Source organism: Bacillus sp. FSL R5-0709, assembly GCF_038004785.1.
In the GTDB taxonomy this organism is placed as follows: Bacteria; Bacillota; Bacilli; order Bacillales; family Bacillaceae_G; genus Bacillus_A; species Bacillus_A mycoides.
This window is the reverse complement of record NZ_JBBORT010000001.1, coordinates 3,135,000-3,192,478: the sequence shown is the minus strand read 5'-3', so window position 1 is coordinate 3,192,478 and position 57,479 is coordinate 3,135,000. Positions and strand designations below refer to the sequence as shown.

Sequence of the window (57,479 nt, the reverse complement as noted above, 5' to 3'; positions counted from 1 at the left end):
TAACTAGTGCTACAACTGTCACAGTATCCACATCAGGAATATATTTAGTAAGCTACTATTTCCAAGGGGATGCAAGTGGTGGGAATGAGACAGTATCTGTCAGATTGCTATTAAATGGAACTCAAGTAACAGGGAGTTTTATACAAAATGTAACGACATCAACTGTAGTAATCGAACCAGCTATTTCAAATACACTTCTTGTGAATGTCGCGAGCGCAAATTCAACGTTAATATTACAAAATGGCCCATTAGGTGTTGGGCATGTGACCACTATAGCAGGCACGATTACAGCAAGTTTAAATGTAGTGAGGATATTATAAAAAGTATAGGGAATATAAAAAACACAAGGAATGTCTTTATAGACACACCTTGTGTTTTTTAATATTAAATAAACATTTTCTTTATCTTTTCGGTTGAAAAATATGCTGAAAGAAGTATTTGTGATGTAAGTTATCTACAACTTTATTTGCTTGATATGTGCGGTGTTGTTCGAGTCGAAGTCTTTGCTCCATCATTTTTATTGCGTGATCTGATAAACGTAACATTGTACCAGTCTCCTTTTCTATAAATATAGTTTTCTGATTGATATCGATTCCATATTTATAACTAAGGAGGCAAAGTGTGTAACATAGGCAAAAAGCACCTTCCTCTCCCATTACGCTTACGAGGTTAGCTGTCGGACTCGGGAAGTGAGAGTTTCCCTACTTAAAAAAGATTCGCCCCAAGTAGCATAGCTACAAAAATGGTTCCCCCGCTCCAAAATTTGGATTCAGCAAAAGGTTGTATAAAGTAAAAAATAACATAAATAAATAATTAAGTCAAACTATTTTTTGTTTTCTGTCTTTTTAGTTGCGTAAGGATCATGCCATCAGGTAGTGTTGTATCTGTTACTTCAATGAAGCTGTGTTTTTTATATAATGCGAGAGCTGGAGTATTGGCTTTACCTGTTTGTACAATGTATGTCATTGAAGACGAGAACATGTTAAATATATAAAGTAGCAGTTTCGTTGCGATTCCTTTTTGAAAAAAATTGGGCAATACAACTAATCTGTGGATATCGATTAGTTCTTCTTCTTGTATAAAAGAAATAAAGCCGACGAGTTTATTTTCAGAGAAATATCCATAGAATGTTTCATCACAATTTTGAATATCGTTTACAGTATCATATAAACGAGGTATTGCAGTACTGTTTAAAAAGTCTGCTTCAATTTTATAAGCTGGAAGTTGAACATTTAAAATGGATGTTGCTACTTCATAAGAAGTGGGAAGTAATTTATGAATCATAGATAATAACGCCTCCTTTAAATATGATATATTAATATAATTGATTTGTGGGTAAGTTTGACAATTTTTTTCTTTTTTGCATATAATATATGTATCTCCATACATAAAATGTTCGTAGGTATATTTCTATAGTAGGATATGGTTAGCGTAGATAAATACGTAATCTTATATAAGAGTTTAGCTACTCTTATATTTGATAATACAAACTATAATAGAAATGAGGGACTAAAAATGGGATGGATTATTACATTAATAGTTGGTGCTATTATAGGTATAATTGCTAGTTCTATAACGGGTAAAAATTTTCCAGCTGGTATGTTTGGAAATATAATTGCTGGTTTACTAGGAGCTTGGTTAGGTAGTAGATTATTTGGATCTTTTGGGCCATCATTTGGTGGGATTCATGTCGTGCCAGCATTATTAGGTGCAATTGTGTTAATTCTTATTGTATCATTTGTAGTAAAAGTTGCAAGAAAATAAAGGCTATTACTGATTGTTTTATAAAGCCCTTTTAGGGCTTTTCCTAATTAGAGAGGTGGTACATTTGGAGAAAGTAAATATAAGAAAAAGAGATAAGTTGAAAAAGTTTTTTAAAGAACAAAATTATTTAGCTGTACTACTTGGATTCGCGTTGCTGTTTGTAAATATATTATTACTTACAAAAATATCATTCGTCTTTACACCGTTTGTCGTATTTTTAAAAACAATCTTTTTCCCAGTATTATTAGCGGGAGTACTATTTTATATATTGCATCCATTCGTTTCTCTTTTAGAAAGAAAAGGTGTGTCGAGAATTGTGTCAATTGCCTCGATATATATAATTGTTCTTGGATTATTTGTTTTTCTTGCGGTCACGGTTATTCCAATTATTAAAGATCAAGTAAATGCTTTAATAGATAACTTGCCATATTTCGGGCATGAAATCGAAAGGGCAGCACGTAAATTTGGAGAAAGTAATGTAATTGGTAGAATGCAGGAAAGTTTAAATGTTGATTTTGCTAATATTGTAAAAGATTCTACAATGAACTTTACAAAATCATTATCATCAGTAACAGGAAATGTAACTGGATTTTTAAGTACAATTACTGAAGTTGTTTTAACATTTGTAATGGTTCCATTTATTTTGTTCTATCTTTTAAAAGATGGTGAGCAATTACCGAATCATTTTTTAAAGTTTATATCTGAGCAAAGACAACCAGCTGCGAAGAGAATACTAGATGATATGCATTATGCGATTAGTTCGTATATTAGAGGACAAATTATTGTTAGTTTATTTATCGGTATTATGCTATTAATCGGTTATCTTATTATTGGTATTAAATATGCGGTACTACTTGCTATTTTAGCGATGATTGTAAATATCGTTCCGTACGTAGGACCAATCATTGCAATTACACCAGCTTTAATTATCGCATTTATCGACTCGCCATCAATGGTGTTAAAAGTAATTATCGTTATGATGATTGTACAATTAGCAGAAGGTAAATTTATTTCTCCGCAAGTCATGGGGAAAAAGTTAGATATTCACCCGATTACTATTATATTTATCATTTTAACTGCGGGAAATTTATTTGGAATTATGGGGATTATTTTAGCAATTCCAGGGTATGCGATATTAAAAGTTTTAGTTACGCACGGTTATAGATTTGTGAAGTTGAATACGTGAAAAAAGAGCTAAAACAGAGAAACCTGTTTTAGCTCTTTTTCATTAACAATTGATTTGTGTATTGGCGTGCCCATTGATCAGCTTCTAATATATCATCGAGTGAAGGATCTTTTACGTTATGATGAGCTTCAACTGTATTGTAAATTGTTTTTTCGATATCGAAAAATGCAATTTCATTTTTAAGAAATAGTGCATTTGCAATTTCGTTCGCTGCATTTAATACGGCTGGAGTTGTACCGCCAATTTTTCCACATTCAAATGCATATTGTAGACAGGGGAACTTCTCTAAATTTGGTTTTTCAAAATGCAAACTACCAATTTCTAATAAATTTAATTTTTCATAGGATGAAGGTAGTCGAGTAGGGTAGTGAAACGCATATTGAATCGGCATTCTCATATCAGGAGCACCGAGCTGTGCCATGACTGATCCATCAATAAATTCCACTAAAGAGTGAATGATACTTTCTTTATGAATCATAACATCAATTTTTTCATAAGGAATATCGAATAGCCACTTAGCTTCCATCACTTCAAACCCTTTATTCATTAACGTGGCAGAATCTATCGTTAGTTTTGCGCCCATTAACCAGTTTGGGTGTTTTAAAGCATCCTTCGCTTGTAATATTTTCATTTCTTCACGTGTTTTATCACGAAAAGCGCCGCCAGAAGCTGTAACAATTAATTTTTCGATTTCCTTATTATTTTCCCCATTTAAACATTGGAAAATGGCTGAATGTTCACTATCAACTGGAATTAGGCGGCATCCGTTTTGTTTCGCTAGTTCGGTGACGATATGTCCAGCTGCAACTAAAGTTTCTTTGTTAGCGATAGCGATATCTTTCTTCGCCTTTAATGCTTCAATTGTTGGGAGTAAACCTGAAACACCGACAACTGAACTTAATACAAGATTTGTATCAGGATGGGTAGATACTTCAAGTAAACCATCAGTTCCATATGTAATTTTTGTATTTGTTGAAATACGAGAACGTAATGTGTCCGCTAATTCTTTTGTCGCTACGCTTACAATACGAGGCTGAAAAGATTCGATTTGTTTTTCGAGAAGATCGATATTATAATTTGCGGTTAAACCGACGATTTTAAAATGTTCAGGATGAGCGGAAACGACATCTAATGCAGATGTGCCAATGGATCCTGTTGAACCTAAAATGGATATAAATTTTACCATGAAAAAACCTCCAAAGTTGTTTCGAGTATTTCTGCAAACCTATATATTATTAGACAATTAAGGTGGAAATTCCTGCTATATAAAACAGAAAATTAGGGTTTAATTGGAAAGGAAATGTGATAAACTGTAAAAAAAACTAAAAAGCAATGAAAGAGAAGAGTACATATTCAAAACTTTTCAGAGAGCTGATATTTGGTGGGAATCAGTAAGTGATGAATATGGAATGGGCTCTGGAGCTTCTAGCTTAAATGAGTAGGCGAAGACGGTTACTTCACGTTAAGAAGTTGAAGTGAGCTATAATATAGCTAATTAAGGTGGTACCGCGGGAGTCTCTCGTCCTTTTTTTAGGATGAGGGGCTCTTTTTATTTTGAGAAAGGAGGAGTTAGGATGAGCGAGAAAATTATGTTAACAGGAATTAAACCAACAGGTTACCCGCATTTAGGCAATTATATTGGTGCGATTAAACCTGCATTACAAATGTCAAAAAACAAAGAAGGAAAAGCGTTATATTTCATAGCAGACTATCATGCGTTAAATGCTGTGCATGATCCAGCAAAGTTCAGTAGTTACACGAAAGAGGTAGCAGCTACATGGTTATCACTCGGACTTGGAGAAGATGTTATTTTCTATCGACAAACAGAAGTGCCAGAGATTCTAGAATTAGCTTGGATATTAGCTTGTCTAACTCCGAAAGGACTTATGAATCGTGCCCATGCATATAAAGCGAAGGTAGAGCAAAATAAAGAAGCGGGATTAGAAATTGATGCAGGTGTGAATATGGGATTATATACGTACCCGATTTTAATGGCGGCTGATATATTATTATTTCAAGCTACTCATGTACCTGTCGGAAAAGATCAAATTCAGCATATTGAAATTGCTCGTGACATAGCGACGTACTTTAATCATACATTTGGTATGACATTTACGCTTCCAGAGTATGTCATACAAGAAGAAGGGGCAATTTTACCGGGACTTGATGGAAGAAAGATGAGTAAAAGTTACGGAAATGTTATCCCATTATTTGCAGAGCAAGAAAAACTTAGAAAGTTAATATTTAAAATAAAAACAGATTCCTCACTTCCGAATGAACCGAAAGAACTAGAAACGTTATTTATGATATATAAAGAATTTGCGAAGGAAGACGAAATTCAGGCGTTACGCGAAAAGTATGAGACTGGAATCGGATGGGGCGATGTGAAAAAAGAGTTATTCCGCGTTGTAAATCGTGAACTCTCAGGACCTAGGGGAAAATACGGAAATTATATGAATGATCCACATTTACTATATGAAGCGTTAGAAAAAGGTGCTGAGAGGGCGCGGGCTATTGCGAAGGTGAATTTGGTGGAAATTAAAAAACAGATTGGATTTGAGAGGGGACGCTGAGCGCTCCCTTGTTTTTTTCTATGTGAATCTTAATTATTTATTCGTTTTATCTGCATGTAAAATGAGGGATTCGCATTTTTTACTGAATTTATTAATTGCATATTAATAAAAATATGTTAATATAGGGTTACTTATTAAACGTGTTTAATAAGTAACATTAAAGTCACTTATTAAACTAATTTAATAAGTTTGATTCATTCGATAACGAAGGAGATGATTAGATGAAAACTGAGAAAGAAAAGATGTTGGCGGGAGAAATGTATATTGCGGATGACGAAGAATTAGTAGCTGATAGGATTGAGGCAAAACGTTTAACACGCCTTTATAACGAGGCGATGGAGACTGGTGATGAAAGCCGCTTTACCTTGTTAGAGCAGCTTTTAGGTTCTTCAGCTGACGGAAAAACCCACATTAATCCTGATTTTCGTTGTGATTACGGCTACAATATCCACATTGGAAAGAGCTTTTTCGCAAATTTCAATTGTGTTATTTTGGACGTTTGTGAAGTTCGAATCGGTGATAATTGTATGTTTGCACCTGGTGTCCATATTTATACGGCCACTCATCCTTTACATCCGGTAGAGCGGAATTCTGGAAAAGAATATGGAAAGCCTGTAAAGATTGGTAACAATGTTTGGGTTGGTGGGGGAGCTATTATTAACCCTGGTATTTCAATTGGAGACAACGCTGTAATTGCTTCAGGGGCAGTTGTGACAAAAGATGTACCTAATAATGTAGTAGTTGGTGGTAATCCAGCCAAAGTTATGAAAATGATAGACTTATAGAAATCATTTTTCACGGATGCATGAATAAACTGGTGTCGTATCGTATAGACAATGTGAAAGGTGTTTCATATGAAGAAAAATAGTGCGTATAATCATACAAAGACATTACTTGCCTCTCGAAATGCTCTTTTTCTCTTATTTGCTTTGCCAGGTGTCGCGTTTGCTACATGGATTTCAAGAACAGCAGCTACTCGAGATATGTTAGCAGTGTCAAATGCAGAAATGGGCTGGATTTTATTCGGACTATCTGTCGGTTCAATAATTGGTTTACTGAGTGCAAGCCGCTTCATTGACTGTAAGGGAGCTAGAGACGTTATTATAGGCAGTATGTTTTTTATGATTGTTGGATTGATTTGTTTAGGTATAAATATTTATTTTGTTTCTAGTATGGGGGCTTTTAGTAGCTTACTAGTATTTGGAGTAGGCTACGGATTGGCGGAAGTCGCATTGAATGTAGAAGGTTCTTCCATTGAGCAGAAATTAGGAACAACTCTTCTTCCGAAATTCCATGGCTTTTTTAGTGTAGGAACTTTAGTAGGCGCGCTCAGTGGTTCTGTCGCAGCGTCGCTTCACATCCCGATTCTGTATCAGTTTCTTGCGATTTCGGTCGTGTTTGTATTACTTGTATGTATGGTGTATCGTTTTCTTCCGCATGGAACAGGAAAGAAGGAGAAATCGTGGAACAAAAGGAGAGAGAAGCATACGACCTTACGTATGGAAAAAAAGGTGCTTTTAATTGGTCTTTTTGTACTCGGAATGGCATTTGCAGAAGGTAGTGCAAATGATTGGCTACCTATCGTGATGGTAGATGGACACGAGCAAAGTATAGTGGCAGGTTCTATTATGTACACAATTTTTGTATTAGCAATGACGTTAACTCGTATGTGTAGCAGCTATTTCCTTGATCGATTCGGTCGTGTCGCTGTTGTACGTGCCACCATTATGATGGCGATTCTAGGAATTTCAATCGTAATATTTGGGAGTAATTCGTATTTTCTAGCATTTGGTGTAGTACTGTGGGGGATTGGTGCAGCGCTAGGGTTCCCAATTGGTCTGTCAGCTGCTGGAGATGACCGTGAAAATGCGACTTCTAATGTTGCTGCAGTTTCTATAATCGGTTATACAGCATTTTTAGTCGGACCACCATTCTTAGGTATACTGGGGGAAGCATTCGGGATACGCAATGCCTTGTTAGCTGTTTTATTATTTGTTCTCTTGTCTGGAATTGTATCGTCTGTTACGAGAGAGAATAAATCGAGCTAAATAAGGAGTGCATGCCAGCGGAAATGTATCATCTCTATTGCTTTAGAAAATGATGTATGATATATTGTCAACGCAACTTATTAAAAGTGTTTAATAAGTATGTTGATTAAGGTGGTGAGCGATTTGAGTGAACAATTTGTTACTCAAAAATCGATTAAAGAGACGATCCTTCGCGGCATTCGTACAGCTCTTCTAGAGCAAGGTAGTGCAACGAAAGTTGAACTTAGTAATACATTAGAAATCAGTTTTCCAACTGTGAGTAAATTTATAGAAAAAATGAAACAAGACGGTGAAGTCACTTTAGTCGGTTTAGATGATTCAAGTGGCGGAAGAAGAGCGAAACGATATGCGTATAATCCGGAATATATGTTAGGTCTAGCGATATTTTTAGAAAAAAATGAGACAAACTATACAATTTTCAACTGTTTAGGGGAAGTAAAAGAACAAGGAAGTACTTCAAGTGTATTAATTGATACTGGCGTAAATCTATTATCTAAACATATTGAAAGTCTTATAGCTACATTCCCGAAAATAAGCTCTATATCAATTGGTGTGCCTGGTTCGGTTGATAATGGTCGTATTTTTTATATACCTGGTTATGAAAAGTTCCAAAATTTTAATTTGAAAAGTCATTTGGAGGATCTGTTTTCTATACCTGTAGTAATAGAAAATGATATGAATGCCGCAGTCCTTGGCTATTATAAAAATACTGGAAATAATGATAAATCATCTCTTGTATATTTGTATTCAGGTCAAAACGGCCCAGGGGCGGGAATTATGATAAATGGAGATGTGGTACGAGGGAGTACCTTTTTCTCAGGGGAGATATCTTTCGTTCCACAGTATGATAATAAAAACTTCTTACAATCTTTGAGAAGTGAAGATGCAGTAAGAGATTCAAATAATCCAGAGCAATATAATATAGATGCCATTACTCGTTTAATAGCTACATGTATAGCTATTATTAACCCTCATGCCTTTATCTTCTGTGATGATGAATTGAATCAATTCGTAATAGATCAAATTGTAAAAACTTGTCCGAAGTACATTCCGGCAGAACATATTCCGAAAATAACAGTGAGCGATTGGAAAGAAGATTATTTATATGGATTAAAAAGTCTTGGACTTGATCTGATGATAACAAGAACAAGCAAAGAAAATTAAATATCAAATTGTTGGTTGAATACTGTAAAAGAAAAGGTGTCGATTATGAACATTGAACATGTAGCAATTTGGGTAAATGATTTAGAAGGAATGCGTGATTTCTATAAACAGTACTTTGGTGGTGAAGAAAATAGCTTATATCACAATTCGAAAAAGCAGTTTGAATCTTATTTTATAACTTTTGAAGGTGGAGCGCGTCTAGAACTTATGAGACAAGTAGGGATAGACGGTAAAACACAAGTACAAACAATAGGATATGCGCATATTGCTTTTTCTGTAGGTAGTAAAGAAAAAGTGAACGAATTAACTAATACATTAAGAGAAGCAGGATACCCTGTGTTAAACGGCCCGCGTACTACAGGGGATGGTTACTATGAAAGTGTAGTAAGTGATCCTGAAGGAAATCAGATTGAGATAACAATCTAACATTATATTTATTAATAACTGATAAAAAATAAAACTTTGTTGTTCCCCAAAATGTTTACGAGAAACCTATTATTTCTTCAGAAAGGGGGACATAACAGTGAGTGAATTCATTTTTATTTTCTGTATATATCCATTGCTTATTTTTATTTTTTCAATAGCTGGGACATATAAATTAGGTGTATTTTATGTGATGCCAATGGTAATATTTCTTATTTTTCTTATGTTAAATGTTACATTGTATGATCCATCATTTTTCTTTTGGGTGGGCATGTATACTATTTTTTCATTCATTACTTCTTATATAACACTCTTATTTGTAAGGGGATATACAGCTGTAGAAAGTGAACGTTAATATCATTTGGTTATTTTTGGGGGAATAGGGATTTATGCTGAACGATAACAACCTCATTTCGCGTTATCATGACGGGAAATGAGGTTGTTTTATTTCTATATACAATATGTAATGTTTTTTAATTGGAGTGCTGAAACTCCCTAATAATACGTTCAATAACTGGATGAAGAGTAATAGGTAACTCATCAAGCGGAAAGAAGCGTAATTCTTTTGACTCAGTTTGATCACATATAAGCTGACCGTGGAATTCTCGGCAAATATAAACAACGAGTACACCATGTACTTGATCGCCGTTTGGATAGATTTGAAAGAAATCAGGTCCTGAGTATGTACGGAATAGTTCTGGATTTTTAATGATAAGTCCAGTTTCTTCATATACTTCTCGTTGTAAAGCGTCTTCTAACGTTTCGTTATATTCTAAGGCGCCACCAATAATGCCCCAGCGATTAAAATCTGTACGGAGCTGCAATAATATTTCATTTTTCTCATTTAATATAATGGCGTGTGATCCGATTAAAATGAGTGGATGATTTCCTACTAGATTTCTCATGTCTTCAATATAGCCCATAATTCTTCTCCTTATATTTAATAATAATTAGGCAGTTCTTTTAACATTTTTTCTGTTTTACGTGCTGTAAATGCTAAGTTATGATCATCTTTTGTTCTAAAAAATAATGTGCGTAAAAAGATTTTAATGTTTGCGCATAAAATACAATACTCATTAAGGGAAAGGCGTTTTCTAATTTGAGGAAGCCTTTTTATTTTTTTATAAATAATTGAAATTAACTCATCTTGCGGGAAGTCATGATATAGCATAGATAGTAACGGTGTAACAATTCGTTCATCTTCATTATTATGAAAAAGATCCGATGGGATGAAAATTTTATTTAATAAACAATGAATTAATTCCTCGTACCATTCAAAGGTCGTATAGGAATTGTGAACAATTTCAGAAAAGGCATCAGATACGTGGGCAAGACAATGAGCCCATCCTTTATTTTCAATATAGCCTCGAAAATCCATTTCTAAGTTTGTGTATGTAATGAGTTTGTTTTTTATTTCTTCGATATCCTCCTCTGTAAAAAAGTAGTGCGAGTTAGCGAATTGGAGTATTAATGCAAGTAACGAAACAGTATAAGAACGTGTGAAAACCCCATCTGTAAGTGGGGAGTGAATGTCACAATATAAATACTCATCACTTAAACAAGTTTGTAGAAGTAATTTCAACTGATCATCCATAAGGAATTCATGATGAATGAAATGTGCAAAACATTTATATATAAGTTGGTAACGAACGTAACTATCAGTTGTTCCGATATACTGAAGCATATTGAGCGTTAACTCATTAATATCTATATGTTGCAGTTGCGTATAGTCATTTTGTTGTATAAGCTCTAACTGTTGTTGCAGCGCTGTAATATCCAATGGAGAACCTCCTCCGCACTTTAAAGATGCGATGTTTTCTAGTATTCTATATATTCAAGGACAATCCTGCTCATGCAAGGAGAACAAGTAGAAATTCGAGTATGACATAGATGAGGGAAGTATATGATGACTATAGAACAGTTAGAAAAACATTTTAAAATAAGAAAAAATGCTTCTTCTATAATGATAAAAGAAAATGATGCAGAGGTTTTTACAGAAGAGCAATTAGAAGAGATAATGCAATATTGCGTTGCTGAAGCTGAAAAAGATGGAATAGAAGAATTTCAATTTGAGATTTCTTCAAAAAGCCCAAATTATGATGTGTATAAGAAATGTTTCGAAACGTATTCATTTGAATATATTACTGAAAACATGATTGTATTTAAGGATATATATGAAGTGGAAGATATAAAAAATGATATTGATTTTAAGCTTATTGAAGAGATGGGCGAAGACGCTTTTTATTCACTGTGGAATGAAGTGACGGGAGAACAAATCGATTATGAGCAATTTGTAAATACGATGCTACAAGAAATAGGTGGGCAATGGAAAGAACATTGTTTAACAGCAAGTATCGATGAAGAGCCAATAGGAATTGTAATCCCGCATATTGAAAGAGGTACGTTAGAAGAAGGAAAACTTATGTATTTCGCAGTCGCTCCAAATATGCGAAATAAAGGGTATGAAGCAGCATTCTTTACAGGGGCAATGTTTGTCTTAAAAGAAATAGGCGCATCTTATTATATTGGCGAGACAAATGTACAAAACGAGTGGATGAAGGATGTCTTTGAAAAGAACGGATGTCAGCAGCTGAGCTCTACTGAGCGATATGTGAGAAGGTTTTAGAAGGATGGATGGCTTACTCTCTCGAACTCATTTAGCGGGAATCCGTGTACAACTTATGAACAAGTAAAAGAACTTTTTGCATGTTTGTAAGATAAAAAGAAAAATCGAAACGACAAAGTAAGCGTTCCTATAATACAATAGAGAAGGATTAGACTATACGAAGAAAGCGTTGGTGAAAGTATGAAGCAACAAAGAAATTGGCTACAAGCAACTGTAGAACGAAATGAGGATAATACGTTACATATAAAGTGGGAAAATAATATAGAAGAAGTTCGTATTTATTGGAGTACTTCACCAAATCATATTGAAGAAAATGGAGAATTACTTGTAACAGTAAGTGGGGATTCAGCATGTACAATTGAAAACCCGAGTGAAAATGAGCGTCCATATTTTAGGTTAGTAGGAAGTAATGGACAAGCAGTGACAGTAGCTGAGCGTAGATTACCATTACAAGGTGCGTTTAACTTCCGTGATATGGGAGGATATGAAACGACTGAAGGCCGTAAAGTAAAATGGGGTAAATTGTATCGTTCTGAAGAATTAGCAGGATTAACAGAATGGGATATCGAGTATTTACAGAAGTCTAGCTTAAAATTAATTTGTGACTACCGTACAGATTTTGAAGTGAAGCATAAGCCGAACCCCAGTGTTACAGGCGCTCGTCAAGTGTGCTTACCAGTTATGCAAGACTTGGCGAAAGACTTGAATATAAATGAATTTTTCCAAGTTGGTGACCTTTCTATGTTAGGGAAACCAGGCGAGTATCTTGTGAAAATGAATCAAGATTTCGTAAGTGGTAATGAAGCATTCGTGAGCTTCTTAAAACTGGCGCAAAACCCGGAAAACTTACCGTTAGTAAACCACTGTACAGCTGGAAAAGACCGTACAGGATTTGGCTCAGCATTATTATTACTTTTACTAGGTGTACCGGAAAAAACAGTAATGGAAGACTACTTACTAAGTAACGGTTTCCGTGAAAAGTTAAATGAAAAAATGATGGCCTTTTTAGGTGCGAAATTACAGAACGACGAAAGTAGAGCAATATTAGGTGCAATGTTTGAAGCACGTGCTGAGTATTTACAAGCTGCGATTGATGAAGTTAAAAAGCAATATGGATCAGTGGAAGCATACGCTGAAAAAGCTCTTGGCTTTACGAAAGAATCGTTAGAGGAAATGAAAGTGTTATTGCTAGAAGATAAAGTGAAACTTTAATCAGTGTGGGGGCATCCCCACTGATTATTAGCCTTCACCAATCGGACTGCCCGTTAATGCGGGATAAATAATGAGGAGGGAGGCTGATTGGATTAGATTAGCCTCCTTTTATTATTGTTGCTATAATTAAGCTATGAGAATATAGGAATTGAGGCGAACATCATGAAATACAAAGTAATACTATTCGACGTAGACGATACATTATTAGATTTCCCTGAAACAGAAAGAAACGCATTACATAACGCGTTTGTACAATTTGGCATGCCTACAGGATATAATGATTATCTTGCAAGTTATAAAGAGATTAGTAATGGATTATGGAGAGATTTAGAGAATAAAATGATTACGCTAAGTGAATTAGCGGTAGATCGATTTAGACAATTATTTGCTCTTCATAATATAGAAGTAGACGCGCAGCAATTTAGTGACGTATACCTTGAAAACTTAGGAAAAGAAGTACATCTTATAGATGGTGCAGTGCAATTATGTGAGAACCTTCAAGATTGCAAGTTAGGTATCATTACGAATGGATACACAAAAGTGCAACAATCGAGAATTGGAAATTCGCCTTTATGTAACTTCTTTGATCATATTATTATTTCTGAAGAAGTCGGCCATCAAAAACCAGCGCGTGAGATTTTTGATTATGCTTTTGAGAAGTTTGGGATTACTGATAAATCAAGTGTACTAATGGTTGGAGATTCGCTAACTTCTGATATGAAAGGCGGAGAAGATTACGGTATTGATACGTGTTGGTATAATCCGAGTCTGAAAGAAAATACGGCAGGTGTTAAGCCGACCTATGAAGTGGAGAGCCTGCTACAAATTTTAGAAATTGCGGAAGTGGCGGAAGAAAAGGTAGCTTCATTTTAATAGAGTTAAGATTTTTCGATTAATTGATATATATTAAGTTACGGTAGATATATTTGAAAAATCGTTCATATAATTTCATATACTAAGGTATGGAACAAAAAAAGATGGTACCAAGTCAAAAAAATTTTACTGAAAGAAAACAGAAATAACACAAAATAATATATTTAGCTGTTTGTAATTGGTCATTACAAACAGCTAAAAAAAACGATTGCCTCTTAGGATCCAAGCAATCGTTTTTTTATTTTTTTCGGAGATGAAATTTGTATTTTTATACCCTATCTCCATCAAGTTTAAAAAATGTTTGTTCCCCAGTAATGAAAAAAATGAATTTAATTCTCATAAATAACTGTAAAGTGGTAAAAATTTCGTTTTGGGTGTAATTTAAAATCTTAAGTTAATGGGCATGGGGTGGAACCCTTTCCTTGTTTAGACCGGATATCCGCCTGTTGGCGGTGGCCAAGCACTAAATAATCTGCGAATCAGCACAATTTCTCCTAAATGGTAGGAGTTATGAGATGCAATATTCCGTAGAACACCGCCAGGGGTTTCACCAGGCCATTCCTCCAATGTTTTGTCCAACTGAACAGTTTGGGCGATCGTGCATGCCTGTTCAATCCCTTGAAGAAAATACTGAATAATCTGTTGCCACTCTTCCTCACTGCCAGGGCATTCTTCTTCAGGCCAGCTCTCTTTTACATTGGCAGGCAATGCAGGCTTCTTCCCCTGAGCGGATAATAAGAGAAAATCTTGCCAATAGGTCATGTGTTTCACTAATTGATAAATAGAATAAGGCAGTTCCTCTCTGCGTTTTCCCGCAAGTGCCACGTCTATATCCGACAAAGCATTCTTGATGGGAAGATGTCCTCGTTCTCCTCTTAACGATTTTACTAATGCCTGGCTAAACGCTTTATTTGATTGCTCCATAATAACTGACTCCCATCTTGTTTTATTTTCTAATTTGCTGATTTTATGATTCCGTCTTTTTTATATGTACTAAATAAATTATAGAAGCTTTACGACTATTAAGAGAAAGTAAAATAAGGCAAGAATCACTGACTTCTTAACGTACAGGAAATCGTAGGTTTTTATTTGATTAGTACCTTAATGTACAATTGTATTAACAGATAAATCAAAGGTTCGAATGACAACATTCAGGTCTGCGTTAATGTCAGCCACTTTTGATTTTAGCTTTTCCGATCCCTCCTGAATTTTATCCAATTGATTTTATTGTGAATGAACTATGAGTTGATTATAATAATTAGAGTGAACTCTAAGTCAAGAAAAAAATAATAAAAGGATAGTTATTCTATTATGAGGGAGTTCGCGAAGCAAAAATAGCGCTACTATACTAAGGTCTTTCACGTGTTATAATGCGATAATTAAATATTCATATATACATAGTTTCTCAGAGTGATGCGATGTCATGTATGAGCTGTGTAACAACTAGAGGTGAGTGAAGGATGTTAACGTTTTTATTTGAGTTAGACAAGGCTATCCCGCAGAAGGATGAGCCACGGTATGCCGCTTATGCAAATGGCTTTATTGAAGGGGATTTAACAATTCGCGTGAGTGACAGCGTATTTTTTCAGAAGTCATGCATGAAGGTTGCAGAGCTTGGCATTTATTTAGGACAGTGGATGGAACAAGTGCAACATGGGCAGAAAGAACAATTGAATTATGAAACGAGTGACCGTGAGGAAGTAATTCTCGGATTCGTATATGAAGAGGAAGATCAGTGGAGAGTTTTTTCCAGTTGGCAGCAATTTGAACTTCAAGAGCGTATATCAACTACAACATTAGTAGAGAGCGTTCAACGCTATTTATATGAGCTAAATAAGGAACTGCGCGCGATAGGATATCCTGTGACGTTTGATCAGTACTTAAGAGGAGAGCGAATGATGCAGCTTTCTTATAAACGACTGTGTGATAGTAAAGCGGATACGACTTCGATAGAGGTTTACAATGGAAGCGAAGGAGTAGGCGCAGTACGGGGCTATTATAAAAATACGTTGATGAAAGTGCTAGACTTCATTCCGAAAGTCGGTAGTAATATCATTTATGAAATAAAGGATAGTAAGAACAATATTCGCGTCATTGCAAAGGATGTAAGTAGGCAGCGTCAAAGAAGGATTTTAGTAACGTACATCAATAATAATGATGCAGAGCATGAAATACTTGTATGTGACGGAAAGTTATTAGATGCAAATTTCTTATTTACTTTTACATATAAGACAGAAGAATATGTTGTTCACAAAACTTCAATTGGGCTTGGAAAATTATTACGAAACGGCTATGTAATCGCAGATTGGAATATTCGTCTTGAGGAAGATATGTATTATATCGAGATGGATGTATATGATGAGGATTATATAGAGGATCAATACTTACTGTTAGGTGTATTTCATGCTGTTTTGTATGGGTGATAAAGTGAAACTTTAATCAGTGGGGGTCTTATTGCCCGTAAATAGTGGGATAAATGAGAAGTACCGGTATTCTTCATGGAAAGAATACTGGTATTTTTTATGTGGTTCTGGAAAAAGTACGGTATTTTCGTTGCAACATACTGGTCGCTTTGATGAATGTAGTGATAAAAACCATAAAAAATAGGCGTATCAAGCAAAGTGTTGATACACCTTAAAACTACATTGTTAAACAACATGCGTCGTCTAGTATATCTTTAATTACTTTAGATTCAGTATTATATATTAAACTTGGTGCCCTTTATTAATCCTCAAAAATAAAAACCTCATCAATCGTACTATGAAGTGCTCTCGCTATATCATGAGCAAGCTGTAAGGAAGGGTTATACTTTCCTTTTTCGAGATGGCTAATCGTTTCACGACGTACACCAACTTTTTTCGCTAAATCTTCCTGCGTCATATGTACTTTGGCACGATATTCTTTTATCTTCGTTACGAACGCCATGGTGCATCTTCCATTTCATCAACTGGTTTATCGTAAAAGAAGGTAGAGAATCCGAATGTAAGAATGAGTGTGCTGAAAATAAGAGCAATATCAATCTCTTGTAGTGTAGGATTCGGAAATAACATTTCAATAAAGATAATGATAGCGGTAGTTAATAACGTAATGATAAAGGCGTTGCGGCAAGATTTATTGACGATTTGTTCAAATAGTTCATCGTGTTGAACTTTTCTATACGTCGTGAAAAAGGAGAAGAAACAAAACATAGTAAACAATCCTTTTTCATAAAAAAATCCGAGAAACCCAAAGAAACCGAGAAATCCTAAATATTTTATCCAAGTCGTTTTCATGATAGATTCTCCTTTCGATGTTAGAAATAAAGTGAAACTTTAATCAGTGGGGGGGGTTCATCCCCCACTGATTATTAGCCTTCACCAATCGGGCGTTTACGGGCAGCAGGGCTCCCACCTAACTTCTTTGCTCCAGCCGAAATTTGAGGTGGGAGTCTTACTGCCAGTTAATGCGGGATAAATCACTATATGTTATAAATATATCACATATGGAAATTCATAGTAATAATAGTTTTGCGATTTATTTCATAATAATAGTAAAAAAGGTTAAATATTCTGTAAAATAAAAAGGGAAATATCGTAAAATGGATGTAAGGAGGGGGAGGACGAAATGTTAACTGGGATAATGATCGTTATATTACTTGTAGTTATTACTGTAATTGGAACGGTGTTAATTGGGCGAAATGGTGATGCGAATTATAGTAAAGCGACAAAAGGAAATATTAAACGACTTACGATGATTTATATAATACTAGCTGTTGTTTTAATTGTTGGATTAGGAGTTTATATTTATTTTAAAGGTTAAAAAAACTGAAAAATGTAAAAATCTATAAATATAAGTATGCTATAATGTTAATATAGTTAATTGGTAATTAAGGAAAGGATTGGATGTAATGATCGAAATTTTGAATGTGTCAAAAAGTTATAATGGATCTACCTATGCAGTAAAAGATTTAAGTTTATCTGTACCGAGCGGAGAAATCTTTGGGTTTTTAGGACCGAATGGTGCGGGTAAATCAACGACAATTAAGATGATTACTGGTATTCATGGGGTGGACAAAGGAACCATTACAATCAACGGTAAAGATATTATGAAAAATCCGATGGAAGCGAAGAAAACATTTGGCTATGTTCCAGATAGCCCGGATATGTTTTTACGATTAAAAGGGATTGAATATTTAAACTTTATGGCTGATATGTATGAAGTACCGAAGGAAGTAAGACAAGAACGAATAGAGTCATTAGCGAAGAAGTTTGATCTGTACAATGCTTTATCTGATCAAATTCAAAGTTATTCACACGGTATGAGACAAAAGATTGTTATTATCGGTGTGCTCGTACATGAACCAGATGTATGGATTTTAGATGAACCGTTAACAGGTCTTGATCCGAAATCTGCATATATTTTAAAAGAAATGATGAGAGAACATGCTGATAAAGGGAAGATTGTATTTTTCTCGACACACGTATTAGAAGTAGCTGAAAAAATATGTGACCGCGTCGCGATTATTAATAAGGGAAATCTTCAGTTTAAAGGGAATTTAAATGAAATGAGAGATCATTTTGAATCCAATGAATCACTTGAAAAAATGTTCTTGGAGATGACGGGCAATGAGTAAAATTTGGACGTTAACGAAAGTATTATTGAAATTAAATTATGCAGATTTCATAACAGATAAAAAGAAAAGATGGGCGTATTTATTTTCATTTGCAGCCATTTTATTTGTAGGTTTTTTAATATTCGGTTCGATGACCCATGGAATATATGAAGGAATGATACACCTCGGACAGGATCCAGGAATTGTTATTGCGATGGGATTAGCAGTTGCTAGTATATGGGTATTTTTGATGAGTATTATGAACATTTTAACAGTGTTTTACTATAGTAATGATGTTGAAATGTTACTACCGTTACCATTAAAACCAGCGCAAATTATTTCGGCAAAGTTCTTTACAGTGTTAATTACACAATACGTAATGAGCTCGTTTATTTTATTGCCTATCTTTATTACTTACGGTTTAAAGAGTGGTGCTTTCATTACATATTACATTTATATGATTGTCATTTACTTATTCTTCCCGATCATTCCGCTAGTTTTAGCTTCGTTAATTATGACAATTATTATGAGGTATACGAATATAGCGAAAAATAAAGATCGAGGAAGTATATTTATTGGAATCGTAAGTATACTATTTATCGTCGGAATCAATGTATTTATGCAATGGAGAAATAAAAGTGCAGTATCTGGAGCTGGAGATTCAGTTGCGAATTATCTTACAAATAATCAATCCTCCCTTTTCATACAAATGACAAATTATTTTCCGACTACATATTTTGGTGCAATGGGATTAGTAGAAAATGCATCGTGGAAGGGAATATTATACGTACTAATATACATTCTTATTTCTATCGCATTTTTCGGTTTGTTTTATTACATTGCAGAGCGTACATATTTAAAAGGGGTTATTGGACTTTCAACGAGTACAGCAAAAAAAGAGGTAATTTCAGCAGAAGGTTTACAGAAATCAACAGTACAAAGTTCTCATTTAAAAGCATATGTGAAAAAAGAATTTAAAACGTTATTCCGCACGCCACAATTTTTCTTAAATTGTATTGTGCAAACTTTCGTTATGCCAATTATGCTGTTCTTTGTTTTGTTTGTACAAGATGGAAATTTAAAATGGATTACAGGGTATATTGATAATCCAGAATCAGCAGGTTTCGCAATTGGTGTGGGCCTTTGTGCATCCTTATTTTTAATGGGGAGTAACGTTATTGCAACAACGTCATTCTCACGAGATGGAAGCTCTTGGTTTGTGAATCGTTACTTACCAGTAAAGGCTTCGGATATCTTTTTTGCGAAAGCGATAACGGCCTGGTTAATTAATGTAGTCATTTTAGGAGTATTCGGTATTACAATGGCATTTGTAGCAGGTATTTCGCCAGTCTTCATGATACTTTGGTTCTTACTAAGTGCGAACGGTTTATTGTTAATTAATTTAATCGGTACACGCTGGGATGCACAAACTGCAGATATTCATTGGGATACAGAACAGAAATTATTTAAAAGTCGATATACAACTTTGTGGAATTTTTTAGCTAATATTTTAATAGCTTTAGTTATTGTAGCGGGTGTAAGTGTATTATACTTCTTCCTTCAAGTAGGACTTTGGATTATGTTTATCGTTTTATTTGTAATGTTTACGATTGTAAATTATATCTTTATTAAAATTTTAAAATTAGGCGCTGAGCGTATATTGTCAAATATTAATTAAAAAGGTAGATCCTCTGTATTCGTGCAGGGGATTTATCCATAGATGGAGGAGAAAAGGTGAAGAAAATAGCAATTGTAACAGGGGCAACTCGTCTGAATGGAATTGGTGCAGCTGTATGCAAGGTGCTTGCTCAAAATGGGATAGACATTTTTTTCACGTACTGGCCTCGGTATGATAAAGCGATGCCATGGAGAATGAATGATCAAGAGCCCTTTTTGTTGAAAAAGGAAATTGAAAGTTACGGCGTTCGATGTGAAATGGCAGAAATAAACTTATCGCAGTCTTATTCGCCTAATCGTGTATTGTATATGGTATCAGAACGTTTAGGGGATCCATCTATTCTTATTAATAATGCGGCGTATTCTACTCCTACGAAAATTGAAGAGTTAGATGTAGAACAGCTAGATAAACATTATACGGTTAATGTTCGTGCTCCTATGCTATTAAGTTCATTATTTATTAAACATTTTTCACTTAAAACGAGTGGAAGTATTATAAATCTTACTTCTGGGCAGTCATTAGGCCCGATGCCAGATGAACTAGCATACGTAGCAACGAAAGGAGCAATAGAAGCATTTACAAAGTCAGTTGCACCAGTTGCTATGGAGAAGGGGATTACAGTCAATGCTGTTGATCCAGGACCAACGAATACAGGATGGATTACAGAGGAATTACAGCATCATTTAGTATGGAAATTCCCGCAAGGAAGAGTTGGAGAACCGGTGGATGCGGCACGCTTAATTGCTTTTTTAGTAAGTGAAGAAGCGAAGTGGGTTACTGGGCAAGTCATTCATTCGAACGGTGGTTATTCATAAAAATATTATGTTAACAAGTGTTGAGAAATAAAAAAATTAGTAATTATTTTGTTTTTTGTATAAATAAAATGTCAAGAAAGATAAAAAATTGATAGGGGAGTATGTTGTCATTTGTAGATTGTAAATCTTCATGTGACAACATACTCTTTTTCTTTTGCTACAGAGGAGGAAAATGTAGTAGAAAAAACTCGAATATTAAAATGAATTTATCGTTTTTTGTACGTATTATTATGAAGATTACTGTCGGAAAGATGGTGATTCGTATGAAAAGGGATTTTTTAAGGGGAAATAGAATCGTAAAGAGAAGGATAAAATTGTAAACATAGGGGGATTTTTATGAAAATGAAAAAGGTCGCTATCGCATCAGTAGCAATTGGTACAATGCTTACAATGGCAGCTTGTAGTACCTCCACAGATAAAGATGCAGCGAAGAAGGATCAGGCAACTGCACAAAATGAAGAGCAATCGAAAACGACAAGTGCAGATGAAGCGTCAAAAACAACGAAAGATACTGAAAAAGACACAAATACTTCTTCGAATGAAAAAACAGATAAGGATGCAAAAAATACAAAGGAATCATCAGGAACAGAAAGTAACGGCAAAACAACAAAAGAAAAAGAAACGACAGGAAAAACGAATGATCAAACTACTAGCGGAAAAACAACAGATCAAAGTACAAGTACAAACAACAACGGAAAAACAACAGATCAAAGTACAAGTACAAACAATAACGGAAAAACAACGAAAGATCCGAAGAAAAGCGTCGCTGTGAAAACAAATGTAAAAGAAGTCGTTACATTAATTGAAAGCTTGGACAAGCAATTAGCTGCAAATCCTAAATTAGAAACAGTTAATAAACTTGGAAAACAAATTAATGAGAAGTGGGATGTCATTGAAAAAGAGTTAGAAGCATCACATCCGACTGAATATAAAACAATTGGCCAAAGTATGTATCCGTTAATTGTAGGAGCGGAGAAAGAAAAGATCGATATTAATAAAATGAAGTCATTAACGACGAAAACGAAAAAAGATTTAAATCAATTATTAACGAAGCTTTCATAGTTTCAAAAGCCTACTCGAGTGAGTAGGCCTTTTTAGTTTGTTGTACATTTTCGTTTGGTGTTAAGAAATAAAGACTTCATTTAAAAGGAACATCACAATGATAAAAAAGAGTGATAACTATTAAAGATATTTTTTGATAGGGAGTCATATAAAACGCTCCCTTGTATTTATATTTGCAATTTAGTAGTTTTTAAAGTTCATTATTTTCTACAAAAATTTCATTTTGTAGAAAAGGAGAATGAATTGAGATGTACGATAAAGAGGAAGTTTATGATGAAGAAATTGCACCAGTATCGCAGAAAATCCTAGAAATATGTAAACGAGAAGAACTTCCAATGGTCGCACAATTTTATTTAGCGGAAGAGACTCCATACAGTGGCTGTTCAACCATTATATTGTTCGTCAGCAATTGTTCAGGGAGAACATAATGAAGAAGAAGGCATTCAGCAGTTACAATCAATTGCTCAAATTATGAAATACGGAACAAATGGACCACCAGTAGTAATGACGGCAATGATTCGAAAATAAAAAAGCAGCTAACAAAAGCTAGCTGCCCGACTCTCCAAGGGGGAACAAGGAGAAAATCTAATGTCATGTATAGTATTGACGGAATATTGAATTTTATTCAAGGGGGGCTTATTTTTAAATGTAATTTAGGGTTGGTTCCAGAAAAGTGACATACCACAAAAATATAAAATTATTAAAAGGACAATTACTATGAAAGAAATTAAAGAAACTTTCTTCCATAAATTTTTCATCAGTAGACCTCCTTTATGAAGAATATTAACACGTTTCCAGAATCTGACCAAAATAATCCTTTTACTCAAAAAAAATCGCTTGTATACTAAGAGGCAATCTTTTTTGAGTTGTTTGTAATGGCTAATTACAGGTTTTAAATGCTATTTAGTGTTATCTCTACTTTCCAAAACCTGCTCCATATTATTAGTCGCCCATTCCATCATTAAAAGGATAATTGGACGTAATGACTCGCCAAGTTCAGTTAACGAATATTCTACTTTAGGAGGTACTTCACGATATACCTCCCGATGTACGATGCCATCTGCTTCAAGTTCTCTAAGTTGAAGTGTTAGCATTCTTTGGGTGATATTAGGTTTTAATCTTTTTAATTCATTAAATCGTTTCTTACCATCTAATAAATGATAAAGAATAACACCTTTCCATTTCCCGCCAATAACCTCGACGATAGCTTCTACTGGACAAGAATATTTATTTAAAAATGGATAATTTACATCATCTTCTTTTGAACTAATCATAAAAAGACTCTCCCTTAACAATAGTATCTTTTTTGATACTATAGCACATAAATGTGCGTACTTGTATCATTGTTACTTTAAAAATATAATTTGGTTAAATAATAATTTAATGAAAAGGGGATCTTTTATGACTAACACAAAACAAAATACAAAACAAAAAATTATTGAGGCTTTTAACTTTAGACATGCATGTAAAGAATTTGATCCTATGAAGAAAATTTCAGAAGATGATTTTAAATTTATTTTAGAAACAGGAAGATTATCTCCTTCTTCTTTTGGATATGAGCCTTGGAAATTTATTGTGGTTCAAAATAAAGAATTAAGAGAAAAACTATTACCATATTCATGGGGAGCAGGTGGGCAGCTTTCAACAGCAAGTCATTTTGTCATTGTTCTTTCAAGAAACATCAAAGATATGCACTATGATGCAGAGTATATTCAGCACATGATGAAAGATATTATTGGATTGCCTGAAGAAGCCCAAAAAATGAGATATGAATTCTTCAAAAAATTCCAAGAATCGGATTTTAAATTGTTAGACTCCGAACGTGCTGTATTTGATTGGTCATCAAAGCAATCTTATATTGCTTTAGCTAATATGATGACTAGTGCAGCTCAAATCGGTATTGATTCTTGTCCAATGGAAGGATTCGATAAAGAAAAAGTAGATTCTTTACTTCGTCAAGAAGGAATTTTAAAAGATGATAATCTTGAGGTATCAGTTATGGTTGCATTTGGATACCGTAAAGGAGAACCAAAATTTAATAAAACAAGACAAACTATGGATACTATTGTTGAATGGATTTAATAAGATAAATTTGTATCCATATAACGAAAAAAACGCTACCCTTTCTATAGAAAGGATAGCGTTTTTTTATGTCTGTTTTTAAATTTAGCGAGAATGCTTTGTGAATAGTTGAAGTGCTTTTTCAGGTACATAGAATTTCTCGTTGCTTTCTACAACGATGCCTCCTAATTCATAATCTTTCCCACCAATATATATAATGCTTTTATTAACAAACAATTTGGCCTCCGTATTATTGCGTTTTACTACAAGCACCGGGTTTCGTGCATCTTTTTTGTCAATCGTTACAGTTGCACCAATTTGTTTAAAGGATGTTTCAGCATCTAAGAATAATTTCTTAGATAATTCTCCTAATTGAAAGCCCATTGCTTTGGCCATTATTTTCGCAATGTCTGTATTTTGGACTAAACCGTATGGCTTTTGAGGACCGTAAGAGTATAAGAATACATCTTCACCCGTATGACCACCAGTTGTAAAACCGATGTTCGCACGGTTGGCCAATAATTTAGTAAGGATTGGACCTACATCAGTTTTCTTTTGTGCAGCTTTTAACAGCTCTTTTTCATTATCAGTTAGGTCGTCTAAACCGTAAAGTGCAGCGACCTCTTTTATATTAGATAAATCATCTTTTAGTTTATTTGTAGCACCTTCAAGTGTCATTTTCGCCTTTTTCAGTGGGGCAATGTAAGCTGATACTGGTGTAGTATCATAGCCTTTTGTGGTATTGCTGTTACCAATGGAAATACCGCTATTACCATGATCCGCTAAAGCAATGACCATAGTGTTACCGTCTTTCTTCGCAAATTCTAATGCTTCTGTAACTGCAACATCAAATGCCAATACATCGCTAATCATCCCGATTGGATCATTTGCATGTGCTGCCCAATCTGCCTTACTACCTTCTACAAATAAGAAGAAACCATCTTTATCTTTTGATAATGTTTGAATTGCTTTTCTCGTCATCTGGGAAAGAGTTGGCTGCTTAGGATTGGTTATTCTACGATCCATATCGAACGCAAGGGCAGTATTAGAGAAAGAACCCCAGATTTTATTTGATTTGGAGTTTAATAACGCATCTTTTGTTTCGACAAAGTCGTACCCTTTGTCTTGAATCACTTTTACTAAATCTTCGTTGTCTTTACGAATTCCGTTGCTTGTCATAGGCTGAAGTGCTGCTTTTCCACCACCTAATACAACTTCTATATTTTGATACACTTGCTGTTCACCAAGTACTTCGAAATCTTTACGGTTAACGTGGTGGGCAGAGAAACTAGCCGGAGTAGCATGTTGAATTTCTGATGTAGCAATGATTCCTGTCGCGCGGCCGGAACGTTTTGCGCCTTCTAAGACGTTGGCAACTGGACGAAACTTGCATTCTTCTTTCACTGGTTCTAAGCCAGGTGAATTCACAACAGAAGGTAATACGCCCACGTAGCCTGAATTTGATTTATTTCCTGTCGCTAAAGCTGTGGCTGCTGGTGCAGAGTCCGTAATAGCCGATTCTGCTGAGTATGTACGAACACCTCCGGATACAATTTGATCTAGCGCAAGAGGTGAACCTTTGTACCACCGGGCTAATGTTGTAGCAGAAGAACTTGTCCCATCTATAACCATGAAAATCACATTTTTAGGTTGCTTTCCTGCTTTTTTCACCTCAGCTTTTACCTCATTATCGTTCATTATGATTCCTGTTGCTAATGTAAATAGTGCTACCGTTCCCGCTAATGTTAGTCCCATTATTTTTTTTCGAAGAGTATTCATTGTGGTTCCTCCATAGGTCGTTTTCGATATCCCAATCTAACGTTCGTATGTAAACAAGATTTATTATTAGTAGTACCCCATTGCAACGAAACTAACAATAACGATTGAGTCAAAATGTTGGGCACAAAAAGTTAAATTAAAGCTATTTCTTCAGCAAAATATTCTCTTCATATAAAACCTCTTTGCACCCTTAGTTACACGGTCTTTCCTATAAAAAGAATCTTCTCTTTATTTTATGGGAAACATTTAAAAAAGGATGGTGGGGACATGACAATTGATCGAGTTTGTACAATTGGGCCAGCGAGTAATAATGAAGAAACGTTAGCGCAGTTAATAAACAATGGTATGAAAATTGTTCGGTTAAATTTATCACATGGTACGCATGAAAGTCATAAAGACATCATTCGTTTAGTAAAATCGTTAGACGATTCTATTAAAATTCTAGGGGATGTACAAGGTCCTAAAATAAGATTGGGTGAAATGAAAGAAGAACAAATTACACTTGAAGCAGGGGAGTTATTTACTTTATATACCAATCCAGTGCAAGGGAATAAAGAAGAAGCAAGTGTTGATTATGTGGGGATTGCGAATGACGTAAAAGTTGGAAGTAGAATTCTTATTAATGATGGAGAAGTTGAGTTAATCGTTGAAAAGATAAGTTCGGAAAAAATAGAAACGAGAATAAAAACAGGTGGCAATATTTCCTCTCATAAAGGGGTGAACTTACCAGGTACAATTGTTAGTTTGCCAGCTATTACGGAGAAAGATAAAAAAGATATTCAATTTCTTCTAGAAGAGGAAGTTGATTTTATTGCGTGTTCTTTCGTTCGAAAACCTAGTCATATAAAGGAAATACGAAGTTTTATACATGAACATAAAGAAACTTCCCCAAATTTAATTGCAAAAATAGAAACGATGGAAGCAATCGAGAATTTTCAAGACATATGCAAAGAAGCGGATGGCATTATGATCGCAAGGGGAGATTTAGGTGTGGAATTGCCGTATCAATTTATTCCACTGTTACAAAAAATGATGATTCGTGAGTGCAATCGAACGAATACATATGTCATTACAGCGACACAAATGCTTCAATCTATGGTAGATCATTCTATTCCTACAAGAGCTGAGGTGACAGATGTATTTCAAGCTGTATTGGACGGGACGAATGCTGTTATGCTTTCTGCTGAAAGTGCGTCAGGAGATCATCCAATCGAAAGTGTGAAAACGTTACGTCTCGTTTCTGAATTCGCTGAGCATGTAAAAAAAGACGGTCCTTTTGCGATGAAAGATGTATTGGAATTGCTGCATAAGTCTCTTTAGTTTATATAGAAGGATTTATCTCTCATCCTAAAAACGTACGGAAAGGAATCAGGATAGGAGGTGCTATTTTAGTATTTACTTACAGATTGAAAGGTGGCATTCCAGCTGCCTATATGAAAGAACCATTATGGAACATGGAGGTCTTTCGGAAATCTAAAGAAGGATTTTAAATTAATTAATCCAATTATCTCATTTAAAATATGTTCATTCCTATTCATAAATGATATCCTTATAGTTGAATACTTTTGCTGAATCAGCAAGAATTTGTTGTTCTTTCTGTATGAATTCAACTTTTTTATGGAAAGATATGTTAGTAAGTGTGCAATTTGAACGTTTTATTTTTTAGAGTATGATAGGAGGAGAATGAATATGGAAGCAATTGAAGTAGGCGAAATTTTTAGTCTTACCGATGAGAATAATGAAGAACAGGAAGTTGAAGTGCTTGGAGCGATGGATGTCGAAGGTGCAGAATACATTGCGGTTGCCTTTGTAGAAGACATTCAAACAGAAACTGAGGAAGACATTGATATCTTCTTTTTAAAAGTAGAAGAAGATAATGAATTCTCATACATAGAGAATGACGAGGAATTTGAAAAAGTATCTGCGGCGTTCGAGAAGATTATGGACGAGCAAGAACAAGAATAATAATAAAAAGAGTTAGAAAAAAGAGGGAGATGCATATCTGCCCTCTTTTTTTTATATGGTTGAAAATTACATTTATAGAAATCAATAATTATATTATGTAAACTGAATGACTCTTTATTTATGCACTAGAAAAACCACCCGAATGAGGGTGGCGCTTATTATATATAGTTATTAAATGTGTTATTTTCCAAGGAAGAGAGGGGAATCTTCACTTCAGTACCTTCCTTCATATTACGCAATACAACTGTTTCTGTAGATAGTTCCTCTTCACCAATTATTAGCACATACGGGATATTTTCTTTATTTGCATAATTAAGGGCACGTTTCAATTTACGTCCGGCTAGTTCAAGTTCGACTTTTAAAGAAGTAGTAGAGCGCAATTGCTGGGCAATTTGTAAGCATTGTAATTCTGTCCCGAGTGGGATGATAAATAAATCCGCTGTAGATGATATGGTTTCTTTCTGTGATAGTGCTGTATAAATAACGTCTAAACCGAATGAAATACCGACTGTTGGATAGTTCATATTATCACCACGGAATGCTCCGATAATATTATCGTATCGACCACCGCTACCGATGCTAGATGTAATCGTGCCATCTTTTAGAAAGATTTCATACACAGTGCCTGTATACATTGTGAGTCCTCTTGCTAAAAACGGATTGAATATCGTATTTTCATTTATTCCGAGAGCGAGTAAGTATTGCTGTAGTTGTTGTAGTTCCTCTACTCCATCGGCGACAAGTGTATTATTGAAAGTGTCTTTAAAGTCGGCTATAGGGAGCTTTAGGCAAGATAAAACAGTATTACATATTGTATCGGCCATTTCTACAGTAATCCCGCGCTCCAATACATCTTTTCGTACACCATCAATCCCAATCTTTTCGATTTTATCCAATGATAAAATTACGTCACTCGTTAGTTCAGTAGGGATGTTAATAGACTGGAGAATACCGTTTAACAATTTTCGGTTATTATATTGGATCGTTACTTCTAAGTTTAACGTTCGGAACAGCTCAAACGCCATGCTCATGAGTTCAGCTTCCGCCATGACTGATTCTACACCGACTATATCAACGTCACATTGAATGAACTCACGGAATCTTCCTTGTTTAATTGGCCCATCTCGAAATACTTTCCCAATTTCATAGCGTTTAAAGGGTAGGCGGATGTTCGGATTCATCGCCACGACTTTTGCGAATGGAATTGTTAAATCATAACGTAAGGCAAGATCGCGTTTTCCTTGATCCTTAAGTGTATATATTTCTTTTAAAATTTCATCGCCACCACCGTACTTGTAAGACATAAGCTCATACATATTTAACGTTGGTGTCTCTAACGGTTTACAGCCATAACGTTCAAACGTATCTTCACAAGCTCTTTTAATTTTATTTCGTAGTACTTGTTCCTCTGGTAAATAGTCTTTTGTCCCTTTTACATTTTTCATTTCCACCATAATCACTCCTCTTTTAAATTAAAAAAAGCTATGCGGGTATAAAAATACCCACATAGCTTTATGAACGCTTCGTGGGTCAACAGGAAAAGCCCTGTACCCACGAAGAAAAATTTTTCTTCGGATACACGGCGTTACATATGATGATGAAGTTGGAAAGACGTATTAAAAGTTCGCATTAAAATCTCTCCTTAACATAAGTTTTTCCAAATTATATCAGATGAATTTGGAAATATCAATATTTTCAGTTTTGAAGAATACGTGAAGTTATGTAGGAGAAATTGAAAAGAGTGTATAATAAAAGAAAATTTAATAATATGAAATAACTTTTTAAGGAGAACACTATGAAAAAAGATAAAACAAATGCGATGCGAATATTAGAAAAAGAAAAAATTGAATATTCGATGATGTCATATGATCCGGACGATGGGAAAATTGATGGCGTATCAGTTGCTGGGAAAATTGGTAGAGAAGTGAGAGAAGTATATAAAACACTTGTCGCTCAAGGGAATAGTAAGGATTATCATGTGTTCATTATCCCAGTAGATGAGGAACTAAATTTAAAAGCAGCCGCAAAGGCGGTCGGTGAAAAGAAGATAGAAATGATTCCTGTTAAAGATATTACGAAAGTTTCAGGGTATATTCGCGGTGGTTGTTCACCAGTAGGAATGAAGAAATTATTTTCTACATGTATTGATGAAAGTGCCCAATCACTTGAAACAATCATTGTAAGCGGCGGGAAAATCGGCGTGCAAATTGAGCTTAAAGTTGAAGATTTGATGAAAGTGACGAGAGCGCAGTTTGGTGAGATAACGAAATAAGTATACATAGGAAAAGAAGTTCTAATTTTATTAAATTTAGATAAAGATTTATAGGATAATTAGTCCATTATGAGGGCGGATTATCCTTTTTTATTTACATAATGAGTGAAATAAAAAGAGATTGAATTTTTAGTTTAATAAGTATAATATGGATGTGTAATTTTAATCATTTGTTTGGCTTTAGGAGGAGTACAATGCCTCGTTTCAAGGACTTTAAATAAACAAGCAGAGTTACTTTTAAAGATAGACAAAGGACGGGAAAGTGTTTTAATGAGGGTTCAAGAAATACCCATAAGAAAGCACATATTGGGGGATGCCAGTATTTTGGAAAACCCCACGCTAAGAGTATGCAAGATTTTATACAGTTTTTTGGCTAATCCAGTAACAAACAAGAACCCTAAAACCGTGCCAGGATAGGAATGTATAAAAAAATGTATAGATTCATAGAACTAAAAAAGAAGGTTCCCTTGTGAGAGCAGGGTTCTTCTTTTTCCTTGCTACTGATAATGAGACGTTATGTTAACCAAGTATGCATACAATATACAACCAAAATCAAACAATATATCACTTCTCTCATATGGTAAAATAGGGAAAAAGGAGATGGAAGAAAAAATAAGGGAGGGGTATAAATGAAATATATTAATGGATTATACATATCACTTATATTAATAATGTTTATTAATTTACTTAATACTACAATATTTGAAAATAAATATTCAGGGATAACAATGTATCTTTCTTCCATTATATTCATAATTGGGAGCGCATTTTTCGGAAGTGCAAAACGGCTTAAAATTAGTGAGAAAAAATAAACCATTTAGGAGGTGACAATCATTAATGAAACAACAAGAACAAGTTATCTTTCGTGAGGTTCAGCGATCCCAAATTTGGGTATGGATACTCATATTAGGGATTTCCATACTGATGTGGTATGGATTTATTCAACAAATTATTCTTGATATCCCGTTTGGAGATAAACCAGCTCCTAATGGTGTATTAATTGTTATGTGGTTGTTTTTCGGGATTGCCTTTCCTGTATTAATGCTTGGAGTATTGAAACTGATCATTGAGGTCCGTGAAAAAGGTCTTTATGTTCGTTTTGTTCCTTTTCATTTTCAATATAAGCAGTACCTTTTCAAAAATATACATCATTATGAATGCATTACTTACAGTCCACTAAAACGATTTGGGGGATGGGGAATTCGTTTTAACCTTAAGAATGAAAAAGCCTATAACATGAATGGAAATAAAGGTATAGAGTTAAAGTTGCAATATAACACAGTAGTAATCGGCACTCAAAAACCAGACGAATTAAAAAAAGCACTGGACTCAGTACAAAAAGTATAATGAAAATTAATATTCAACAAACGGGCGCAATTCAAGAATTTGTACTAGGTATACCTACTTTAAAAATAACTTAAATTTACTTCCACTTTCGAAAACTATGCAAATAAGTTGTTCACTGGATTCTCATAGAAAACTGTGGTGAGATGAAATTTTTGATTTTGAAGCACTTCAAAATCTTAGCTAGATGGCTATGTATCGGTACCCCACAATAAAAAGGCAGGAACATATCAAATATGTTCCTGCCTTTGATTTTATTAAGTTTAATATCTATGACCTAAATATAATAAAATTTGGAGCTTCTTTTATTTTAGAGAGATGTTTCCTAACAGTTGATTTTGTTAACGAAAGTCGACTTTAAATCTATATTTTGTGTGAAATAAAGTACATATAATAAAAGTATGAGGTGAAACAGTGAGAGAAATTCATATTCATAAAATCATTGCGGATAAGAGAAAAGAAAAAGGAATTACACAGGAAGAGTTAGCGGCGTATATCGGTATTACGAAAGCATCTGTTTCCAAATGGGAGACTGGGCAGAGTTATCCGGATATTACATTTTTGCCACTGTTAGCATCGTACTTTAACATAAGTATAGATGAATTAATCTGTTATACACCGCAAATGAAACAGGAAGATATTAAAAATTTATATCATAGACTAGCGGAAGCTTTTAGTGAAGAACCGTTTGATGAAGTAATGATGGAGTGCAGGGAAGTGACAAAAAAATATTATTCTTGTTTTCCATTATTAATTCAAATGGGGCTACTTTTTATTAATCACCACATGTTAACAGAGGATATGGATAGAAGAATTGAAATTTTAGAAGAGGCAATGTATCTCTTTAGCCGAGTGCAGGAAGAAAGTGATGATGTTTCTCTTGTGAAAGAGGCGGCATCTTTTCAAGCAACTTGCTATCTTATACTCAATAGACCAAATGAGGTGCTTCAATTACTTGGCGAAACGATACGACCTAATTTTCCAGAGGAAGATTTAATCGCACAAGCGTATCAAATGCTTGGAAATACTGAGAAGGCGAATGAAATGATGCAAATTAGTATGTACCAACATTTAATACAACTCGTTGCGACAATACCGAATTATGTAGTAGTAAATGCCTCAAACGCTGAAAAGGTAGAGTAATTGTCTGTAAAAGATCGGTTGTTGTAGGTTAATCTAGTTTAGTATATGGGTTATGAGTTTTTTAGCGTTGTTATCCATTTAGGAATGATAAATCCTAACTATTTAAGTTGTAAAAACGAACATTTTTATTATTTTTATTAAAAGTGTTCACTTTTAGATTGTGTATACACTAAAAGTTTGTTATATTATCAATATAATAATTTTAAATAACATCACTCGTATATACTCGGTAATATGGTCCGAGCGTTTCTACCTAGTTCCCAATGAAAGAACTGGACTACGGGTTAAAGTATTCGGTCATTCGGTGTATTGAGCCGCTACCGTTCTATAATTTAGCAATGGTCTTATCTTTTGCTTAATTAACTTTGACTACCGTAGTTCTAGAAAGTAGAGATTTTTCTACAATTTCTAGAGCTTTTTTCTTTGGACCAAAACATCGAGTATAGAAAACAACAAGAGAAAGAGGAGATTATTTATGAAGAAGAATACGTTGAAAAAATGTGCTGCCCTAGTAACTACTGTTGCATTGTCATTCTCAATACTTGCGGGATGTAATGCGGGTCCAAAACAAGTTGAGGCAAAAAGTAATCAAAAACCAATCTTAATTCAAGGTCCAATGCCAATAGAAGCTGAAAAATTTGCAAAAAGGTTAAAAAATGTGAAAGAAGAAAAATCTGGAACTTTTACCTTTTATAAAGGAACTGTAGACAATTATCCTGTAATCGTTGCGAAAACAGGTAAAGGAATGGAAAATACAGCAGCCGCTACAGCAGTGGCTATTGAAAAATATAAGCCTATAGCGATTATTAACCAAGGAACATCAGGTGGACATGATCCTAATTTAAACGTATTTGATATTGTTTTAGGAAAACAAGTCGCGAATATAGGGTCATTAAAAACAACAAATATGGATGAGAACCAAGGGATTGAACCGGCAAAATGGATATCTATGGACTTAATGGCTTCTGAAGGAAGTGCAGGAGAAGATCCAAATGCTGAGAAAATCCGATACTATGAGGGAGATAAGGATTTACTTGCAGCAGCTAATGCAGTGAAAGATAAATATACAAAAGGTAAAGTGGTGGAAGGTACTATAGGTTCAGCAGACGTTTGGAATAATGAAGTTGATAGAATTAAATGGTTCCATACAAAATACGGTACATCTGTAGAAGAAATGGAAGGTGCAGCAGCAGCGCAAATCGCAAAAGCTTATGACGTACCATTCTTAGGGATTCGCGTATTATCTAACAATAAAACAAACGGCGGAAAATACAACCCAAATACCGCAGCGGCAAATCAAGAATATGTATATGAAGTAGTTAAAAAGTATATAGATTCGATACCAAATAAATAGTAGTAGTTCTGTCTCAATATAAAAATGTTATCATTACTGCACAATGTGTTGTGAACTCAGAATTACCAAAGTTTCTTTAATTAAAATAGATTGGTGCCTTACATGGTATCCAATCTATTTTTGTACTTATTCTACAGAGGAAGAAGGGTTTTACACAAAAAATAAAGACAGTTATAGAAAAAAGAAAAGTCGAACGATTTATCAAATATGCATAATTGCATAAAAAAATTGAAATTTATAAGTTAACATTAAACTACTTTTTAATTGTAAAGAATATTTTAATAATCTTTACTAGAGAAGGATATTCCTTGTGAAAAGTAGATAAACAAAAAGTGTGGAAATAATACAGACTCAATAGAGTTTTGTATTAAATAAAAAGAAAAGGATGGGTATGGCTTTCTAAAAGTTTTTGGGGGCTAGAAAGCATTTTTTAGTTAATAGCTTCAAATTATATTTTAAAGGGGAAATGGGTATATGAAGTTTAGAAATACAAGGCTTGCTATGGTTACACTATCTTCATTTTTTATTTTAGGTACTGCATCTCTATCATTCACAGATATCATACACGGTGAAGTAGCTTCTGCATCACCACAAGAGATTATTGTAAAAAGCTATGACGATACATATTATAATAATGCAATAGGAAAAATGGGTTTAGAATTAAAGAAGGAACTTCATAATATTATTGATGATCATACAAAGTTATCATACAGTGCGGTTTGGGAAGCACTAAGAGATACTGATGAAGATCCAAATAATAAAAACAATGTGCTACTCTTATATACTGGGCGTTCGCAAGGGAAACTTACGAATGGTTCAGGAGTTGATAATTGGAACCGAGAGCATGTTTGGGCAAAATCTCACGGTGATTTTGGAACGACTGCAGGAGCTGGAACAGATTTGCATCATTTAAGAGCGACGGATGTATCTGTAAATAGCTCACGTGGAAATCTGGATTTTGATAATGGTGGTGTGAATCATTCAGAAGCGACAGAATGTAAGTACGATAGTGATTCTTGGGAACCTCGTGATAGTGTAAAAGGAGATATCGCTAGAATGCTATTTTACATGGCTGTTCGTTATGAAGGAGACAACGGCGAAATAGACTTAGAATTAAATGAAAAGGTGAATAACAATAAAGATCCATACATGGGTAAACTATCCGTTTTACTAAAATGGAATGAACAAGACCCTGTCGATGATTTAGAGCGAAAGCGTAATGAAGTGATTTTTACGAAATATCAACATAATCGTAATCCTTTTATTGATCATCCAGAATGGGTAAATAAAATTTGGAATTAAAATATTTAAAGGTATTTTGCTTTGAGAGAAGGGATTGATCACTATGATCAATCCCTGTTTATATCTATACTAGAATAAGTGATTTTTATAGGATTGGAGAATAGAATAGATATTTTATTAAGTTAAGTATAATATGATTCTTTTAATACGGTCCCCACTCAATATTCACGCCAACAATAAGAAAAATAAGTCCAATGATAAACCAAATGAATGCAAGTGGAGCCATGAAGCGAATCCATTTTCCATAAGAAATGCCGCTCGCTGCGAGAACGCCCATTAAAACACCGGAAGTTGGATTGAGGCAGTTCACTACACCTTCTCCAAGCATAACAGCCTGTACTGTAACTTGGCGTGTAATATGCATGAAATCGGCTAATGGAGCTAATATCGGAATGAAAATAACAGATTCTCCTGTCCCGGATGAAATGAGGAAATGTAATGCGGCACTACTTACATACATGCCGAGAACGCCAAATACAGGGCTATGTCCTTCGAGAGACTGTGCGAGTTGATTAACGATTGTATCAAGTAATTTGCCTTGTTCTAAAATGACTGAAATACAACGAGCCATTCCGACGATCAAAGCACCGTATATGAGATTTTGGCAGCCTGCTAGAAAAGTAGAAGCGATATCGTTTGCTTTCATACCACCTATTATTCCCGCTGTAATTGCTATGAATATAAAAGTAGCGGTCATTTCTGCGTCCGTCCAATGTAGACGAAAAGCGCCTATTAAAAATGCAATTAATGATAAAGCTGAAACGAGTAAAATTAATTTATGACGTATTGTCCAAGGAACTTCTGTTTTCTCTGTTTCTTTCTCACTTGAAAGAGCATTACTTGGAAACCAGTTATCTCCGAGTATGCTTCCTTTATTCGATTTTTTTAAGCGTTTTACATACCAATTAATATACAAAATGGTAGCAATTAAAAAAGAGATATAAATTGCCGTACGTAAACCAATTCCTGAAAACATCGGGAGTTCTGCGATTTTTTGTGAAATGCCTAAAGGTGAGGGAGATAAAATAGTAGCATTAAAACCAGCATAAGTGCCTAAATAAATAATTGCTACGCCGACGATAGCGTCCCATTTTAATGTGCGTGCAACGATGATGCCGATGGGGATAAAGCCGATAACTGAGTTCACGATAATACCAGTCGTTCCGAGAATAGAAAAGAGTGCGGCGACAATACAAATGAAAAGTAATTGCTGATTCCGAAATTTGTTAATTACATGATAGATTAAACCGTCAAGAGCACCTGTTTTTTCAAGAATTGCAATGGCTCCACCTGTAAATAAAATTAAGAAGATGATAGGAGCAGCAAGTGTCATTCCTTTTTCAATAGCGGTAAAAAAAGAAACAAACCCTACCGGCGATTGTGGAACAGAATGATAACTTCCTGGTATTGTCGTTGTAACAGTACCGTTTGTGACTCTTTTAAATTCTCCAGCAGGAACGAAATATGTAGCTATTGCACAAAGTAAAGCAATAAAAAATAGTAGTACGTACGCGTCAGGCATTTTAAACTTTCGTTTACTAGGCTGTTTTTTTGCCTCGGTCTGTAATTGCATAAAACCCCTCCTTTTTCACTTGGTTAATTTTTAATATTCTGAAATTTATCTGTGAAATAGATTATAATAAAGGTGGCTTCTTAAGGCAATAGTTTTTCTGTCCTTTTCTTACACATACAAATTGTTGCAACATTAGACAGGGAAACGAAAAAAATCCAAGAATATGTAATATAAAAGGAAAAGAAAAGAGGGAAAGAGATGTGGAAAACTACGGATCTATGTGATGAATTTGAAAAGGAATTACAAATATGTCGCCAGTCTTTTCAATCTTATGGGAAGAAAGAACAATTCTATGGAAAAATCGCAACGGTAAAAGTGAAGGATGATAATGTACTAGTAAAAGAGGGGTTACAAACACTGCCAGAAGGAACAGTATTAGTTGTTGATAGCGGAGCTTCTAAAAATTGCGCGTTACTCGGTGATAATTTAGCAGCTATTGCGGAAGAAAGAAACTTAGCAGGAATTATTGTAAATGGATATGTTCGTGATTCTAGTGAATTAAAAAATATTAATATTGGTATTTTAGCGTTAGGGACGATGCCAAATAGAAGTGTAAAAGAAGGAAAAGGAGAGCGAAATATTCCGGTGCAATTTGGTGAAGTTGAATGGAAACCGAATGAATATGTTTATGTAGATGAAGATGGAATTATTGTTAGTGATAAAAGCTTACATAGTGAGGGATGACTTCTAATAATGGAAGGCTATTAAGCTATTATTCTTAGAAAATAAATCCGATAAAGCATGGACAAAATTCTTTGTCAATAGTAAAATAATACAGAAAATCAAAATTTGTAGAATGTATAGGTTTATCGTATTTACGATAAAGTGAAATTTTAATCAGTGGGGATTTTGTTCATCCCACTGATTATTAGCCTTCACCAATCGGGCATTTACGGGCAGTTGATCCCTACCTAACTTCTTTGCTTTCGTTGAATTTGAGGTGGGGGTCTTACTGCTCGTTAATGCGGGTAGGAGGTGTTGTACATTTTTGTTCGACACTTACAAAAAGAGAGTGTCAACCGCATACCCTTAAAGGGTCTTTTTTTGTGTGAATGTTAGTAAAGGGAGGGAATTTTGGGATGGCAATGTTAAAGAAATGGCTGCTTACATCATTAATGGCAGTGGCACTTGTATTTGTTTCTTTTGCGAATACAGTACATATTACGTTTGCTGAAGGAAAGACAGCGAAACTTGCAATTATTGGTGAATCACAAAAAGGAATTATGTTATGTCCGAAAGAAGTTTCCATTGAAGATGGAGAAACAGCTTTTAGTTTGCTACAAAAAGTTATGGGTGACAAAGTAACATCTGAAAGTATGTCATTTGGAACGTATATAAAGGGCATCGATGGATTAATGGCCGGAGCAACGAGCGGTTGGTTGTATGATGTAAATGATAAATCTGCAGAAGTTGGGGCGGATAGTTATAAATTAGAGTCTGGGGATGTTGTTGCATTTCGTTACGTTGCAGACTGGAGCAATATGAGTCAACAAACGTTGCAACAAACGTTAGATAAATTTGGCACTTGTAAAACTGTAGAAGAGCCAAAACCAGAGGAACCGAAAACAGAAAAGCCAGATGGTAAACCAGAGGAATCGAAAACAGAAAAACCAGATGGTAAGCCAGAAGAACCGAAAACAGAAAAGCCAGATGGTAAACCAGAGGAACCGAAAACAGAAAAACCAGATGGTAAACCAGAAGATAAAGTAACAGAACAACCAAAGCAAGAGAAAGTCGAAATTCCAGCAGCACAATTAAACGAAGCGATTTCTAAAACGTCAGAAAAGATGTTACAAGATGGAATTGGTAGTGATTGGGTTGCGATTGGACTTGCTCGTTCAGGTGTAAATGTTCCGCTTGAAACGAAAATAAACTATGTTAAGCCAGTAGCTGAAAAGGTTAAGAAGCGTTTAAATCGTTTTTCAGCAACAGATTTAGCTAGAACGATTATTATGATGAATGCAATGAATGTCGATCCTACAAAGGTAGAGGGACAAAATTTAGTACAAAATTTATTTGAATCAGATAAAGTGAATTCCGTTACAGGATACGCATTTACATTACTTGCATTAGATACAAAGAAATATGAGATTCCGGCCGAAGCAAAATGGAACCGAGCTGCTTTAGTACAAGCACTTTTACAAGCGCAGCATACAGACGGTGGCTGGACATATGATAGTTCAAGTAGTAAAGAAAGTGCTAGTAACGTTGATGTAACAAGTATGGTATTAGCAGCGTTAGCTCCTTATCAAGATCAAGCAGATGTAAAGCCAGCTATTCAAAAAGCTGTTGATTATTTATACAAGCAGCAGCTAGGTAATGGTGGTTTTGTCGCTGATGGACAAGAGAATTCTAATAGTACTGCACAAGCAATTATTGGACTATCGCTAGTTAAAGATGTAGATCAAGCTCGTCTTAATAAAGCAGTACAAAATTTAATGTCATACCAACTTCCAAATGGTGAGTTCAAATGGTTACCAAGTGATCAAAAAGGTAGCGGAATGGCTACAGAGCAAGCATTTTTAGCTTTACTTCAGTTTAAAGATCTTGGGAAATCGATTTATGATTGGTCAAATGTAGTAGAGAATGAAATTGATACGAAACCAATTGTAGAGCCAGAGACAACTGTAGAAGAAAAAGAAGTTGTAGAACAGCCGAAACAACAAGAAGAGTTACAAAAACAACCAAAAGATGAAAATCTAAAAGTTGTTGTAGATAACGAACGAGTTAATAAAGAAACAAACAAGAATAAGAATCAATTACCACAAACAGGAGCGTCTTCTCATAGTGCAGCTACACAAGTAGGTATGGGTGTATTATGTATCGCTTCTGCATATGTATTATGGAGACGTAAAGCAGCTTAACAAAAATTAGGAGCAATCATTTGCTCCTAATTTTATTATAAAAGTGAGGGCTAATAATGAGTGGGGATGAACAAAATCTCCACTCATTAAAGTTTCACTTTAATATGAAAGGTGAGGGACAGCATGAGTAAGATGAAATGGTTCATTTCTTTAGTTCTTTCATTGGGATTATTAGCCGGATGTGAAGAAACGGCTGTAAAACCTGAGAAGAAGGCAGAACCGAAGCAAGAAGAGCAAAAAGAAGTAGCGAAACAGGAAGAACAAAAAGATGTACCGAAACCAGAAGAGAAGCAAGCTGAACCGGAACAGAAACAACAAGAAGAGCAGAAAGATAAACAAGAACAAAAAGTAGAAGAGAAACCGAAAGAAGAAAAAGCGCAGGAACAACCTGAAGTAAAGAAAGAAGAGAAACCAAAGGAACAGCCTGCTGCAAATAAACAACCAGAGCAACAAAAAGTACAAGAAGAGAAACCCCAGCAGCCGAAAGCACCTGAAGTAAAAGAAGAAGCAAAGGTTGTGAATCAGCCCAAAGAAACACCGAAGCAGGAGCAAAAGAAAAATCCAGAAGAGAACAATAATCTACCAGCTCCGCCAACACCGGTACCACCAGATGTAGTACCAGTACCAGTACCTAAAGCAAAACAAGTTACTATCTCCGTAAAAGGAAATGAAGGGTACTTATTAGGTGCGAAAAAGGTTGATGTACAAGAAGGCGACACAGTTTACAGTGTGCTCACGGGCACAGGATTAGAGATTGATGCAATGGGCTCTAAAGGTGATATTTATGTAAAAGGTATTAATAATTTATACGAGAAAGATATTACTGCTACTAGTGGCTGGAAATATCGTGTGAACGGTGCTTTTCCAAACTATAGTGCTGGTGTAGTTAAAGTAAAACCAGGCGATACAATCGAGTGGGTGTTTGTATTAAAATAGGAAAGGATCTTCGGTAAAGGACTATGAAAATAAGCTTTTCTTCTTTACATCCTTTTGTTAATTTTTTCTATTATATTGGGGTGATGATACTATGTATGATGTGTCTTCATCCTCTTTTTTTAATTGGAGCGATTATACTAATTATAATCTTAAATATAGTACAGGGAAATGGTGAGAAAATAAGAAAGATGCTACCTAGTACTATCGTATTCTTTTTGATGGTTATTTTATTTAACTCTTTATTAACGCATAGAGGAGCGACTACGTTATTTTATTTAGGAGATAGCCGGATTAAGCTTGAGGCCTGTATGTATGGACTTGTTATGGGTTTATTATTAGTTGCGATTATGTTTACGTTTGCTTCTTATAACGATATTATTTCGAGTCATAAATTTTTATATTTATTTTCAAGAATTTCACCGAAAGTAGCATTGTTAACGATGATTACAGTGAGGTTTGTTCCTTTGTTTATTAGGCGGTTAAAGAAAATTACACTCGTCCAAAAAACGAAAGGTGTGCAATTAGATTCAGGTTCACTCATTGAGCGTATAAAAAATGGAATGAAATTACTGCAAGTGTTATTAGTTTGTTCGTTAGATGATGCACTACAAACAGCAGATTCTATGCAAGCTCGTGGGTTTGGTGTAACGAAACGTACGACATATATTCGATATAGAATGGAAAGACGTGATTTGTATACGCTAAGTTATTTAGTTTTTCTATTAATAACTTCATTTATATTTAGTTATTATGGCGGAGGGAAATTGATTATCTATCCGAAAGTGGAATCAATACTGTTCCAGCAATACGATGGAATTATGTTTATATTATTTATGATGTTTGTTAGTTTACCAATTATGATGGAAGGAAGGGAATGGATATGGTGGCGCATGCAGAAATGAAGAATTTATCATTTATATATATTGATGAAAATGAAGAAGCGTTACAGCATATTTCTCTTTCTGTTCAAAAAGGAGAATTTATAGTACTTGCTGGCGGTTCAGGTTCTGGGAAGACAACTTTATTAAAACATTTTAAAAAGGAGTTACTTCCAATTGGCACGCGTTCTGGACATACATATTATGATGGTGCTTTATTAGAAGAAGTACCAGATTTATTATCTGCCCAAGAAATTGGTATGGTATTTCAAAATCCAGAAAATCAGATCGTAATGGATACCGTTATTCAAGAATTAGCATTCTCTTTAGAAAATATCGGATTACCATCACATATTATTCAACAAAGAATAGCGGAACTCATTAGCTTTTTAGGATTTCAAGATTTGTTACATCAATCTGTTCATACTTTATCTGGTGGTCAAAAACAACTTGTAAATTTAGCTGCGGTGTTAGTCATGCAGCCGAAACTATTATTACTGGATGAACCGACAGCACAACTAGATCCGATTGCTGCGAAAGAGTTTTTAGGATTATTAAAACGTATTAATGAAGAACTTGGAATTACGATTATTTTAAGTGAACATCGTTTAGATGAAGTTATACCGCTCGCAACACGCGTTGTTTGTATGGATAATGGCAGAATCATTTATGATGGTACTTCTAAAAGTGTGATAGTGAACATGTGGGAAGTAGAAAAGTTTCGTCCATTCATTCCGCAAATTCCAAGATTGTTTTTAGAGTGGAATGTGAAAGAGATTCCATTTACAGTGCGAGAAGCACAAATGAAAATGAATGATTTTTCAGCGATATCATATAGGAATGGGCAAGTAGAACAATGTGAAAAGCGAGATGTAATTTTAAGTGCAGAACATATATCTTTTCAATATGAAAAAAATAGTCCACTTATTTTACGAGATTTAACAGTGAACATCGAAAAGGGAAAATGGACAGCTCTAGTTGGGAAAAACGGAACAGGGAAGTCTACACTGTTAACGATTTTAGCAGGATTGCAAAAAGCTAGAAGAGGTAAGGTAAAGTGGAATGGGAAAGTGGTACATAAAATTGATTCGAAAGAACGATTTAAAAGTATAGGGTACGTATCGCAATATCCGTACTATCATTTTACTTTTGATACAGTATGGGAAGAGGTTTATGAGCGTGCGCGTGAATTATATGGTGAAGAGGGAAAAACAATAGCAGAAGAAATGTTGAAAAAGTTCTGGTTAGATTCACTTAAAGAGCGCCATCCACATGATTGTAGCGGCGGAGAGCAACAATTACTCGCATTATGTACAACGTTATTATCAAAGCCAACTTTATTATTACTTGATGAGCCGACAAAGGGACTAGATCCATGGAAAAAGGAAAGAGTAGGAGAGCTATTTAAACAGTTGCAAAAAGAAGGTACAACAATTGTAATGGCAACGCATGATATTGAGTTTGCAGCGAAATACGTTGATCAGTGCATGATGTTATTTGACGGGAAAGTCATTATGAATGATGCACCGAAAGAGTTCTTTAGTGGTAACTTCTTTTATACAACATCTATTAATCGATTCATCCGTAGAGAGTTGCCATTTGCATTAACGTGGGAGGATGTGTACGAAGCGTGTCCAAACGATATGTTGCATTCATAATATTTATTTTTGCTGTTGTAATATGTACACTACTCTTTACGACTTTTATTATGGACGGGTATTACATGGTAAGTAGTTTGTTTTTATTAGCTGTCATTATGTTACCTTTCTATGTTCGTTTTGAAAGGAAGGCGTTTGTTTCACGTGAAATTGTTATCGTTGCAGTGTTAGCGGCGATTGCAGCGGTTAGCCGGGTACCATTTTCTATTTTACCAAGTGTACAACCGACTTCTTTTGTCATTATCGTTTCTGCAATTGTTTTTGGGAGTGAAACTGGCTTTATGATTGGGGCAACGGCGGCTATTGTATCTAATATTTTTTTAGGACAAGGTCCGTGGACGCCGTGGCAAATGTTCTCTTGGGGCATGATCGGGTTTATAGCAGGACTATTACGTAATACATTTTTAATGAAAAAACTGTGGGGAAGACTGTTGTACGGATTTGCCGTTGGATTTCTATTTGGCTGGATTATGAATTTTTGGGGTCTTCTTGGTTTTATACAGGAAGCAACGTGGGAAACAGTTATTGCTTACTATGTCGCAAGTTTTTACTTTGATCTGAGTCACGCGATATCGAATGTTATTTTCCTTCTGCTATTTAGTACGTCATGGATTACGATCCTCACAAGATTTAAAAAGAAATACGGTATATTAGATGAGCATAACGTGACATAGAAAAGCATACTCATATAAGGTAGGGTCGCGACTTACATATTCGTTTGCCTCTTTCATGCTTCTTACATATTGTAAGGAGCATTTTTTATTGTCAAAAAATAGATTCAATATATGTCCGTTATTATATGAATTTATTTGTATAATAGTAGGTGAGAACTATTTTCAAGAGGGAGGTGTATAGTTAATGAAGTTAGTTATTCCGAAGCAACATGGAGCATGGGCGATGCTTGTCATACCATTTCTATTAAGTGTATTACTTGGTAAACCTACTTTTTATCATATCCCATTGTTTTTAGCCTGGTTCTTTATCTATCTAGCTACTTATCCATTTCTCATGTACATAAGGCAAAGACGAAAAAAAGAATTTCTACACGCTGCAATTATTTATTTTATCATTGCATTTGTATTTGGGATGATTTCTTTATTATATGAATGGCGAATTCTTTTATTCGCAGTATTAATGATTCCATTGTTTATTGTAAATATGTATTACGCTCGTCAAAAAAATGAACGAGCATTACTAAATGATGTTTGTGCGATTATAGTGTTTTGTATAGGTGGTTTAATCAGTTATTATTTCTCCGTGAAATTCATAGATAAAACAGCATTATTCATTGCGCTTATTTCATTTCTATATTTTTTAGGAAGTACGTTTTATGTAAAAACGATGATTCGTGAAAAAAATAATCCGAAGTATCGTTTTATATCTTGGGGATACCATATTGTATTAACGGTAATTGTATTTGCTATAAATCCATGGTGTTCACTCATATTTGTACCAAGTGTAATTCGGGCCATTATGTTGTATGGCAAAAAGATTTCTATATTAAAAGTAGGGATTTTAGAAATTGTTAATTCTGTATATTTTTTAATAATAACGGTAATAATGATGAAGTATGCCATTTGAAAAAAACTTCCCACCTTTTGATGGGAAGTTTTCATTCTTGTTCTAAAATGTGAACGGTGTAATCGCAACGTTGAAGAGCTTGCTCTACAGCGTAAAGGGATTGTTCAATACGTGCGCGATTAAAATCTTCTTCAACAGTTTGTAATGCATCTTCTAAACAATGTTTCGCTTCTTGTAAGGAATGAAAAGAATCTTGTACGTATCCACGAGCATTCTTTTTCAAAGTAGTAGCCTCCTTTTGTACATCTTTTTGTAGTATGAACAATAAAGAAGAAAATATAATTTTTTATATTTATTTGACAATTATAATAAAATTACGTATAGTTAAATTTAAAGTGAATATTTTCTTATCCAGAGAGGTGGAGGGACTGGCCCGATGAAACCCAGCAACCGCGATGCAGGTGCTAATTCCAGCAGAACATATTTGTTCTGGGAGATAAGACGAAGATATACGTAACTTCTTCTTATCGGAGAGGTTTTTTTGTTGCAAAAAAACCGATTACGAAAACATATAATAAGAAGAAAGGGGTTGCGAAGTACTGTGACACTCGAAAAATACGTAAAACTGCGTAGTACAGTTTATGAATATATGATAGAGCAAGATAAGCCAATATCATTGTTAGATATTCAAGAACATATCGTTTCGCATCATGAAGGAAAATTCACTAAAAAAATGTTACATCAATTTTATTTATCAAGACTATTAGATGAACTCAAACTGGATGGGAAAATTACTTTAGCTGATGATGAATATCGCTATGCTGAAAAAGGGGTATTTTATAAGGCGGGAAAAGGGAGCTGAGCTCTCTTTTTTTTGAAGTATGTAGAGTAAAAGACTGCTAAAGCAGCCTGATACAAGGGAATGGTGTTGAGTGTGTAGTGTCAAAGATTGAATGTGCCTGAAAGAGGCACTTCATATCGGCTGCAAATGAAAAGAGACACCTCCGCCGAATAGGTGTCAGTCGTTTTGTCACGTAGACTCGCTACTTGACAGTTATTAGAATAACATGCAGGATTTTGGAAGTCAAAAGGGAATTAGAGGAAGAGGTGTTGTGATGTATGCATACTTATTAAAAGATATAATGAAATGGATTCCAAAGTACATTATAGATAGAGGATATGAATATTATGAAGAGGGACATGTAGAAGATGTTGAAATACACGACAAGAAAGTATTTGCTTTCGTTACTGGAAATGCAGGGAATTATGAAGTGATTATTGATCTTGAAGATTTTGCAGAAAGTAGCTGCGAGTGTCCTTATGAAAATTATTGTAAACATATGGCGGCAGTTGTGTATGAAATTCAAGGTACTGGTGAGAGTACAGTTAAAGAGCAATTGAAAGGTTTAGAAAAAGAAGAGCTACTAACAGTATTAAATCGTTTGTTACAAAGTTCGAAAAATGTGCAAATTGTAGAGAAGATGTTAAAGAAGGGGAAACTTTAACTAAAGAGGGAGTTGTTTTGTAGTGAACGTACTAATTATATACGCTCATCCTAATCCTTCAAGCTTTAATGGGGCAATTTTAGAGCATGTGCAAAAAGGACTTGAGGAAACAAATCATTCTGTTACGCTACTTGATTTATATAAAGAACAATTTGATCCAGTGCTTGTATTTAATGGAGAGAAGAAAAGACGTGATTTACTAAATGAAGAAGAGACGAAGCGATATAGAGAATTAGTGCAGAAAGCGGATATTCTTCTTTTCATATATCCGATATGGTGGTGGAGCATGCCTGCTATTTTAAAAGGATTTATCGATCGTATTTTTATAGCTGGATTTGCTTATAAATATGAAGGAGCTTTACCGAAAGGGTTATTGAAAGGAAAGAAGGCGTGGGTTATTAATACGTTAGACTCACCGTTATGGTACGTGTCCCTATTATATCGATCAGCGGATTGGATTATGATGAAAAGAGGGGTTTTACGTTTTTGTGGTATTCGCGATATAAAACGTTCTACTTTTCAATCTGTGAAAACGAGTAAAGTAACGAAGCGTGAAAAATGGCTGTTACAAATAGAAGAAGCGGCTCGTACATTATGAATGAAATCGATCGTATTATAAAGTGTTGCAATTATGATGACGAACTTTTGCGTACGTATATTAATTGTTTAGTCCAATTGAAGAAATACAGTGAAACGTTTCAACAAATTCAAATACAATTAAGAAATGATTATTTAATAAGAGGGATTTGTGAAAGAGAAGTTGATGAGGTGATAAAGGGAAGTAAAGAATATGAAACATATTTTCTTCCTAAAGTATTGCAGTGGAATTTCCTTAAGAACAATCCTCATATGATTGAAAAAGTATGTGAAGATTTGTTTACATATGAAGCATTAAATCATGCAGAGGTAGAGTGGAGAAAGGTAATAAGCTGTATAGATAATGAATGATTTATTATATAAAAAAGCTAGTATAAAACTAGCTTTTCGTTTAAATAAATAAGAAACATAGACTAATGATAAATCCTGCATATAGTAAGTTAACAACACAAAATCCCATAATATCACGCGCGCTTAAACCAGCTATCGCTAATGCCGGTAATGCCCAGAAAGGTTGAATTAAATTTGTCCAAGCATCGCCCCATGCAATTGCCATCGCTGTTTTCGCGGCAGGTACACCAAGTTCAGCGCCAGCTGGAATCATAATTGGTGCTTGCACTGCCCATTGACCGCCTCCAGATGGAACGAAAATATTTACAATGCCAGCACTTAAAAATGTAAAGAGCGGGAATGTGGTTTCATTTGAAATACTAATAAAGAAAGTAGAAATAGCTCCTCCAAGCGAAAGACCTTCACTATTTACTCCAATCATCATCCCCATAATTCCAGCATAGAACGGAAACTGAAGTAAAATACCTGAAGCACTCTTAGTTGAGTCAGAGAAAGCGCGAATATATTGAATCGGAGTACGGTGGAAAATAAGACCGGCAATTAATAACATAAAAATAACGATATCAAGTGTAAGGTTAAAGCCTTTCGTACTAAAATAGTTAAAAATATAAATAAGACCTAATAATCCGATGCAAAGTGTAATAATCATACTATTTTCCATTTTTTCAGCGAACGTATTGTTCCCTACTTCTTGAGCGGCAGCTTCTTCATGGAATACGCTAGGATCTACAGTAATTGTATGCTTTTCATCTGGATGCATGGCCCGGTTAATGAGAGGCATCGTAACGAGAAAAATAATAACTGGCACGAGTGCGTATGGTGAGAATAACGTTTCTGTTATTGGAATCGCTTCTTTAATACTTCCAGCTGTCGTTTTAATTAACGTTTCGCCGCCAGTTGCTAACGTAAGAGGGATAGAAGCAGAAAGGCCTGCATGCCAAATGAGAAATCCAGAGTAGGAAGAAGCAATTGCTAACCTATAATCTAATCCTTCTAACTGTCTGGCCACTTCTTTTGCATATAAAACCGATACAACAATACCAAATCCCCAGTTTATGTATGCTCCTAGTAAACTTACGATTGAAATAGCAATAATACCTTGTCCATTTGTTTTCGGTAATTTCGCTGCTCTCGTTAATCCTTTTTTAATAAGAGGAGCGTTTGCTAATGCAGATCCTGTCACGAGTACAAGAGCCATTTGCATAGAAAAAGCGAGAAGTCCCCAAATTCCATTACCCCAGTGATTAATCATTTCTACAGGTGTTTGGCTCGTTGCAAACATACCGAAGAAGATAACGAAAACAGTTAATAAACATGATAAAATAAACGGTTCTGGCAAGAAACGCTGCACAAGGGCAACACATCCATTTGTAAATGAACGAAACAAAATAGATCAACCTCCTTATGTATGTTTATTACAATGTTCGAGGTTGTTTGGGGGATAACCTTTAATTTACGGAAAATTCAGACATTCAAGATGATTGTAATTTATTGATAGATTGATATTATTAATAAATGGATAGGCTTATACTAAGTTGGATAGATTAAAAAAGTGAACCTCCGATTGTTAGACTGTGTCTAATAAACGGAGATGCACTTTTTTTATTTACCTTATTGAACTAAAGCATCTGTTAGCATAATAGCAAATGATTAAAATCCACTATTTCTCCCAAAGCTCAATCAATCGCCCTTCAGGATCTTTAATCCAAATAAACTTTCCAAATTCACTAATCTCTTCTTTCTTTTCAAGAGGTACGCCAATTTGTTCAAGATGCTGAATAGTCTCGTTTAGATTATGTACTTGGAAATTTAACATCACTTGTTGTTCTGTAGGAAAATAACTATCATTCTCGGCAAAGAAAGAAAAGATAGTCTCAGTTCCTAATTCGGGTTTAATCACAGTCCCGTTCCAATTTTCTATTTCAATCTTCAACACTTCACTGTACCATTTTTTTATAACATCAAGATTTTTAGTTCTCCAAAATATTCCTCCGAAACCTTTTATCATTGTATTTAACTCCTATCTATCTTTAAATTTTTAATGACATAAGTTCAACCTTCAATAAAACGCAGTGCACAACGGGAATGGTGATCGGTAAGATCTTTTGCAAATTGTTGATTCGGAAATCCTCTGTGAAGCAATCTCAACCCGCCTGAAGTTAAGGATATATGATGATGGAATCGATAGAATAACATCCTGTTGGGGTCGAGAGTATCATTCTTTAAATATCGATAATAATCCCCAAATCGGAACTGCAAAAAACTGTGCTCATGCTCAATATCAAAGAACTCGGCTCCTTCGATATCAATCAAATAAGGTTCTAGTTTGTCATTAATTAATACATGATCAGGGCCGAGTTCCCCATGTATAAATCCATAACGACTTCTTGGTTCAATTTTTGATTCAAGCTCGTACAATGTATCGAGTAGATTGCTATGACTAGCCCTGATGCTGTCAATATGTTGGTATGCGTAATCTAAATCTCTTTTTGCATTCTTTATTTGCAAGTGATGACATTTTTCCGTGTTGATCCCACTTTGATTCGCTTTCCCATGAGTAAGTCTCTCGTTGGCATGCATGTCTGCCAGCATATCTCCTATCCGCTGAAACACTTTATCTTTAACATATGAATCGGAATGTTGAAAATAAACTTCTGCCTTTTGTCCATTTACATATTCAACGAGAGCATAATCATAAGGATAACGGTTTCTTTCCTTATTCAGATCATATAGAAGGGGGGTTTGAATTCCTTGTTGAATTAAATACTTGTTATTTAATTCAAATAAATCACTACTATAGGAGTGCTCATGTATATCTCGGTTTGCTATTTCTTCTTGAAAATAATTCATAGTAAGATCCCAAACATACAGAACGCAGGAAAATCCATTGCTGCAGTCAATCTTATAGACTACCTTTTGTGCACCGCCATGCATTTTCGTTACACTAGAAACCAAATAATTGGTACCAAAGACTTTTTGCATATACTCCTGTAAATCAGATTGATCAAGGTGACAAGTGATTCTCAATGAATAACACCCCTTTTCTTAGGTTTTGCTGTCAATCAAACTATATAAAAAATCTAACCAAAAGTATAGACTGTTTATTTATAATTTGTTATGATGTTAGATTGTGTCTGGAAAAATAGTCATATAAAAACCCGTTGGAGCTTCAATGTTTTTTTGATGAAATCATTCTTACTTCTCAAATACCTCGCCACACAAAAACTTAAAATGTATTACAATGAATCTATACGATTTTTAATCCTTCTTCTTTTCACTAACTTTACCATTATTTTTAATTGAGTATTACTGCCCCGTCAGTTTAAGTAAAAAACCTTCACAATCTCAATGATATATTCAAACTCGAATAATCTAATTTCCTGAAAACGTTCCTCAACAATCTCGCCCTTTAGTGGAGTAACTTTATTGCTACTCAGCAGTTTCTTAATACGTCTTTCAGTTCAGATTTTCTTTTCACTATAAAAACCTCTCTTTAGATAAACAGATCCAAAGGGACAAAACATCGCGTCTTTTAAATAAACACCGTGACTTTATTTAAAAGCGATATTAAACATATTCTTCAAATCCTGGAAGCATATGTTTGCCGCAAATGAAAAGAACCATAAGCTTGCCAAACGGCAAAATTATAATTTTGATAGCTGTCGTCATTTTTTATTCATATATTGGAATTGATTTTCATAATGCGGAAAAATAGGGGGATTTATATGTCAAAGTGGCAATCTAAAGAACAATTGGTTCAATTATTAAGCAATCTTGTTGAAATTCCTAGTATTACAGGTTCAGAAGCTGAAGTTATATTGCCAGACTTTGTTGTAGAACAATTATCTGACTTACAGTATTTCAAACAAAATCCGCATCATTTACAAAAAAATCCGACGGGGGATGGACGATATTTTGTTACAGCTCTAGTAAAGAAAAGTGATAGTACGAAAAATACTGTAATTCTTGTTAGTCACTTTGATGTTGTAGATGTACAAGATTATGGAGTGTGGAAAGAAGATGCATTTAACCCTAAAAAATTAACATCTATGTTTTATTCTCATAAAGATGAGCTACCAGATCATGTACGTGAAGATATTGAACAAGGAGATTGGCTATTTGGTAGAGGAACGATGGACATGAAATGTGGTCTAGCTTTACAAATGGCGATGGTTGAGCAAGCTTGTGAAGGAAGATTTGATGGGAATGTTCTTTTATTGGCTGTTCCAGATGAAGAAGTGAACTCTGTAGGGATGAGAGCTGCTGTTCCAAGATTATTAGACCTAGCAAAAGAACATGACTTAGAGTATAAAACGGTCCTAAATTCAGAGCCTATGTTTTCAAGACATCCTGGTGACCAAAATAAGTATATTTATACTGGTTCTATTGGGAAGGTGTTACCTGGTTTCCTTTGCTATGGAAAAGAGACACATGTAGGCGAACCTTTTGCAGGATTAAATGGGAGCTATATGGCTGCATTATTAACAGCTGAATTAGAGTTGAATACGGACCTTTGCGATATTGTAGATGGTGAAGCAAGTCCTCCACCAACTAACTTGCTTCAAAGAGATTTAAAGGAGGATTATTCTGTACAAATTCCTCATCGTGCAGTCACGTTATTTAACTTGTTTTTACTAGAAAAAACGATGACAGATGTAGTTTCATTGTTACGCCAAAAAGTAACGAAAGTAGCAGAGAAAATTGAAGAATCGTATGAGGAGCGAGCGTATCATTTTTCTAAGTATAATCCGTTCATACCGCCTAATCTTAAAGTAAATGTATTAACGTATGAAGAGCTTATCGCTTATGCAATTGAACAACATGGAAGAGAAAAAATAGATGAAATTCAATCCGATATTATAAAAAATAGAGAAGATAAAGATGATCGTGCAGTAACTATTGATTTAGTAGACAAATTAGCTATCTTATGTAAAGAAAAGGCTCCAATGATTGTACTTTTCTTTGCGCCGCCATACTATCCAGCTGTGAGTTCACGCAACAATCCTTTAATTAGAGAGGTAGTTGTAGAAATGGAAAAGTATGCCCACTATAATCATAGCATTACATTTGAAAATCAAAATTATTTTGGGGGAATTTCAGATTTAAGCTATGTTGGCTTACAAAACCCATTGGATTCAATGAGTTCTCTTGTCGACAATATGCCATTATGGGATAAAGGTTATTCGATTCCACTTCAGGAATTAGAAGAGTTTGACGTTCCAGTATTAAATATGGGACCAGTAGGAAAAGATGCACATCAATGGACGGAGCGTCTGGACGTAAATTACGCATTTGAAACGTTATTAGATATGTTACCTATATGTATTGAAAAACTACTTGTTTCTAATAAAGTTACACAGTCATAGTATTTGCATAAGAGCGAGAAAAGGACCGTAGTGATACGGTCTTTTTTTCGTAATGAATAGTTTGAAACCTTAGATTTATGAAATTGTGATGTAAGAATTCTCCTTAAAATAGATTCGCAATAAACTATTTAGAGAGAGTAGATATGGCTTGTACACTTTTTGTAACGGTATTTGCTGAGTTTTTGTATAATATAATTATGTGAAGTTAACATAACTTATTGTATCAATAATATATATTTGCGTAGAATATCCATTTTAAGATTTTGAAGTACCCCCCTAAATGAAAAATTTATTTCGCTAAAGTTAGTTACTTAGTGAAGTCTGCTCATTTTTTTCGTATTAGGGAAGAATGTACTTTTTAACTTGATGGGTATGGGGTAGTACCCCTTGTAGCAAAACCGGAGTGGAAATGATGAGTATAAATAGTTTTGTGAGATTGATAAAGGACGAATTATTAAAAGAGGTAAGCATAAGAAGTGAGGATGAATTCGAGCCTATAGTAGTTAAAGATATTCCTAGACTTTGGAAGTGTTTAGGGACAGGTAATTATGCCGCAGTATTTATGCACAAAGAATACAAAGATTGGGTAGTGAAAGTTTACGCGCGAGAAGGAGAAGGAATTGAAAAAGAGTCAGAAGTATACCGAAGAATCGGAAATCATCCTTCTTATTCGAATCTTATATATAAAGGAGAAAATTTCATAGTATTGAAACGTTTAAAAGAAATTACCTTATACGATGCTATTCATAAGGGGATTAAAATTCCTAAGCAGGTAATCCTTGATATCAATGAAGCTATAGAGTATGCAAGGGAGCAAGGATTAACTCCTTGTGATGTTCACGGAAAAAATGTGATGATGGAAAATGGAAGGGGATATGTAGTCGATGTATCTGATTTCTTAAAAACAAAAGAAGATAGTAAGTGGAGAGACTTAGAAAAGGCATATTTTACATTTTACTTGCCTTTCATTTATAAATTGCCTTTCCCTGTTAAAATACCGTATTTCATGTTAAACATTGTTCGACGTTCATATAGAAAATATAAGAAGCTTAAAAAGAAATTCAAATTGTAAAAGGACCACATACTTATCTTTAGGTTAGATAAGTGAACCACTAGTAAACAAAAGGACCGTACATTTTAGATATGTCTAATATGTACGGTCCTAATTTTATAACTTCATGAAGTAATTTATTTATAAAATGATTGTAACAATAGAATATACCCATTTCAGTACATTTCATTTTAAACATATTGATGTACTATAGTTCTAAACAAATCACAATAATGGATTAGAAGGGGAATAAACTATGTACACAGACGCAATTGAGTATTAAAATTTCAATCTAATTTACCTTTGCATAGATGCAGGTATCAGTTAGTTTTTTACCGTCAGCTGAAAGATCTTCATTACGTAATATCCCTTCAAGCTCAAAACCTAGTTTTTCAGGGATCGTACGACTTTTAGTGTTAGTAGATTCACAGCGTATTTCAATCCTTCTAAATTTGAGTAACTGAAATCCAAGGTTTGTTAACTCACTTACTACCTCTGTCATATATCCATTGCCACTAAATTGCGTATTAATCCAGTATCCAATTTCACATTTAGAAATTTTCCAATTAATTCCGTGAAGGCTAGCAGTTCCAATAAAATCATTAGTATCCTTATGATAGATAAGATAGCGAAAGCTTTCTCTTTTCAAAAAATCTATATGGGCATTTCTCAGGAGAATTTCCGTTTCTTCAACAGTAGGAATTGACTGAAATAAAAGCAACCATTGTTTTAACTCATTAATTGAATCCTTAATAGCTTGGTGTACGACATTCCCGTCACCAGCTTGAAGTGGTGCTCGAAGAATTAGTCTGTCTGTTTCTATTTGTAACGGAACATCTAATAAAATAGAATTCATATCATTTCTCCTCTCGAAAACTTTAAATTATGACAGAATGAAACTTATATAATAAAAAAACTTTCACCCAAAAGAAATAATTCTTGAGGACGAGAGTTGCAATTTCATGGCACGTTATTATGATAAATAAATTAAAAAACACCCTATCTCACTAACAGGAGATCCCGTCACAGCATTACTATAAGTTATTACAGAACCGTGCGAAGCTCTTAGTCTTTCTTCATTAAGAACTTGATATGTAGCAATACAGTAAAGTTTATCTCCCATAAAGGGACCTCCCAAAAATTAGTAAACAATAAATATATATTCAATTAATCACTTAGAAATCCCTTTTCACATATTGAAAACCAAACTGCCAGTTGGTACAAAAAATGGCTACCGAAGCAGCCTTAGGTTGTTTAACTCATGCATGCGTTAGTTGAATAAGGAATTATTATTTTTTTATCTATTGGCTTACAATTTTTATCTTTTGCATTTCTTAGCTTGATGGTGATGGGGGCGTACCCCTACTAGAAAAATTGTCTCCGCGTGAACGTGAAGAACTTGAAAAATTTAAAGAAAGCACAAGATGCTTTTGATAAACATGAAATCGGGAAAGCTATGAATAATGTTCAAAAGGCAAAAAGTGATGAAAATAAAGAATTAACAAAGCAATGCATTGCAAGGTGAGATTCAACAAGAATTTTTAGCTACATTTAATAAGCTGAACATGAATGATATTACTGGCGATGTAAAAGAAGCCCGTAAATCTTTAGATGATCTTATGGATTGGATACAACAATCTGACTTATTAAAATCTCAAAAGGATTTTGTTGATACGTTACCTGAAAAAGAAGCGAGTATCTCTAAACTAGAGGAAAGTAAAAAATAAAGAAAAGAGGTTACCTAAAAGTAACTATTCAGCGACTTTTGGGACAACCTCTTCTTTTCGTTGTGGATTTTCAAGAAAATTTAGAATAAAATAAAAATATAACCATCTACCTATTATTTACTAATGAAAAGAAAAGGGGTAGCGAAATGCAACTGAAGTATGGGAAGCACATTAATATATTATCTATTGTTCTAACTTTGTTCTCTTTTTCCGTAATTGTAAGTTTCTCTACCTGGTTGAGTGGATATTCAATTCCCAACCTTTCTACAATGCTTAAGGTAACAATGTGGAGTGCATTTATTCTTGGAATTATAGGGTTTAGACAAGAGAAAAGCGCACTAGCGATTATAATTATGGGAATATGTGCCTTTGCTCTAGTCGTTCTATATACTTATGCGGTTATAAGTTTTCTTGAGCATTAAACACAAAAAAAGAAACGAACATTTTTGTTCGTTTCTTTTTTTGGGGGATGATTATTATAAAATAGCCTCTTCTAATGATTGAGTGCTGAATCCAAGAATTGATTTTTGAGTGTTATTCTCATGATCTTTTACAATGATATATGGAACGCCCTGTACGTTAAAGAATTCAAACTCTTCTTTTCCTTCTGGGGTATTAGAGGGGTACCACCCACACATCCATCAACTTAAGAAAAGTAAACACCCCAAAAACAAAAAAATGAGCTGACTTCTCAAAAAAACTAACTGTAGAGAAAGAAAATTTTCATTTAGGGGGTACTTCAAAACCTTAGCTTGATGGGCTTTTTTCTTTTTTCTAAAGATCCAGTGTAAGTTCTTTAAATATTTTCATACCAGATAAACCCTATTGGGTTTTAATTTTTTGGATTACGCTACATGCTTGTGAGGCATAGAAAGGTTATATACGACGCCTAAGATATCAAAGACGGTTTCTTCTCATACCTATGGGATTTTCGTCCGTTTTTCTGTAAGAGATCAAACAGACGAAACAATATCTTTGTTAATTCTTTGGTGTCTTTTTGTAGAGATTCATAAATAAGTAGAAAATAATCTTTTATGATATAAATCGTTTTATATTCGCTTAATTCTCGTTTTCTCTTGATGAGAATTAATTGGCAGATTTGAGACACAGAAGCTATTTTGAACGTAAGGGATTTGTAAGGAATAGGTAAGGAAAAAGAGATTTTCATTGTGTATGATGAAAATATAAAGAAGCATGAAAGGAGGAACAGATATAACTTATATATGAAAAACAAACCAGTTAATAAGAGCGTTTCATGGAAAAGAAATAAATTCTGAGGTTAACATACATGCAAAAAGAGGGATTTACCGTTTATTAGGACAGAATGGAGCTTGTAAAAATAATCATTATGAAGATGATTACGAATTCAATGTTGACTTTTTGTCATCGGTAGAGATGATAGCTGTGTGGTGAGTATGAAATATCAAGCAACCACCTATACAATATGAATAGAGGAGAGGAATGCCTTATGAAAACACGTAGTCAAATTACATTTGCAAGTCTGGCTCTTTTAATAGCTGGAAGTTCCCTGTTATATACAACGCCAGCCTCAATTGTAAAAGCAGAGCCCACTCAAAATGTATCTAGTTCGTTACAAACAAGCACTCAACGAGATCGTACTTCCGTCAAGCAAGCAATGCGGGATACATTGCAACTTGGATACCCGGGGATACTTGCTAAAACTTCTGAGGGTGGAAAAACGTGGAGTTATGCCGCTGGGATAGCGGATCTGAGAACCAAGAAACCAATGAAAACAGATTTTCGCTTTCGCATTGGCAGTGTGACGAAGACGTTCACAGCAACGGTTGTACTTCAATTAGTCGGAGAGAACCGCTTGAATCTAGACGACTACATCGAAAAATGGTTGCCTGGTGTCATTCAAGGAAACGGATATGATGGTAACCAGATTACTATCCGGCAGATATTGAACCATACAAGTGGTATCGCTGAATACTCAAGGTCAAAAGACGCTGACTTTACGGATACAAAAAAATCGTATACGGCTGAAGAGTTAGTGAAGATGGGGATTTCTCTGCCCCCAGACTTTGCCCCAGGAAAGGGCTGGTCTTATTCAAACACAGGATATGTATTACTAGGTATTCTTATTGAAAAAGTAACCGGAAACAGCTATGCGGAAGAGATTGAAAGTCGGATTATTGAACCGCTTGAATTGTCGAATACATTCCTACCTGGCAATTCAAGCGTTATTCCAGGCAC

At 34.7% G+C, this 57,479-nt stretch carries 61 protein-coding genes, 2 pseudogenes, 3 riboswitches and 1 other annotated feature (2 of these 67 cut by a window edge); of the genes and pseudogenes, 44 read left to right on the top strand and 19 right to left on the bottom strand.

Annotated elements, in window-relative coordinates; all coding sequences use genetic code 11:
* Positions 1–320 carry the 3' end of a collagen-like protein gene (locus MKX37_RS16280; protein ID WP_078422311.1) on the top strand. It extends 622 nt beyond the left edge of the window, so 320 of the gene's 942 nt are visible here — the last part of the coding sequence; its start codon lies off the left edge, out of view; its stop codon occupies positions 318–320.
* An 81-nt stretch (positions 321–401) separates the two neighbouring features.
* Here MKX37_RS16280 and MKX37_RS16275 read toward each other — a convergent pair whose 3' ends face one another.
* Both MKX37_RS16275 and MKX37_RS16270 read right to left on the bottom strand, forming a co-directional pair.
* A complete protein-coding gene (locus tag MKX37_RS16275) occupies positions 402–545 on the bottom strand; it encodes a hypothetical protein (RefSeq protein WP_000945246.1) in 144 nt (47 codons plus the stop codon).
* A 97-nt stretch (positions 546–642) separates the two neighbouring features.
* Positions 643–785, bottom strand: a riboswitch (cyclic di-AMP (ydaO/yuaA leader).
* Between the two features lie 28 nt (positions 786–813).
* Complete coding sequence (locus tag MKX37_RS16270; protein ID WP_078422310.1) at positions 814–1,284, bottom strand: GNAT family N-acetyltransferase; 471 nt, start codon at positions 1,282–1,284, stop codon at positions 814–816.
* A 231-nt stretch (positions 1,285–1,515) separates the two neighbouring features.
* Here MKX37_RS16270 and MKX37_RS16265 point away from each other — a divergent pair, with 231 nt between their 5' ends.
* Positions 1,516–1,764, top strand: a complete 249-nt coding sequence (locus MKX37_RS16265; RefSeq protein WP_002014007.1) for a GlsB/YeaQ/YmgE family stress response membrane protein — start codon at positions 1,516–1,518, stop codon at positions 1,762–1,764.
* Positions 1,765–1,828: 64 nt separating this feature from the next.
* On the top strand, positions 1,829–2,950 hold the full coding sequence (locus tag MKX37_RS16260; RefSeq protein ID WP_002128308.1) for an AI-2E family transporter: 1,122 nt from the start codon (positions 1,829–1,831) through the stop codon (positions 2,948–2,950).
* 28 nt (positions 2,951–2,978) lie between these two features.
* On the opposite strand, the gene MKX37_RS16255 is transcribed toward MKX37_RS16260, so the two are convergent.
* On the bottom strand, positions 2,979–4,136 hold the full coding sequence (locus MKX37_RS16255; RefSeq protein WP_002128307.1) for a 1-deoxy-D-xylulose-5-phosphate reductoisomerase: 1,158 nt from the start codon (positions 4,134–4,136) through the stop codon (positions 2,979–2,981).
* Between the two features lie 137 nt (positions 4,137–4,273).
* Positions 4,274–4,480: a binding site (T-box leader), on the top strand.
* Between the two features lie 5 nt (positions 4,481–4,485).
* Here MKX37_RS16255 and MKX37_RS16250 point away from each other — a divergent pair.
* The 6 genes from MKX37_RS16250 (at position 4,486) to MKX37_RS16225 (ending at position 9,513) form a co-directional block, all read left to right on the top strand.
* The gene (locus MKX37_RS16250) at positions 4,486–5,523 is read left to right on the top strand and encodes a tryptophan--tRNA ligase (RefSeq protein ID WP_078203911.1); all 1,038 of its coding nucleotides are present in this window, start codon (positions 4,486–4,488) and stop codon (positions 5,521–5,523) included.
* Positions 5,524–5,744: 221 nt separating this feature from the next.
* Positions 5,745–6,308 (top strand): maltose acetyltransferase domain-containing protein, encoded by a 564-nt coding sequence (locus tag MKX37_RS16245; RefSeq protein ID WP_002033363.1) that lies wholly within the window; start codon positions 5,745–5,747, stop codon positions 6,306–6,308.
* Positions 6,309–6,377: 69 nt separating this feature from the next.
* On the top strand, positions 6,378–7,571 hold the full coding sequence (locus MKX37_RS16240) for an MFS transporter (RefSeq protein WP_003190495.1): 1,194 nt from the start codon (positions 6,378–6,380) through the stop codon (positions 7,569–7,571).
* Between the two features lie 123 nt (positions 7,572–7,694).
* Complete coding sequence (locus tag MKX37_RS16235; RefSeq protein WP_078422309.1) at positions 7,695–8,735, top strand: ROK family transcriptional regulator; 1,041 nt, start codon at positions 7,695–7,697, stop codon at positions 8,733–8,735.
* A 45-nt stretch (positions 8,736–8,780) separates the two neighbouring features.
* A complete protein-coding gene (locus tag MKX37_RS16230) occupies positions 8,781–9,161 on the top strand; it encodes a VOC family protein (protein WP_033734160.1) in 381 nt (126 codons plus the stop codon).
* Positions 9,162–9,258: 97 nt separating this feature from the next.
* A complete protein-coding gene (locus MKX37_RS16225; RefSeq protein WP_002185359.1) occupies positions 9,259–9,513 on the top strand; it encodes a YbeF family protein in 255 nt (84 codons plus the stop codon).
* A 118-nt stretch (positions 9,514–9,631) separates the two neighbouring features.
* Here the strand turns inward: MKX37_RS16225 and MKX37_RS16220 are convergent, their stop codons facing one another.
* Entirely contained in the window at positions 9,632–10,081 is a 450-nt protein-coding gene (locus tag MKX37_RS16220) for an NUDIX hydrolase (RefSeq protein ID WP_002128299.1), read from the bottom strand.
* A gap of 17 nt (positions 10,082–10,098) precedes the next feature.
* Positions 10,099–10,938: a DUF2785 domain-containing protein gene (locus MKX37_RS16215; RefSeq protein WP_002013997.1), complete on the bottom strand. Its 840-nt coding sequence runs from the start codon at positions 10,936–10,938 to the stop codon at positions 10,099–10,101.
* A gap of 123 nt (positions 10,939–11,061) precedes the next feature.
* On the opposite strand from MKX37_RS16215, the gene MKX37_RS16210 reads away from it, so the two are divergent.
* From MKX37_RS16210 to MKX37_RS16200, 3 genes are all read left to right on the top strand, one after another.
* Positions 11,062–11,784 carry a GNAT family N-acetyltransferase gene (locus MKX37_RS16210; RefSeq protein ID WP_078185436.1) on the top strand — a complete coding sequence of 241 codons (723 nt, stop codon included), beginning with the start codon at positions 11,062–11,064 and terminating at the stop codon, positions 11,782–11,784.
* Between the two features lie 180 nt (positions 11,785–11,964).
* Positions 11,965–12,996 (top strand): tyrosine-protein phosphatase, encoded by a 1,032-nt coding sequence (locus tag MKX37_RS16205; protein WP_002128296.1) that lies wholly within the window; start codon positions 11,965–11,967, stop codon positions 12,994–12,996.
* Between the two features lie 162 nt (positions 12,997–13,158).
* The gene (locus MKX37_RS16200) at positions 13,159–13,869 is read left to right on the top strand and encodes a YjjG family noncanonical pyrimidine nucleotidase (protein ID WP_033729995.1); all 711 of its coding nucleotides are present in this window, start codon (positions 13,159–13,161) and stop codon (positions 13,867–13,869) included.
* A gap of 426 nt (positions 13,870–14,295) precedes the next feature.
* Here the strand turns inward: MKX37_RS16200 and MKX37_RS16195 are convergent, their stop codons facing one another.
* Positions 14,296–14,793, bottom strand: coding sequence for a DinB family protein (locus MKX37_RS16195; RefSeq protein ID WP_033729998.1), 498 nt, complete (start codon positions 14,791–14,793; stop codon positions 14,296–14,298).
* A 536-nt stretch (positions 14,794–15,329) separates the two neighbouring features.
* Here MKX37_RS16195 and MKX37_RS16190 point away from each other — a divergent pair.
* Positions 15,330–16,292 (top strand): tubby C-terminal domain-like protein, encoded by a 963-nt coding sequence (locus MKX37_RS16190; RefSeq protein WP_078422308.1) that lies wholly within the window; start codon positions 15,330–15,332, stop codon positions 16,290–16,292.
* A 301-nt stretch (positions 16,293–16,593) separates the two neighbouring features.
* On the opposite strand, the gene MKX37_RS16185 is transcribed toward MKX37_RS16190, so the two are convergent.
* Positions 16,594–16,794 carry a helix-turn-helix transcriptional regulator gene (locus MKX37_RS16185; RefSeq protein WP_002084410.1) on the bottom strand — a complete coding sequence of 67 codons (201 nt, stop codon included), beginning with the start codon at positions 16,792–16,794 and terminating at the stop codon, positions 16,594–16,596.
* Positions 16,782–17,141, bottom strand: a complete 360-nt coding sequence (locus MKX37_RS16180; protein ID WP_002128288.1) for a DUF3796 domain-containing protein — start codon at positions 17,139–17,141, stop codon at positions 16,782–16,784. The genes MKX37_RS16185 and MKX37_RS16180 overlap by 13 nt, the downstream gene beginning before the upstream one ends.
* A gap of 331 nt (positions 17,142–17,472) precedes the next feature.
* On the opposite strand from MKX37_RS16180, the gene MKX37_RS16175 reads away from it, so the two are divergent.
* The 6 genes from MKX37_RS16175 to MKX37_RS16150 all read left to right on the top strand — a co-directional run bounded on the left by MKX37_RS16175 (position 17,473) and on the right by MKX37_RS16150 (position 22,543).
* Positions 17,473–17,667 carry a hypothetical protein gene (locus tag MKX37_RS16175; RefSeq protein WP_002142517.1) on the top strand — a complete coding sequence of 65 codons (195 nt, stop codon included), beginning with the start codon at positions 17,473–17,475 and terminating at the stop codon, positions 17,665–17,667.
* An 88-nt stretch (positions 17,668–17,755) separates the two neighbouring features.
* Entirely contained in the window at positions 17,756–18,481 is a 726-nt protein-coding gene (locus MKX37_RS16170) for an ABC transporter ATP-binding protein (RefSeq protein ID WP_002033261.1), read from the top strand.
* On the top strand, positions 18,474–20,138 hold the full coding sequence (locus tag MKX37_RS16165) for a putative ABC transporter permease subunit (RefSeq protein WP_002167957.1): 1,665 nt from the start codon (positions 18,474–18,476) through the stop codon (positions 20,136–20,138). Before MKX37_RS16170 ends, MKX37_RS16165 begins: the two co-directional genes overlap by 8 nt.
* A 56-nt stretch (positions 20,139–20,194) precedes the next feature.
* Positions 20,195–20,953 (top strand): SDR family oxidoreductase, encoded by a 759-nt coding sequence (locus MKX37_RS16160; RefSeq protein WP_078422307.1) that lies wholly within the window; start codon positions 20,195–20,197, stop codon positions 20,951–20,953.
* A 336-nt stretch (positions 20,954–21,289) separates the two neighbouring features.
* The gene (locus MKX37_RS16155; RefSeq protein WP_002185367.1) at positions 21,290–22,015 is read left to right on the top strand and encodes a hypothetical protein; all 726 of its coding nucleotides are present in this window, start codon (positions 21,290–21,292) and stop codon (positions 22,013–22,015) included.
* Between the two features lie 375 nt (positions 22,016–22,390).
* A complete protein-coding gene (locus MKX37_RS16150) occupies positions 22,391–22,543 on the top strand; it encodes a hypothetical protein (RefSeq protein WP_002128281.1) in 153 nt (50 codons plus the stop codon).
* Positions 22,544–22,914: 371 nt separating this feature from the next.
* On the opposite strand, the gene MKX37_RS16145 is transcribed toward MKX37_RS16150, so the two are convergent.
* Positions 22,915–23,289, bottom strand: coding sequence for a winged helix-turn-helix transcriptional regulator (locus MKX37_RS16145; protein WP_078185441.1), 375 nt, complete (start codon positions 23,287–23,289; stop codon positions 22,915–22,917).
* A gap of 127 nt (positions 23,290–23,416) precedes the next feature.
* Here MKX37_RS16145 and MKX37_RS16140 point away from each other — a divergent pair, with 127 nt between their 5' ends.
* Positions 23,417–24,097 (top strand): NAD(P)H-dependent oxidoreductase, encoded by a 681-nt coding sequence (locus MKX37_RS16140; RefSeq protein WP_078422367.1) that lies wholly within the window; start codon positions 23,417–23,419, stop codon positions 24,095–24,097.
* 84 nt (positions 24,098–24,181) lie between these two features.
* Here the strand turns inward: MKX37_RS16140 and MKX37_RS16135 are convergent, their stop codons facing one another.
* Positions 24,182–25,855 (bottom strand): alkaline phosphatase, encoded by a 1,674-nt coding sequence (locus MKX37_RS16135; protein WP_078422366.1) that lies wholly within the window; start codon positions 25,853–25,855, stop codon positions 24,182–24,184.
* A gap of 267 nt (positions 25,856–26,122) precedes the next feature.
* Between MKX37_RS16135 and MKX37_RS16130 the strand changes: the two genes are divergently transcribed.
* Positions 26,123–27,175, top strand: coding sequence for a pyruvate kinase (locus tag MKX37_RS16130; protein ID WP_078203903.1), 1,053 nt, complete (start codon positions 26,123–26,125; stop codon positions 27,173–27,175).
* Positions 27,176–27,538: 363 nt separating this feature from the next.
* Positions 27,539–27,820 (top strand): DUF1292 domain-containing protein, encoded by a 282-nt coding sequence (locus MKX37_RS16125; protein WP_002013967.1) that lies wholly within the window; start codon positions 27,539–27,541, stop codon positions 27,818–27,820.
* A 158-nt stretch (positions 27,821–27,978) separates the two neighbouring features.
* Here MKX37_RS16125 and MKX37_RS16120 read toward each other — a convergent pair whose 3' ends face one another.
* Positions 27,979–29,274 carry a histidine--tRNA ligase gene (locus MKX37_RS16120; RefSeq protein ID WP_078422365.1) on the bottom strand — a complete coding sequence of 432 codons (1,296 nt, stop codon included), beginning with the start codon at positions 29,272–29,274 and terminating at the stop codon, positions 27,979–27,981.
* Between the two features lie 341 nt (positions 29,275–29,615).
* Between MKX37_RS16120 and ybaK the strand changes: the two genes are divergently transcribed.
* The 6 genes and pseudogenes from ybaK to MKX37_RS16090 all read left to right on the top strand — a co-directional run bounded on the left by ybaK (position 29,616) and on the right by MKX37_RS16090 (position 35,235).
* The gene (gene ybaK / locus MKX37_RS16115) at positions 29,616–30,092 is read left to right on the top strand and encodes a Cys-tRNA(Pro) deacylase (protein WP_002128271.1); all 477 of its coding nucleotides are present in this window, start codon (positions 29,616–29,618) and stop codon (positions 30,090–30,092) included.
* Between the two features lie 629 nt (positions 30,093–30,721).
* Positions 30,722–30,904 carry a hypothetical protein gene (locus MKX37_RS16110; RefSeq protein ID WP_002128270.1) on the top strand — a complete coding sequence of 61 codons (183 nt, stop codon included), beginning with the start codon at positions 30,722–30,724 and terminating at the stop codon, positions 30,902–30,904.
* Between the two features lie 25 nt (positions 30,905–30,929).
* Positions 30,930–31,439 carry a DUF6141 family protein gene (locus tag MKX37_RS16105; protein WP_002128269.1) on the top strand — a complete coding sequence of 170 codons (510 nt, stop codon included), beginning with the start codon at positions 30,930–30,932 and terminating at the stop codon, positions 31,437–31,439.
* Positions 31,440–31,850: 411 nt separating this feature from the next.
* Positions 31,851–32,576, top strand: a pseudogene (locus MKX37_RS16100) (helix-turn-helix domain-containing protein); the annotation flags it as partial.
* 199 nt (positions 32,577–32,775) lie between these two features.
* A riboswitch (purine riboswitch) is annotated at positions 32,776–32,879 on the top strand.
* A gap of 175 nt (positions 32,880–33,054) precedes the next feature.
* Positions 33,055–33,933 (top strand): 5'-methylthioadenosine/S-adenosylhomocysteine nucleosidase, encoded by an 879-nt coding sequence (locus MKX37_RS16095; protein WP_002128267.1) that lies wholly within the window; start codon positions 33,055–33,057, stop codon positions 33,931–33,933.
* Between the two features lie 474 nt (positions 33,934–34,407).
* Positions 34,408–35,235, top strand: coding sequence for an endonuclease I family protein (locus MKX37_RS16090; protein WP_002033283.1), 828 nt, complete (start codon positions 34,408–34,410; stop codon positions 35,233–35,235).
* 142 nt (positions 35,236–35,377) lie between these two features.
* Here the strand turns inward: MKX37_RS16090 and MKX37_RS16085 are convergent, their stop codons facing one another.
* The gene (locus tag MKX37_RS16085) at positions 35,378–36,808 is read right to left on the bottom strand and encodes a YfcC family protein (protein WP_002013955.1); all 1,431 of its coding nucleotides are present in this window, start codon (positions 36,806–36,808) and stop codon (positions 35,378–35,380) included.
* 198 nt (positions 36,809–37,006) lie between these two features.
* Here MKX37_RS16085 and rraA point away from each other — a divergent pair, with 198 nt between their 5' ends.
* The 7 genes from rraA to MKX37_RS16050 all read left to right on the top strand — a co-directional run bounded on the left by rraA (position 37,007) and on the right by MKX37_RS16050 (position 44,725).
* Entirely contained in the window at positions 37,007–37,492 is a 486-nt protein-coding gene (gene rraA, locus MKX37_RS16080; protein ID WP_002185379.1) for a ribonuclease E activity regulator RraA, read from the top strand.
* A gap of 395 nt (positions 37,493–37,887) precedes the next feature.
* Positions 37,888–39,672, top strand: coding sequence for a DUF4430 domain-containing protein (locus MKX37_RS16075; RefSeq protein WP_078203900.1), 1,785 nt, complete (start codon positions 37,888–37,890; stop codon positions 39,670–39,672).
* A 123-nt stretch (positions 39,673–39,795) separates the two neighbouring features.
* Complete coding sequence (locus MKX37_RS16070) at positions 39,796–40,608, top strand: DUF4430 domain-containing protein (RefSeq protein ID WP_078206708.1); 813 nt, start codon at positions 39,796–39,798, stop codon at positions 40,606–40,608.
* Positions 40,609–40,631: 23 nt separating this feature from the next.
* Entirely contained in the window at positions 40,632–41,510 is an 879-nt protein-coding gene (locus tag MKX37_RS16065; protein ID WP_033713217.1) for an energy-coupling factor transporter transmembrane component T, read from the top strand.
* Positions 41,483–43,144, top strand: a complete 1,662-nt coding sequence (locus tag MKX37_RS16060) for an ABC transporter ATP-binding protein (RefSeq protein WP_078422363.1) — start codon at positions 41,483–41,485, stop codon at positions 43,142–43,144. Before MKX37_RS16065 ends, MKX37_RS16060 begins: the two co-directional genes overlap by 28 nt.
* Positions 43,117–43,818: an ECF transporter S component gene (locus MKX37_RS16055; RefSeq protein WP_002167975.1), complete on the top strand. Its 702-nt coding sequence runs from the start codon at positions 43,117–43,119 to the stop codon at positions 43,816–43,818. The genes MKX37_RS16060 and MKX37_RS16055 overlap by 28 nt, the downstream gene beginning before the upstream one ends.
* Positions 43,819–44,002: 184 nt before the next feature.
* Positions 44,003–44,725: a YwiC-like family protein gene (locus MKX37_RS16050; protein ID WP_002167976.1), complete on the top strand. Its 723-nt coding sequence runs from the start codon at positions 44,003–44,005 to the stop codon at positions 44,723–44,725.
* Between the two features lie 31 nt (positions 44,726–44,756).
* On the opposite strand, the gene MKX37_RS16045 is transcribed toward MKX37_RS16050, so the two are convergent.
* A complete protein-coding gene (locus MKX37_RS16045; RefSeq protein WP_002084448.1) occupies positions 44,757–44,948 on the bottom strand; it encodes a hypothetical protein in 192 nt (63 codons plus the stop codon).
* A gap of 121 nt (positions 44,949–45,069) precedes the next feature.
* Positions 45,070–45,168, top strand: a riboswitch (SAM riboswitch).
* 38 nt (positions 45,169–45,206) lie between these two features.
* Here MKX37_RS16045 and MKX37_RS16040 point away from each other — a divergent pair.
* The 4 genes from MKX37_RS16040 (at position 45,207) to MKX37_RS16025 (ending at position 47,118) form a co-directional block, all read left to right on the top strand.
* Complete coding sequence (locus MKX37_RS16040) at positions 45,207–45,527, top strand: hypothetical protein (RefSeq protein WP_002110869.1); 321 nt, start codon at positions 45,207–45,209, stop codon at positions 45,525–45,527.
* A gap of 205 nt (positions 45,528–45,732) precedes the next feature.
* The gene (locus tag MKX37_RS16035; RefSeq protein WP_003190441.1) at positions 45,733–46,170 is read left to right on the top strand and encodes an SWIM zinc finger family protein; all 438 of its coding nucleotides are present in this window, start codon (positions 45,733–45,735) and stop codon (positions 46,168–46,170) included.
* A 22-nt stretch (positions 46,171–46,192) separates the two neighbouring features.
* Entirely contained in the window at positions 46,193–46,768 is a 576-nt protein-coding gene (locus tag MKX37_RS16030; RefSeq protein ID WP_016120529.1) for an NAD(P)H-dependent oxidoreductase, read from the top strand.
* Positions 46,765–47,118 carry a hypothetical protein gene (locus MKX37_RS16025; RefSeq protein ID WP_002167980.1) on the top strand — a complete coding sequence of 118 codons (354 nt, stop codon included), beginning with the start codon at positions 46,765–46,767 and terminating at the stop codon, positions 47,116–47,118. The genes MKX37_RS16030 and MKX37_RS16025 overlap by 4 nt, the downstream gene beginning before the upstream one ends.
* A 40-nt stretch (positions 47,119–47,158) precedes the next feature.
* Here MKX37_RS16025 and MKX37_RS16020 read toward each other — a convergent pair whose 3' ends face one another.
* The 3 genes from MKX37_RS16020 to MKX37_RS16010 form a co-directional block, all read right to left on the bottom strand.
* On the bottom strand, positions 47,159–48,505 hold the full coding sequence (locus tag MKX37_RS16020) for a short-chain fatty acid transporter (RefSeq protein ID WP_002128252.1): 1,347 nt from the start codon (positions 48,503–48,505) through the stop codon (positions 47,159–47,161).
* Between the two features lie 273 nt (positions 48,506–48,778).
* Positions 48,779–49,126 (bottom strand): VOC family protein, encoded by a 348-nt coding sequence (locus tag MKX37_RS16015; protein WP_002033235.1) that lies wholly within the window; start codon positions 49,124–49,126, stop codon positions 48,779–48,781.
* A gap of 44 nt (positions 49,127–49,170) precedes the next feature.
* Positions 49,171–50,100, bottom strand: coding sequence for a phosphotransferase (locus tag MKX37_RS16010; protein WP_002185385.1), 930 nt, complete (start codon positions 50,098–50,100; stop codon positions 49,171–49,173).
* A gap of 743 nt (positions 50,101–50,843) precedes the next feature.
* Here MKX37_RS16010 and MKX37_RS16005 point away from each other — a divergent pair.
* Entirely contained in the window at positions 50,844–52,484 is a 1,641-nt protein-coding gene (locus MKX37_RS16005; RefSeq protein WP_002128248.1) for a M20/M25/M40 family metallo-hydrolase, read from the top strand.
* A 403-nt stretch (positions 52,485–52,887) separates the two neighbouring features.
* Complete coding sequence (locus MKX37_RS16000; RefSeq protein WP_003190427.1) at positions 52,888–53,556, top strand: hypothetical protein; 669 nt, start codon at positions 52,888–52,890, stop codon at positions 53,554–53,556.
* Positions 53,557–53,827: 271 nt separating this feature from the next.
* Here MKX37_RS16000 and MKX37_RS15995 read toward each other — a convergent pair whose 3' ends face one another.
* Positions 53,828–54,391 carry a GNAT family N-acetyltransferase gene (locus MKX37_RS15995; RefSeq protein ID WP_002128246.1) on the bottom strand — a complete coding sequence of 188 codons (564 nt, stop codon included), beginning with the start codon at positions 54,389–54,391 and terminating at the stop codon, positions 53,828–53,830.
* A 117-nt stretch (positions 54,392–54,508) separates the two neighbouring features.
* Positions 54,509–54,658 (bottom strand): hypothetical protein, encoded by a 150-nt coding sequence (locus MKX37_RS15990; RefSeq protein WP_002185389.1) that lies wholly within the window; start codon positions 54,656–54,658, stop codon positions 54,509–54,511.
* Between the two features lie 391 nt (positions 54,659–55,049).
* Between MKX37_RS15990 and MKX37_RS15985 the strand changes: the two genes are divergently transcribed.
* Positions 55,050–55,262 carry a hypothetical protein gene (locus tag MKX37_RS15985; protein ID WP_002128243.1) on the top strand — a complete coding sequence of 71 codons (213 nt, stop codon included), beginning with the start codon at positions 55,050–55,052 and terminating at the stop codon, positions 55,260–55,262.
* Positions 55,263–55,408: 146 nt separating this feature from the next.
* Positions 55,409–55,684, top strand: a complete 276-nt coding sequence (locus MKX37_RS15980; RefSeq protein WP_002084476.1) for a hypothetical protein — start codon at positions 55,409–55,411, stop codon at positions 55,682–55,684.
* 423 nt (positions 55,685–56,107) lie between these two features.
* Here the strand turns inward: MKX37_RS15980 and MKX37_RS15975 are convergent.
* Positions 56,108–56,364: pseudogene (locus MKX37_RS15975) on the bottom strand (IS4 family transposase); the annotation flags it as partial.
* Positions 56,365–56,730: 366 nt separating this feature from the next.
* On the opposite strand from MKX37_RS15975, the gene MKX37_RS15965 reads away from it, so the two are divergent.
* Positions 56,731–57,479, top strand: partial view of a serine hydrolase domain-containing protein gene (locus tag MKX37_RS15965; protein WP_078422362.1) — the 5' portion only. 421 nt of this gene lie beyond the right edge of the window; 749 of the gene's 1,170 nt are visible here — the first part of the coding sequence; the start codon lies at positions 56,731–56,733; its stop codon lies off the right edge, out of view.

What these genes read in the sequence shown, in the direction of transcription:
- MKX37_RS16275 (WP_000945246.1), bottom strand. Translation starts at nt 545, where the DNA reads ATGTTACGTTTATCAGATCACGCAATAAAAATGATGGAGCAAAGACTT.
- MKX37_RS16270 (WP_078422310.1), bottom strand. Translation starts at nt 1,284, where the DNA reads ATGATTCATAAATTACTTCCCACTTCTTATGAAGTAGCAACATCCATT.
- MKX37_RS16265 (WP_002014007.1), top strand. Translation starts at nt 1,516, where the DNA reads ATGGGATGGATTATTACATTAATAGTTGGTGCTATTATAGGTATAATT.
- MKX37_RS16255 (WP_002128307.1), bottom strand. Translation starts at nt 4,136, where the DNA reads ATGGTAAAATTTATATCCATTTTAGGTTCAACAGGATCCATTGGCACA.
- MKX37_RS16250 (WP_078203911.1), top strand. Translation starts at nt 4,486, where the DNA reads ATGAGGGGCTCTTTTTATTTTGAGAAAGGAGGAGTTAGGATGAGCGAG.
- MKX37_RS16245 (WP_002033363.1), top strand. Translation starts at nt 5,745, where the DNA reads ATGAAAACTGAGAAAGAAAAGATGTTGGCGGGAGAAATGTATATTGCG.
- MKX37_RS16240 (WP_003190495.1), top strand. Translation starts at nt 6,378, where the DNA reads ATGAAGAAAAATAGTGCGTATAATCATACAAAGACATTACTTGCCTCT.
- MKX37_RS16230 (WP_033734160.1), top strand. Translation starts at nt 8,781, where the DNA reads ATGAACATTGAACATGTAGCAATTTGGGTAAATGATTTAGAAGGAATG.
- MKX37_RS16220 (WP_002128299.1), bottom strand. Translation starts at nt 10,081, where the DNA reads ATGGGCTATATTGAAGACATGAGAAATCTAGTAGGAAATCATCCACTC.
- MKX37_RS16210 (WP_078185436.1), top strand. Translation starts at nt 11,062, where the DNA reads ATGATGACTATAGAACAGTTAGAAAAACATTTTAAAATAAGAAAAAAT.
- MKX37_RS16205 (WP_002128296.1), top strand. Translation starts at nt 11,965, where the DNA reads ATGAAGCAACAAAGAAATTGGCTACAAGCAACTGTAGAACGAAATGAG.
- MKX37_RS16200 (WP_033729995.1), top strand. Translation starts at nt 13,159, where the DNA reads ATGAAATACAAAGTAATACTATTCGACGTAGACGATACATTATTAGAT.
- MKX37_RS16195 (WP_033729998.1), bottom strand. Translation starts at nt 14,793, where the DNA reads ATGGAGCAATCAAATAAAGCGTTTAGCCAGGCATTAGTAAAATCGTTA.
- MKX37_RS16190 (WP_078422308.1), top strand. Translation starts at nt 15,330, where the DNA reads ATGTTAACGTTTTTATTTGAGTTAGACAAGGCTATCCCGCAGAAGGAT.
- MKX37_RS16185 (WP_002084410.1), bottom strand. Translation starts at nt 16,794, where the DNA reads ATGGCGTTCGTAACGAAGATAAAAGAATATCGTGCCAAAGTACATATG.
- MKX37_RS16180 (WP_002128288.1), bottom strand. Translation starts at nt 17,141, where the DNA reads ATGAAAACGACTTGGATAAAATATTTAGGATTTCTCGGTTTCTTTGGG.
- MKX37_RS16175 (WP_002142517.1), top strand. Translation starts at nt 17,473, where the DNA reads ATGTTAACTGGGATAATGATCGTTATATTACTTGTAGTTATTACTGTA.
- MKX37_RS16170 (WP_002033261.1), top strand. Translation starts at nt 17,756, where the DNA reads ATGATCGAAATTTTGAATGTGTCAAAAAGTTATAATGGATCTACCTAT.
- MKX37_RS16165 (WP_002167957.1), top strand. Translation starts at nt 18,474, where the DNA reads ATGAGTAAAATTTGGACGTTAACGAAAGTATTATTGAAATTAAATTAT.
- MKX37_RS16155 (WP_002185367.1), top strand. Translation starts at nt 21,290, where the DNA reads ATGAAAATGAAAAAGGTCGCTATCGCATCAGTAGCAATTGGTACAATG.
- MKX37_RS16145 (WP_078185441.1), bottom strand. Translation starts at nt 23,289, where the DNA reads ATGATTAGTTCAAAAGAAGATGATGTAAATTATCCATTTTTAAATAAA.
- MKX37_RS16140 (WP_078422367.1), top strand. Translation starts at nt 23,417, where the DNA reads ATGACTAACACAAAACAAAATACAAAACAAAAAATTATTGAGGCTTTT.
- MKX37_RS16135 (WP_078422366.1), bottom strand. Translation starts at nt 25,855, where the DNA reads ATGAATACTCTTCGAAAAAAAATAATGGGACTAACATTAGCGGGAACG.
- MKX37_RS16130 (WP_078203903.1), top strand. Translation starts at nt 26,123, where the DNA reads ATGACAATTGATCGAGTTTGTACAATTGGGCCAGCGAGTAATAATGAA.
- MKX37_RS16125 (WP_002013967.1), top strand. Translation starts at nt 27,539, where the DNA reads ATGAATATGGAAGCAATTGAAGTAGGCGAAATTTTTAGTCTTACCGAT.
- MKX37_RS16120 (WP_078422365.1), bottom strand. Translation starts at nt 29,274, where the DNA reads ATGGTGGAAATGAAAAATGTAAAAGGGACAAAAGACTATTTACCAGAG.
- ybaK (WP_002128271.1), top strand. Translation starts at nt 29,616, where the DNA reads ATGAAAAAAGATAAAACAAATGCGATGCGAATATTAGAAAAAGAAAAA.
- MKX37_RS16110 (WP_002128270.1), top strand. Translation starts at nt 30,722, where the DNA reads ATGAAATATATTAATGGATTATACATATCACTTATATTAATAATGTTT.
- MKX37_RS16105 (WP_002128269.1), top strand. Translation starts at nt 30,930, where the DNA reads ATGAAACAACAAGAACAAGTTATCTTTCGTGAGGTTCAGCGATCCCAA.
- MKX37_RS16095 (WP_002128267.1), top strand. Translation starts at nt 33,055, where the DNA reads ATGAAGAAGAATACGTTGAAAAAATGTGCTGCCCTAGTAACTACTGTT.
- MKX37_RS16090 (WP_002033283.1), top strand. Translation starts at nt 34,408, where the DNA reads ATGAAGTTTAGAAATACAAGGCTTGCTATGGTTACACTATCTTCATTT.
- MKX37_RS16085 (WP_002013955.1), bottom strand. Translation starts at nt 36,808, where the DNA reads ATGCAATTACAGACCGAGGCAAAAAAACAGCCTAGTAAACGAAAGTTT.
- rraA (WP_002185379.1), top strand. Translation starts at nt 37,007, where the DNA reads ATGTGGAAAACTACGGATCTATGTGATGAATTTGAAAAGGAATTACAA.
- MKX37_RS16075 (WP_078203900.1), top strand. Translation starts at nt 37,888, where the DNA reads ATGGCAATGTTAAAGAAATGGCTGCTTACATCATTAATGGCAGTGGCA.
- MKX37_RS16070 (WP_078206708.1), top strand. Translation starts at nt 39,796, where the DNA reads ATGAGTAAGATGAAATGGTTCATTTCTTTAGTTCTTTCATTGGGATTA.
- MKX37_RS16065 (WP_033713217.1), top strand. Translation starts at nt 40,632, where the DNA reads ATGAAAATAAGCTTTTCTTCTTTACATCCTTTTGTTAATTTTTTCTAT.
- MKX37_RS16060 (WP_078422363.1), top strand. Translation starts at nt 41,483, where the DNA reads ATGGATATGGTGGCGCATGCAGAAATGAAGAATTTATCATTTATATAT.
- MKX37_RS16050 (WP_002167976.1), top strand. Translation starts at nt 44,003, where the DNA reads ATGAAGTTAGTTATTCCGAAGCAACATGGAGCATGGGCGATGCTTGTC.
- MKX37_RS16035 (WP_003190441.1), top strand. Translation starts at nt 45,733, where the DNA reads ATGCAGGATTTTGGAAGTCAAAAGGGAATTAGAGGAAGAGGTGTTGTG.
- MKX37_RS16025 (WP_002167980.1), top strand. Translation starts at nt 46,765, where the DNA reads ATGAATGAAATCGATCGTATTATAAAGTGTTGCAATTATGATGACGAA.
- MKX37_RS16015 (WP_002033235.1), bottom strand. Translation starts at nt 49,126, where the DNA reads ATGATAAAAGGTTTCGGAGGAATATTTTGGAGAACTAAAAATCTTGAT.
- MKX37_RS16010 (WP_002185385.1), bottom strand. Translation starts at nt 50,100, where the DNA reads ATGCAAAAAGTCTTTGGTACCAATTATTTGGTTTCTAGTGTAACGAAA.
- MKX37_RS16005 (WP_002128248.1), top strand. Translation starts at nt 50,844, where the DNA reads ATGTCAAAGTGGCAATCTAAAGAACAATTGGTTCAATTATTAAGCAAT.
- MKX37_RS15995 (WP_002128246.1), bottom strand. Translation starts at nt 54,391, where the DNA reads ATGAATTCTATTTTATTAGATGTTCCGTTACAAATAGAAACAGACAGA.
- MKX37_RS15990 (WP_002185389.1), bottom strand. Translation starts at nt 54,658, where the DNA reads ATGGGAGATAAACTTTACTGTATTGCTACATATCAAGTTCTTAATGAA.
- MKX37_RS15980 (WP_002084476.1), top strand. Translation starts at nt 55,409, where the DNA reads ATGCAACTGAAGTATGGGAAGCACATTAATATATTATCTATTGTTCTA.